The sequence below is a fragment of the Paenibacillus sp. sgz302115 genome, assembly GCF_056120445.1.
Window position 1 is genome coordinate 57,672 of the sequence record NZ_JBVYOK010000014.1, and the last position, 57,671, is coordinate 115,342.

Here is a 57,671-nt window from a genome sequence, read left to right on the forward strand (position 1 = left end):
TGTCCCCGATCTGATGGGCGTCCCAGTCGACGAGGAGTCTGACCGCCTTGCGTACCCTGGCTTCGTCGTCTACAATCAGTGCCTTCATATAGCTTCACTCTCCACTACAATTTCAAATTGCAGGCTGACAATTACGCCGCCTGCCTTCAGATTATCCACAGTCAGCGTGGCGCTGTCCCCGCAGACGAGCCGCAGCCGGGCCAGCACATTCGGCAGACCGATTCGTGCGCCTGGGGCGTCGCGCTTGCTGTCTATGTCCTTTAAGGCGTCGATATCCACCTGGACGGGGTGCTGAAGCTCCTGCTGCAAGGCTTCCAGCCTGGAAGCGGGGATGGAGCTGCCGTTGTTGCGGATAATGATCTCCATCCGGCCGGAAGGCAGCCGTGCTGCCATAATTTCAACCAGCCCGTCCGTGCGGGCGAGATTGAAGCCGTGCTTGAAGTAATTTTCCACAATCGGCTGCAGGATCATCTTGGGCATGAGCGCGTTCAGCAGCGATTCTTCCATATCGTAGCGGAAAGTGAACTTATTTTCAAAACGTTCCTTCTGCAGCTCGATATAAGCTTTCACGTGGTCCAGCTCGTCCTGTATCGTAACAATCTTCTCGTGATTGTACATACTGTAGCGCATCATCTTGGCGAGCGCCGAGAGCAGGGCATAGATTTGCGGGACCTTAAGCTCCAGGGCCAGCGTGCCGATAATCTGCAGCGTGTTATTTAGAAAATGCGGATTAATCTGTGCCTGCAGCGCCCGCAGCTCATTGGTTTTATTTGACAGCTCCAGCCGGTATTCCCGCAAAATCAGGTTGTTGATCGTATCCATCATGCTGCGGAAGCGCTCGGTCACCAGCCCGATTTCATCCTTGCCCGCAGGCCGGATATCAATTTCCAGATTACCGGTCTGGACCTGATTCATGTATCTTGCCAGCTGCTTGATCGGGGCGGTGATCCGGAAGGAGATCAGAACCGTTAGCGCGATGATCATGATCATCAGCAGCACCAGCAGCAGCATATTGATTCCGGCGGCTTCCTTCGCTTCACGGTACAAATAGGAGACCGGAATTTGCTTCACCAGCGTCCAGTCCAGGCCCGGACTTTCAATCTTCTGATAAATAAACACTGCTCCATCCTCTTCAAAATAACCGTGGGGTTGTCCGCTAGCGGCAATTTGCTCATCATACCAGGAGGCATTCAGCGGTTTGCCCAGGTCCGCCTCGTCATGGCTGTACACCAGCATACCTTTGCTGTCCACCAGATAGATATTCTCTTTTCCCTGCTCGTAGAGCTGATTCATGATATCGGTAAAGGCGGTCAGCTTCACATCAATCGACAGATAGCCAAGCGCAGCGGTAGACGGGATTTGCTCAATCCGCCTGTGCAGCGTAAATACCGGTTCCGGAGTCATCGGCGTATTCGGTGTATTCAGCCCGTAGCTGTTGCTGATGTGGGTGCTCTGAACAGATACAGGATTCTCCCCGGTGATCCGGGATTCGCTGTAGGGCGGAATTCCCTGCCAGCGCGATGGCATGGTGCTATGCGATAAGAGCGTAGCCTTGCTGTCCTTGACGCCGTACAAATAGACCTGTGAGATGTCTGTCATAGAGGTCAATATATAATTCAGTGAGGAGTAAATCTGGATATTGGCCGACATATCGTCGTATCCGGCCTCCAGCAGCCTGTAAGAGTCTGAATCGGAGTAGAAAACGAGGGACAGCCGATTGACCTCCTGAATGAGGCTGTTGATATTTTTGTAGCCCTGGTACAGCAGATTTGTATTCTCATCCACGGCCCGGGTTCTAAGAGATTTCGTCGTGTAAGAGTAGCTGATATACATCGTAGCCATAATACAGATTAAGGTCGGCAGGAGTAAAAAAACGATCAGCTTGGTGCGAATACTGTTCCATTTCATCGATTCATGTCACATCCGATCAATATTTTACACCTGAAAGATCACTTGAGTAGGTGTAAGCGGTACTTCAAAAAACAGATAATATGTTTAGATCATAAACAAGTAAGTGAGTAAAAGAAAGGGGGGACGGGTGAATGCGCGGTTCGAAGTTGTCCCAATTTGGTCAACAGACTTTTTTCGTTGGCCCGGCAGTGTTGTTTTTTACCCTGATTACGATTATTCCATTTGTGATGGGAATGTATTATTCCTTCACGGACTGGAACGGGGTATCGGGAAATGTAAGCTGGGTTGGCATTGATAACTTTAAAGCGATATTTACAAACGATCCGGATTTCTGGTCATCCTTCTGGTTCACCGTCAGATTTACTTTGCTAGGGGTGGTTTTGACCAATATAGTAGGCTTTTTCCTGGCCTATCTGCTAACCAAACCTTTAAAAACACGCAATATGCTCCGGACCATTTTTTTCATGCCGAATGTTATCGGGGGATTGTTGCTTGGTTTTATATGGCAGTTCATCTTCATCAAAGGGTTCGCCACGATGGGCGATATCACCGGCTGGTCCTTCTTTAATCTTCCTTGGCTTGGTGATGCGACAACCGGCTTCTGGGCAATTGTTATGGTGTTCGTCTGGCAGTCCTCCGGTTATCTGATGGTTATCTACATCGCTTCGCTCAGCAATGTGTCCAAAGAGGTGCTGGAAGCGGCTGAGATCGACGGGGCTTCCCGGATGCAGGTGCTTCGCAGTATTATCGTTCCTTTGATTATGCCTGCGGTAACGATTGGTTTGTTCCTGGCGATTTCCTGGTCCTTCAAAATGTTCGACCTGAACCTTTCCCTGACGAAAGGCGGACCGTTCAAATCAACGGAATCCGTAGCCATGAACATTTACAATGAAGCCTTCCTGAACAACCGTTACGGTCTGGGTACGGCTAAAGCGCTGCTGTTCTTCCTGATTGTAGCGATTATCACCGTGATTCAGGTTCGTGTTACGAAGAGCAAGGAGGTAGAGGCTTAATGAATGCAAAGTCAAAAGGCAGATGGAATATCGGCATTGAAGTGCTAATGATCCTTCTAGCCCTGCTGTTTCTCTCGCCGTTCTATTTCCTGATCGCGAACTCGGTGAAATCCTTCGGTGAGATTCTGAGCAATGCGGCAAGCTGGCCGCATGAAATCATGTGGTCGAACTATTCTAACGCCTGGAAATTGGCCCGCTTCTCCGAAGCTTTCCGCAATTCGCTGATTATCACCATCATCTCTGTCATTCTGATCTCGCTGTTCAGCGCAATGGCTGCTTACCGGATGGTTCGCGCCGATACACGGTTCAATCGGATGCTGCTGCTGTTGTTCGTAGCGGCGATGGTGGTTCCGTTCCAGACTATTATGATTCCTATCCTGAAGGTCGTTAATGTATTGGGGATCAATAACTCCTTTGTGGGTCTGATCACCACCAACCTGGGACTGAGCGTTCCGATGGCGATCTTCCTGTTCCACGGCTTCATCAAGTCGGTGCCTCTTGAAATTGAAGAGGCGGCAACCGTGGACGGCTGCAATCCGATCTCGGCGTTCTTCCGGATTGTGCTTCCTTTGCTGAAGCCGATGCTTATGACCATTATCGTGCTTAATGCGCTTGGTATTTGGAATGACTACCTGCTCCCGTCTCTGATTCTTCAGGCGCCTGAGCTGCGTACCATTCCGCTGGCTACCTTCTCGTTCTTCGGGCAATATACGAAGCAATGGGATATGGCGCTTCCGGCGCTGACACTCGGGGTTGCTCCTATCGTCATTTTCTATCTGTTCATGCAGCGTTACATTGTTGAGGGAATAGCGGCCGGCTCGGTGAAAGGTTAACACCCGGGCCCCCGTTCCAAATAAAATTAAGCAGTTAAATTATTCAAGGGGGAAACAAGAATGATGAAGAAACGTTCTGCACTGATGCTGTCTTCCGTAATGCTTATGACAGTCGTGCTTGCGGCATGTGGCGGGAATTCCAATAATAAAGCTGCTTCTAATGCATCAAATGGAAGCGCTGGCAATACTTCCGGTGCAGTGAAAACGGTTAAAATCTTTCAGTTCAAAACCGAAATTGTTGAAGGGCTGAATGAGCTGAAGGTTGAATTTGAAAAAGAACATCCGAACATCAAGCTGGACATTCAAACCGTTGGCGGCGGCGCAGACTATGCAGCAGCCCTGAAAACGAAATTTGCTTCCGGCGATGCGCCTGATATTTTCTCCAATGGCGGATACGCCGAAATGGACCTGTGGAAAGACAAGCTGGAAGACCTGTCCGATCAGCCTTGGGTTAAGGATCTGATTCCTATGGCGGCAGAGCCAATGACCAAGGACGGCAAAACCTACGGGATGCCAATGAACCTTGAAGGTATCGGTTATATTTACAACAAGGACCTGTTCGCCAAAGCCGGTATTACCGAAACTCCAAAAACAATCACTGAGCTTGAGGAAGCTGCTAAGAAGCTGCAGGCTATCAATGTAATTCCTTTCGGCAACGCTTATCAGGAATGGTGGCTGCTGGGCAACCAGGGCATCAGCGTAGCTTTTGCACAACAGGATAATGTAGATGAATTCATCAAAGGCCTCAACGGAGGCACAGCTTCCATCGTAGGCAATCCGGTGTTCAAGGAATGGAGCAACCTGCTTCAATTGACTGTGAAATACGGCCAGAAGAACCCTCTGACTACAGACGCCAACACTCACCTGGCTATGTTCGCTAATGGTGAAACGGCTATGATGCAAGAAGGTAACTGGGCACAAACGCTGGTAGACAACATTAAGCCTGGCATGAACATTGGTATGTTCCCTATGCCGATCAGTGATGATGCCGCCAAAAATGACAAAATGACTGTAGGTATCCCTGCCAACCTGGTAGTCAACAAAGATTCCGCATCCAAAGAAGAAGCTAAGACCTTCCTGAACTGGCTCGTCACTTCCGACATGGGTAAAGAATATATCACCAAAAAATGGAAGTTCATTCCTGCCCTGAAAACCCTCGAAGTCGCTCCTGATGTTATTGGTGGGCTGGGTACAGATGTATGGAACTATGTAAAAGAAGACAAAGTATACGGGTTGCAATCCTCCAAATTCCCTGATGGCGTTACTCAAGAATTCGCCAGCGTGATCCAGCAGCTGATCGCCGGTAAATCGGATGAAGCCGGCTGGGAAAAGAACATGCAGGCCGCTTGGGATAAGCTGAAGAAATAAGGGTTGGAACATATAAGTTGAACTTGAGAAAAGAATAAAAAGGGCGGAAGTAACGGAGGGGAAGTTCGGAACTGGAAGAGCGATAGCGACCGCCTTTGTCTGCGGATTTCCACCGCGAAGAGCGGTAATAATCAAGAAATCTACAGACAACAGCGGCTGGAAGTCCAAACATTCCTCGCAGTTACGACTAAGCCCAAATATGAACAACTAAAGTTCAACTTATATAGACATACAGAGAGGTCAAATAAGGACCAGCTTGTTTTTGGAAAAAGTGGATTTGCCAAGGACGCCCCGTCTTCTCATCATTGATGTGAGGCGGGGTGTCTTTTTTGATAAAATTGAATGGTAGAACTGGCCTGGGGCCGGCTGGAGTCTTCGGAAGGAGATTTCCAGTTCGGTTGGCTGGACAAGGCGATCGACCTGTTCCATAAGTACGGCCTGCAGGTCGTTATCGGGACCCCCACGGCTATTTTTGAATAAGAGTAAAGAAAGCATTACCTAGAGGCAAAGCACATTCAGCATGTAGCATGTGAATTGGATCAATTTCGCTGAGTTTCTGTGGACTATCAAACTGGAGGTTTAACCGAATCGTTTCATTGAAGATCTAGAAAATTAATAGTTAAGGAATTGAACGTAATGAGGTACAAAAATTGGTAATTTGCATTTTTACTACTGAATAAGCGAGTCAAAATAGAAGATCTCAATTCTTGGATTTGACGAGATTAAGGTAGTGGATTAGTGAACGCTGTGCTATTTCAGTATAGATATGTTGCGGATTAAAAAGTAATTTCTTATAATATAAGGATAAATTCATAATGATTTTGGGATGTTGAATCCTATTCTATTTAAATTGGGGGGGGATTGGAATTTCTAATTTGATACCTTTGAAAGTACCTACTGGCTGGACGATTCATATCAATGAATTATTAGAAGATTTGAATAACGCAACTAGTGCTGTAAAATTTCTTAAAGAAAATCTTCTGTTACTTTCTAATCCGTACAGTAAACGTATTATTGATGTTGGATGGTATCCCGAAGGAGAAATAAATGGTGAATTCTGTTTGATTGTGGTTGAGATGGGTGCTGATGGGATAAATACTATTCTGTATTCATCAGCGGAAGACGTAATATATGCATATCGAACAAAGGAGTTATTCAAGTTAATAGATAAAATTAACGAAATACTTCTCAACACACCCTGAACAAATGTAATATAAAAAATTAGTGGTTGGGATCATATTAATAAATTAATATCTAAAAAGACAACGCTACATTCGTAAATCATAGAATGAACGTTGTCTTTTTAGATGCATCAGTTTTTACAGTAAAATGAATGAATTGTGTGTCGGAAATCTATAGATTTAGAAGAAGGAGTGTCCGCCAGTTCTATTCCAAATGTGATAATGAGTATGATAAACAAAACCAATTTTTGGATCAACGTCTAACTCAGGTCCTTCAGGTAATAAACCTCCACCTGCTACTTGAGCAACAAGTGCGGCGTTAGCAGCGTTGATAGACCAAACATTATTATTATAAATGTCACTGCTTTGTAATCTTGCACTAGCTTGAACTAGTGATATTGGATTACCGATTCCTACTTGTCCTGTTATTATTTTTGCTTGATAATGTGCATATTCCTTTTTATTTCTTAATGATGTTGCAACTGAGTCCCATATTGCATATGTTATCCCGCCAATTGTTATTGCTGTGCCAGCAGCAATTAATTGTGCTAGTAACCATTCGCCAATAATAGCACCTAAGGGTATTAAAACTGGTATTGATGCTGTTGTCTTAGATTGATCGATTTGATAAGTTTCATTAGTCTCAACATCAGTAAATGTTGCATTAATGAGATCACCATTCTCACCAGTAAGATCATTAATTACAACGTTATAAATTCGTTCCTGTTTATCAGAAATTTTTGATTTTTCATTTGTTTTAAGTGTTATATTATGTGTTGTTTTGTCAAGAGTCATAATTCCTTCTATATCATCATTTTTAGCTAATCTAAATATTACATTAGAACTTTGTACATATCTGGTAGATATACTTAGTGTTTCATCATTGTTTTCTAGAACCTTATAATTTGATGAGAAGGTTTCAAGTTTTTGTTCATCAGCAAATACGCTCAGTTTAGAAAATCCAAAAAGTAAAGCAAAGGAGAGAACTACAGCTAGAACTTTCTTAATAAATGAAGGGATTTTCATTTTCACATTTCATCTCGCTTTCTTATATTTATTTTGACAATGAACCATAACCGTATATTTCATCGTACCCTTTGTTTCCTAAATCTTTAGATATACCTATAAGTTTATCTTTAATGATCTTGATCCTTGAAACATTTGATGGATAAAATGAAGAAGCCAGCATGTTTGCAATAATTCCGGTTACATGAGGTGTGGCAAAAGAAGTTCCTTCATATATACTATATCCGTTGTTAGGTGATAGAGTTAATATTTGCACACCTGGAGCACTAAAATCTATTTTCCCTGTAGCGGCTAAATTAAAGACTCTTTCAGAATGGTCGATAGCAGTAACTGAAATGACATCTTCATAAGCAGCCGGATAGTCTACTTCATTTCTATAATTATTTCCTGCAGCTGCAACTATAATTATTCCTTGATCGATTGCCGCTGTTATAACTTCTTTTAATTTTTCATTTCCCTTTTTTATGCCAACACTAATGTTGATAATATCTATTTTATTTCTGATACACCATTCAATACCTTCAATAAAATTATCAATTTCCCCCTTACCATCCTTGCCAAGAACTTTAACTGAGTATAATTCCACCGATGGAGCCACCCCAACTATGCCTATATTATTATCGTTTGATGCAATTATTCCAGCTATTGCAGTTCCATGACCGAATTCATCCAAAGTAGGTTGGTTGTGGTTAATTGTGTTATATTCTTTCACAATTTTTCCTTTTAAGTCCTTATGGAGTTTATCAACCCCACTGTCCAATACAGCCACTTTCACTGTGTGGATTTTTTTTTTAACATTTTGAGATTGATAAGAAACGCCCCATGGAATGATCTGTTCGGCATCGAAATTAACTGAGTTAATCTTTGACTGACTAATAGGATCATTAGTATTAAAGAAATCTCCATTTAACAAATAAAATAATGCTAGAATCAAAGATGCAATTAAAATATAAATCCTATTTTTTTTGATCGAAATATAACACCTCCATAAATTCAATAAAAAGTAAATTATGAAATTAATTATAGCATTATCTAAAATATTTTATATGTGAATAAAGAATCATATATATAGGTTTTTTTAACTATAAAACCCATTTTTCGTGAAATAAGTGCGTAAATACTGATAAATTCCCAGTGGGATTCCGGTTGGCTGTAAACCAAAGTTTAAATGATCTAAGCAACTGAGGGGCTTCAGTGTTGAGAATTAATTTGCGCTGCGGGGAGCTTATTCGCGTCGAGCTTGCACTCTGGGTCATTTGCTCGCTGCCCATAGCAGCCGAGGTTAGATTGTTCTGTTGCGCGCTGTGTTCTAATCAGCCGCGGAGCTTTAGGGTTTGAATGGTTTTGGGTGCAATCCCAGGAGGAGAGGGGAGGAACGGAGAGAAATTTTGGAACTGTAGGAGCGGTAGCGTCCGCCTTTATTCTCGGATTCCAACCGCCTAGCGGTTCAAATCAGGGAATCCGAGAATAACAGCGGCCGAAAGTCCAAACATTTCTCGCAGTGACGGAAATTCTCCTCCTCCCCTCTGCAGCAGGAAAATTGTTCAAAGCCTAACACCTCCGCGCCCTTTAGTGCAGCCGTCTAAACTGCTCCGGCGTAATCGCCGACTGCTTGCGGAAGGTGGCCACGAAGTGGCTGACATCGCGGAAGCCGACCCGCTGGGCGATGGCTTTTACCGTGAGATCGGGCTGGCTGACCAGCAGCTCCTTGCTCTTGCGGATACGCAGGCGGACGAAGTAAGCATAAGGGGAGAGCCCGAAGGTCTGCATGAACAGGCTGTTGAGATAACGCCCGGACACATCCAGCTGTGACGCCAGATCATGCAGTCCGATATCGGGATCGCCATAGTGGCTGTCCATCCATTTAAGCAGCGGCTGCAGCTTGTCTACATTGCGGGAAATGGGGGTATTGTTGTGAAGCTGCCCGTACTTGCTCAGGGTAATCAGGAAGCGGTAAGCATCCGTAGAAGCGCCCAGGCTGAACATATCCTCAGCGGCATCATGGCGGTCGAGCATTTCCTTGAGCATCAGAGGCAGCGGGGCTTCACTCTCCCAGCGGTAGAACGAATTGGCGCTCATCCCGAGTGAATCGAGAATCTGCCGGGCAGAGCTTCCTTCAAAGGTCAAATAATACGTGCACCAAGGCTCAGCGGAGAGCGCCTCATAACGGTGGGGGGTACCCGGAAAGAGAAGCACACCGCTGCCTTCGGCGAGCGTAAGCTGTTTGTTCTCACAATGGATCACGCCTTCGCCCTGTGAAGTCTGGAGCCAATGGTAGGCATGGTAGCCATCCGGGCGGGATACTTTTTCCTGATCGGGATTGTACCCCATACTGTCGAGAGTAATCGGCAACTGGTGTCCGCCTTCCTGGGCAAACACAATTCTGCGGGGAGCTGTTACAAGCAAGACACTCATCTCCTGTTGAGTTCCATATTATTATATGGTGTGGCGGTATTATTATATTTAAAGCGATACGGCAAACGTTTACAATAAGGATATACTTATACTATAAAGGATGTGCGATACGTGATCAACGATAAATTGCCGAAGATTTGGTACGGTGGAGATTACAATCCTGAGCAGTGGGACGCCCCGGTATGGGCAGAGGATGAACGGATGTTCAAGCTGGCGGGTATTGATGTTGCGACGATTAATGTATTTTCATGGGCGCTCATTCAGCCGTCTGAAGACACCTATGATTTCTCAGGACTCGATGAATTGATGGACCGCTTATATAAAAATGGTACCTATGTCTGCCTGGCGACAAGCACCGGCGCTCATCCGGCCTGGATGGCACACCGCTATCCCGAGGTTACACGGGTGGATGTGCAGGGCAGAAAACGCAAATTCGGCGGACGCCACAACTCCAATCCGAACAGTCCGGTGTACCGTAAATTTGCCGCCAAGCTTGCAGGCAAGCTCGCCGAGCGCTACAAGGACCATCCGGGGCTAGTGGCCTGGCATATCTCTAATGAATATGGCGGCTACGATTACTCCGAGCAATCCGAAGCGGCTTTCCGCGTCTGGCTGAAAGACCGTTACGGCTCGCTGGATGCCCTTAACAAAGCCTGGAATACCCGTTTCTGGGGACATACCTTCTATGATTGGGAGGAAATTGTTCTGCCGAGCGAGCTGAGTGAGGAGTGGAACGGCAACCGGACCAACTTCCAGGGCATCTCCCTCGATTTCCGCCGGTTCATGTCCCACAGTCTGCTGGAATGCTACAAAATCGAATATGACGCCATCAAGGAGCACAGCACGAATGTTCCGGTTACGACCAACCTGATGGGCTTCTATCCGGAGCTGAACTATTTCGAGTGGGCCAAGCACATGGACGTGATCTCCTGGGATAACTATCCTTCGCTGGATACACCGGTCAGCCATACGGCAATGACTCACGACCTGATGCGCGGCCTCAAAAATGGACAGCCGTTCATGCTGATGGAGCAGACGCCAAGCCAGCAGAACTGGCAGCCGTACAACTCGCTGAAACGCCCGGGCGTAATGCGTTTGTGGAGCTATCAGGCGGTAGCGCGCGGTGCGGATACGGTGCTGTTCTTCCAGCTCCGCCGTTCCATCGGCGCTTGCGAGAAGTATCACGGCGCAGTGATTGAGCATGTGGGACATGAGCATACACGGGTATTCCGGGAATGCGCCGAGCTCGGCAAAGAGCTGGAGCAGCTTGGCGGCGAACTGCTGGATGCGCGCAGCCAGGCAGAGATCGGGATCATTTACGATTGGGAAAACCGCTGGGCGCTTGATCTTTCAAGCGGACCTTCAGTAGCGCTGGATTACGTGAACGAAGTGCATAAATATTATGACGCGCTGTATCAGCAAAACATCGAAGCCGATATGATCGGTGTCGAAGAGGATCTGTCCAAATACAAAATCGTCATTGCACCAGTGCTGTACATGATTAAGCCGGGCTTTGCCGAGAAGGTTGAAGCCTTCGTGAAGGCGGGCGGCACGTTCGTTACCACTTATTTTAGCGGAATCGTAAATGAAAATGATCTGGTTACCGTAGGCGGCTACCCTGGAGAACTGCGCAAGGTGCTTGGCATCTGGGCCGAGGAAATCGACGCGCTGCTGCCGGGAATGAGCAATGAAATTGTAATGAACAAAGAATGGGGATCACTGAACCGCACGTACCCATGCGACCTGCTGTGCGATCTGATTCATACTGAAGGCGCAGAAGTGCTGGCGCAATATGGCTCCGATTTCTATAAAGGCATGCCGGCGTTGACGGTGAACAGCTTTGGCGAAGGTAAAGCCTACTACGTGGCTACCAGCCCGGATGCGGCATTCCTGCAAGGCTTCCTGTCGAACCTGTGCGCAGAGCAGGAGATTTCTCCGCTGGTAAGCGCACCGGAAGGCATCGAATCCGTACAACGCGTCAAGGACGGTGTATCCTACCTGTTCCTGCTGAACCACAAAGAAGGCGAGCTTAGCGCGGATATCGGCTCAACTGAACGTACCGATCTGCTGACCGGCAAGAAATTCAGCGGCACTGCCGTTGTTCCGGGCCGGGGAGTGCTGATTTTATCGGATAAGCAATAGGAACAGCCTGAAATGATAAAAAGGCAATAGCCAGTGATATGAGAGGGCGATACTCCGGGCTTTGGTGCCTGGGGTATTGTCTTTTTTATGTTGTCGTGGGAAGAAACTGTAACAGGATGGCTCAATTGGGGGGGGACAGGAACCATACCGAGGCAGATACCCGATGGAGTTCATGTCCTTCTTCGCGCCTAAGCCCTAACTGTATTTGGTGCAACTAAAAAGTGCTATTTTTTCGTGGAAGCTGCTCTAATTGCACTCTGTACACTTATATTTACAGCTATTCCGTAAAAGGCGGCTTTCCGCGATTTTTAACTGTACGGAATACAGCTATCGCTAAAAAAATGGGATTTTGCATCTTTTTAATTGCAGGAAATACAATTGGCTGGCGGGCGCTCGACTGGCTGGTATGTGTTTAATATTAGAAGTTGCTTGCTGGTGTACAGACTGAGGAGCAAGCTCGTATCAAATCTATATTCAACGCTTTTCGTTGAATGTCCAATGGACAAGTGCTAAAATAGTGGGTATAAAGATGATTAACGTTTCCGTATACTAAAAAAGAGACTCCGCCGCGCCAACGGCAAAGTCCCTTTTAGGACCAGTAAGGCTGTGGATCACCACGGCGCGCATGAACAAAATAGCTAGCTCAAGCGAAACCCACCGTTAAGGCGCCAACCTATTACGCGGTGGGTTTTCGCTTGTTCCGAAGTTTCCTACGCAGTAGACGATAGAGCTTTCGTACACTAAACACAAGGCTCAGTAACGAAACGATCCAGCGCAGTACATCGTAGCACGACACAAGTGCGGTCATCGGCGCCACTATAGAATACAAAAATTCTTGAAAAGACCAAAATTGTTCGAATTTACTTCCTCAAAGGAATCACAGTGGTAAATGTTATATAATGCAGAATATATAAGCTACGCAGTTACGATCAAAGTATATTAGCAGCACAGGAAAGAGGCAGCACATGACAACCTTATTGGTAACAGGGTACCGTGCGCATGAGCTCGGCATTTTTGACAGCAAGCATCAAGGGATTCCCTATATTAAAAAAGCGCTGATGAACAGGTTGATTCCACTCATAGAAGAGGGGGTAGACTGGATCATTACACCTGGACAATACGGTGTGGACCTGTGGGCGTGCGAGGTCGTGTTGGAGCTGAAACGGCAGTATCCCGGTCTGAAGCTGGGTATTATTACAGCACATGCCGCTCCTGAGGAGAAGTGGAAGGAAGAGAAGCAGAACGAATACCGGCGGATTGTTGCAGGGGCGGACTACTATGGGGCCGTGAGTAATGCTCCGTATGACGGAAGCTGGCAGTTCCGGGCCAGGGATGATCTGCTGTTCCGCAAAAGCGACGGCATTCTCCTTTTTTATGATGAGGACGCTGCCGAGGGAAGCTCGAAGTTCTTCAAAGAGCGGGCGCTGAAGCTGCATGCGGAGGGTGATTACAGCCTCCATGTGATACATGCCGAGGAGATTCAGAATATTGCAGATGAAGAGAGCCAGCGCGGCTATGAATGAGGAGGTTGCACCTATGAATTCTGATATTATTGAAGAGGATATTTGTTATGTTATTCTGCTGAGTCCAACAGAGCAGGACCGCAGAGATATGGATATCATCCGGGCGCATGTCAAGCATTTGCAGGAGCTGGAACGCAGCGGCCAGCTTGTAATGTGCGGTCCTTTCGACGATTGTCCGGGCGGCATGGTGATCATTCGTGCGGAATCCCGTGAAGAGGCTGAGCGGATTGCCGAGCGTGATCCATATATTGTAACGGGCGTCCGCAGCTATGAGCTGCGCACCTGGAGCCTGTCGCATGCGGGCAACCGGCACATGGGCATAGCTGCGGAGGCGGAATAAGAGAGGGCCGTTCCTTGTTGAAGGACGGCCCCTTTTTAAAAATATATGATTTATATGTTTCACACCATAAATCATCTTTCTATTTCTCGCTGAAACGAATACCTGAAGGCGATACAGAGCATCGCTGCTTCGGAAGCATAGGCTTCTTTTAAGGATGGCAAAACCGTTTCTACTTACTTAATGAAGCTCTGCAGTGAAGGCGCTTTGCGAACCTTATAATTCTGCTCGTAGGCGTAGGCCAGCCGGATCAGTACCGGCTCCTGATAAGCCTGTGCCGCAAAGGCTACGCCGAAGGGAACCCCGGCGGAGGTGTAGCCGGAGGGCACGACAATGGACGGATAACCTGCCCTTGAGGTGATCCGCGCACCGAAATCGGCCGGGAATAGCAGCGCGTCAAGCTGATGCTCCCTCATCGTGGCGTCGATACCTAGCTCCTTGCAAAGGTTGAGATCTGTTGCCCGGTCGTGCAAATACTGCGGCTCGGTGAGCGTACCGGAGGATCTATATTCGGCATCCAGCAGGGTGGCCTGCCCGAATTTCAGCGTTTCCATCGGATGGGCATGATTGAAGTCGATAATATCCTTCAGCGTACGCATCGGAGCACCCGGACCCAGGCGCGAGAGGTAGGCGTTTAGTGAGGTTTTGAATTCATTCAGCACTACGGAAGAATACTTGATGTCCCGCGCCGTTCGGATGTCTGCCGGATCAATAATGACGGCCCCGAGTTCGCGCATCCGTTCCACTGAGGCGTTGAAAAGCGCAAGCTGCTCGTCAGTCAGCTCCTCAAAGTAATAATCCCGGGGAATGCCGATCCGTGCGCCCTGCAATCCGTTCGGGTCAAGGAAGACAGTGTAGTCCTTATGCACCCTGCCTGCACCTGTCCCCATAGCGGCATCGCTATAATCCCTGCCCAGCATCGCGTTAAGCAGCAGCACCGCATCGCGGACGGTCCGCGCCATAGGGCCGGCGGTATCCTGTGTGTTCGAGAGCGGCAGAATGCCGGAGCGGCTGAGCAGGCCGACTGTTGGCTTGATGCCGATAACCGAGCCAAGGTTGCCGGGATTGAGAATCGAGCCAGAGGTTTCCGTACCGACAGACACGGTGCAGAAGCTGCAGGCTACGGCTACCGCAGAACCGGCGCTGGAGCCGCCTGTAGGTGTAGAAATATTGTAGGGGTTAAGCACCTGTCCCCCGCGCGAGCTGTAGCCGGACGGCATGCCGTTCGTCATGAAATTGGCGAATTCCGTCATGTTGGCTTTTCCCATAATGACCGCTCCGGCTTCGCGCAGCTTGGTGACAAGGAACGCATCCTCCCCGGCAAAAGAATTCGCTAAGGCCAGTGATCCCGCACTGGTGTGCATTTTATCCCCGGTGTTGATATTATCCTTCAGCAAAACCGGTATGCCATGCAGCGGACCCCGGGGACCTTGCAGGGAACGTTCCACATCGAGAGATTCGGCAATGAACAGGGCATCCGGGTTAATCTCCAGGACGGAGTTGATCGTCAGCCCGTTTTTGTCATGCTCAGCGATGCGTTCCAGATACATGAGGACTAATTGTCTTGACGTCATTGTGCCGGTTTCCATTGCTGACTGAATCTCGGAAATGGTAGCCTCTACGATTTCAAAACTCATGCAGGTTCACGCTTCTTTCCCTGAAGGATGAGCGCCGGATAGCTTATCTGCCGAACTCATAGGGATGTGGCCCGCTCCGGCAATAACGGGTGCTATGCAATCAGGTAATGTCCTGCGAGGGAGCAAAACCCTCCTCCGCCAAATACTCATGGGCTTCTTCAAGCGTTTCGAAGGCCATCTCCAGATGAAGCCCGGCATAGAGGTACCACAGGTCATCCTCCAGCTTCAGGCTTAGGCTATGCCCCTCTTCATTGGTCCACAGCGTATCCTTTCCGGCCGCTTTTTTCTTCTTGCGTTTGCTCGGAGTTGGGGGCTCCGGGATAAACATGGACAGGGAGGTGATGGAAGCGTCCAGAAGGCTCCGCAGCTCAGCTTCCCCGTAGTCCCGGATGTTCACCATCCCCTTGTCATCCGTCTCATAACCCCGCAGCAGCCCGGCATATACAAAACCATTGCCGCTCGGATGCAGATGGAAAGCCACGGTTTTCTTCTCATGACGGCTTTGTTCAAAGTGGTAGTTCACCCGTCCGAGCGATACATTTTTCCGTTCAAGCTGGGGGTAAGAATCGAGAATCGCCAATTTCTGTTCAAAAGTAAGCATATACATCCTCCGGTTCACGGTTTCTTTTTCACAATTAGTGGAGCAATCGGAATGATTATATCATGCAGCGCTTCCAAGGACTATAAAATGCAGAGCGCCTTCAGGGCAATCGCTTACGAAATGAACTGCGAAATTGAATGAAGTGGAAAAAGGAAACCTAATTTACGAATTTCACCGATTTTTTGGTGATTAGATGGAAAAAGTAGACTTGATTTTCTCCATTCCCCCCCCATTCAGTGATTTTAGAAGGAAATAAGTGGAGTTTTTCCCGCTAACCATTCCGGGGGAGGTCACTCAGCGGGATGAAGTGGAGACATTCCACCTCAGTACCTGGTAGATAGGCAATCGCTTACGAAATCATTGATTCCTGAAATTTTGAATGCAAGGATTCAAAAAAACGTAAGCGATTGCCTTGACAGCGCAATGCGGCAGAACTAATCCCACAGCGGCAGGGTTACCACAAATGAGCAGCCTTGCTCCGGCTTGTCGCCAAGCCGCAGGCTTCCGCCCATCGCCTCTGCGAGCAGGCGGCTGAAGGTAAGGCCGAGGCCCAGTCCGCGAAGTGTACTTTGCTTGTCGCTGCTGCGGAAGAAGGCCTCGAAGATCAGCTCGCGATTGTCCGGTGCAATGCCTTTTCCGTTATCAGTAACGGTAATTTCCGCATTGCCCTGCGGGGACTGCGCAAGGGAGATGTTCAACTGAAGCTGCTGCCCCTGCCGCCTGGCCTGCACGCTGTTATTGAGCAGATTGACGATGATCTGCTGGATGCGCAGCGGATCTCCCCGCAGCGGCAGCGGTTTGGCCGGAAGCTGGAGCACAGGCTCCAGGACATTCTCGTTCTGCGTGAGCTTCCACTGGTAGACGATTTCCTCCAGCAGCGGAACGGCATCCAGCCGGTCATGACGGATGGCGACGATGCCTGCGGTCAGGGCATTGTAATCCAGAAGATCAGCAACCATGCGCTGCAGTCTTTCCGCCTCCAGCAAGGCGATATCGAGGAACTCGTCCGCTTCCTCATCCTCGACAATGCCTTCGCGTACCGCATGGACCAGTCCCTTGATCGACGTGACCGGCGTCTTCAGCTCATGGGAGACTCCGGCCAGCATGACCGCCCTGGACTGCTCGAATTGCTGCAGCTTGCCGGCCATCTCCTGAAAGGAGAGCAGCAGCTCATGGATTTCCCGTTCCTTAGCTTCCGTCCCCAGAACGATATTATATTCGCCGCCGCTGATCTGCGAGGCGGCGGCGGCTACCCGCTGAATCGGCTGGGCCAGCTTGATGGACAAGAGATAAATGGTCAGCCAGCTTAAGATAATCAGGAAGATCACAATAATGAAGAAAAAGGTGATCTCCTCTTGGGGAATGTACTTGAGCGTGCGCTTGGCCTGCAGCACCATCACATGTCCCAGCGTTTTGCCGTTTCCTTGAATCGTTGCAACTGCAGTCTTGAATTCCGGGCTGCGCGCAGCGTCCAGACTGTCATTAAGCTCGTAGCGCATCTCCGCTTCGGTCATCTTCGGATCCGAGAAGAGCAGCTCGCCTCCCGGCCCTGTAATGATGACGCACATTTCCGCTGTCAATTTAAAGAACCGCTTGCGGTCCTCAATCAGCACACTCAGATTGGGGGTGATATTCAGATTGCCGTCCGCATTGATGCTGCGGTCGGCAATCTCCTGGGCAAGCATCCCGGTGGTCTGCATGCGGTTGTTCATTGCTTCCTGCTGAATCCACCAGAAGGTGACCAGCGCGGTGAGCAGCAGCCCGATGCTGATGATCAGCAGGTAGCGGATCGTCCAGTAGGAGAGGATGGAGGTGTGTTTCCTCCGCTTCTTCAGGTGGTCCATAGTTGATACCCCGTTCCGCGCAGAGTGCGGATCTCCCCTTCAGCGGCAGGCCAGTGCGAAAGCGCCTGCCGCAGCCTTTTGATCGACAGATCCACCGCACGGTCACTCCCCTCGTAATCCATTTCCCATACATGCTCAAGCAACTGGTCCCTCGTACAGATTTGATTCGGGCGCTCTGCAAGGAACAGCAGCACCGACATATCGCGCGGGCTTAGGAATACTTCAGCTCCGTTCAGGAATACACTGCGGGCGCCGAAATCAATAAACAGACTGCCGAAATGGCGTTTGCGACTGCCGTCAGACCACTGGGACGGGCGGCGCAGCACCGCGTTTACACGCGCCACTACCTCCTCGGGAATGAAGGGCTTGGACATATAATCATCGGCCCCGCCGTCCAGTCCGGCCAGCCGGTCTGCTATGCCGTCTTTGGCTGTCAGCATAATTACGGGACAACTGCTTTTCTCACGGATAAGGCCAAGCAGCTCGAAGCCGTCCATATTCGGCAGCATGATGTCGAGCAAGATCAGTGAGGGCGGCGCAGCTTCAAAGGCTTCCAGCGCAGTGCGCCCGTCGGCGGCGCGGGTGACCTGGAAGCCAGCTTTTTTCAGATAGGCGCTAAGCACCCGGGCAATGGCTTCTTCATCTTCAACAATCAGAATGGATTTCATCATATACAGCAAGCCTCCTTAACAAGTCCGGCGGGACTGGACGGTTCCCGGGACAGCGGCCATGGATTTAGTAAAAATTAAGACAATTTTAACACAGGTACGGGGGACGGCGCTTTGACTTATTCCCGACATATTGCTTTGTTAGAATGGTAGCCAAGCCATAGAGAACATACAAAAAATATGGATGGAGGAAAATAGGATGAAGAAAAAAACAATCGCCGTAGTCGCCGCAGGAGTCGTTGTTATAGGAGCCATCACGGCTTTTACCTTATTAAGAAACAGCTTGGGCAATAATGTTGAAATCGAGTCCGTAATTCCGGCACAGACGCAAGGAGCAGCGAACGGAACGAATTCTACAAATACAACAGCACCTTCGGCGGGAGCAGCCGTTACAGCGGAACAATTAAACGGTACGTGGAAAATAGCCGACACTTCGAAAGTATACTGGTCGGTAACGACCTCCCAGGAAACGGTTAATTTCGTGGACCCTTCCGTTACAGGAACCTGGAACGTGAATCTGGACAATGCCAGTGCGATGACTGGCGAAGGCTCGGTGGAGATGAGCGCGCTGGATTCCGGCAACAGCCAGAGAGACGAGCATGTGAAGAGTGCGGATTACCTCTCGGCAGCAGAATTTCCACAGTCCACCTTTGTTGTGAAGTCGTTCTCCGAGCTGCCGGCTGAATGGACCGAGGGTACAGCGGTACCGGTTCAATTGCAGGGAACGCTGACCGTCAAAGGCATAGCGAAGGACGTTACCTTTGATTCCCAAGCGGTGTACAGCGGCGGACAGCTTAAGCTATCCGGCAAAACAACCGTAACCTTTGCGGACTTCGGCATGACCAACCCGCACTCGATTGTACTGGATACAGAGAATAATCTTGATGTCCGTCTGGAGCTTGTACTGGCGAAATAACAGGACTGTTCCAATCAGATAAGTTAAAAAACTCTTCCCGGCTGCCGCCTGCGGTTTTCGGGAAGAGTTTTTTGCTGTGAACAAATTGCTGCAGCAGTCAAAGCAATCCCGGGCAGGATGACGATAGAGAATATATAATGGAAGGAGCTGCTTAAGTTGCCTGAGTACCATAAGCTAGTGCGTGACAGAATTCCGGAGCTGATTGCTGCCGGGGGGCGGACCTGTACAACCAGAATACTGGAGCATGAAGAATACATATATGAGCTGCGAATGAAATTGCGTGAGGAAGCGGAGGAGTACTTCCGCGAGGATAATGACAGGCTGGCGCTTGAAGAGCTGGCGGATCTGCTGGAGGTCATCCGGACACTGGCGGCGATTCACGGAGGCAGTCCAGAGGCACTTGAGCAGATCCGCGCAGAAAAAGTAGAGCGCCGCGGCGGATTCCAGGAACGGATTTTTCTGCTGGGAGTAGACGAGGGCAGTTAGCCGTACCTTCGGTTGGTCTAAGTATAGGAGGACGATAATTCATGTTCAAAAGCAAGCTGACGATGATCATAAGCAGTGTTGCTGCGATGATCCCTGTGTTGCTGTATATCTATCTCTACCCCAAGATGCCGGATTTTGTGCCGATTCATTATGATGGGGCGACGGCTGACCGGTTTGTGAATAAATGGAGCACGGAGTTGCTCCTGATCTGCCTGTTTGGCTGGTTCGGCTTTATTTTTATCCGGCTGCTTCATCTGCTGCTGCGCAAATTGTTCCTGAAAAGCTACATCCAGGATCTTGCACTCATCAGCCGGATCTGGAATGCGGCAACACTGCTTGTGACGATAGGTTTTTCCGCAATTAGCGTATACGCGTTGCTCGCTATGGTGTGACAGACTATGGCGACGCTTGTATACGCTAAATATAGTTTGGTAGAATCAAGGGGATCAGGCTCAAATACAAGGAGGATTGATTTTTTATGATAAAAGACAACGCTTACAAGGTGAAATGGGGAATTCTCAGCACCGGCTGGATCGCGCACCAGTTCGCGACCGATCTGGCTCATGCCAGCAATGGGATTGCTTATGCTGTCGGCTCGCGCAACCAGGAAAGCGCCGATGAATTCGCCCGCAATCACGGCATTCCCGTTGCCTATGCCACGTATGAGGATTTGGTAAATGATCCGGAGGTGGATGCGATCTATATTGGGACGCCACATCCTTTCCATAAAGACAATGCACTGCTTGCGCTGCGTGCCGGGAAGGCTGTTCTCTGTGAGAAGCCGTTTACCGTGAACAGCGGCGAGCTTGAAGAAGTCGTGTCTTATGCCCGTGAGCATAAGCTGTTCCTGATGGAAGCGATGTGGAGCCGCTATATTCCGGCCAATGCCAAGGTCAGAGAATGGATTGCCGCAGAGCGGATCGGAGAGGTCCGGCTGGTGCAGGCCGATCTCGGCTTCCGTGCGGAATGGAATCCGCAGAGCCGTCTGCTGAATCCGGCGCTGGGCGGCGGAGCGCTGCTGGATGTCGGCATTTATCCGATTTCTTTTGCTTCCATGATTTTTGGACCGCATCCTGAGAGTATCGCCAGTACTGTGCATATCGGTGAAACGGGTGTGGATGAGCATTTCTCGCTGCTGCTGTCATATGGCGGGGGCAAAACAGCAGCCTTGAGCGGCGGAGTCCGCCTGAATATGCTGCAGGAGGCCAAAGTGTTCGGAACGCAAGGTCATATCATTGTTAAGGGTTCCTTCATAAATCCGAAATCGGCCGAATTGTATGTCGATGGCGAGCTGGCAGAGACCTTTGAGGATGACCGAACGTCCGTCGGGTACGTCTTCGAAGCGGAGGAAGTAGGCCGTTGCCTGCAGGCGGGGCTTACTGAAAGTCCGGTGCTGAAGCTGGATGAATCCCTGGCGATCCTGAAGCTGCTGGATCAGGTCCGCGCCCAGTGGGGGCTTACGTATCCTGGTGAATGAACGCCTGATGGATTCGTAGATGTAAAGACGTCTGTTAATGTTCAGTAGACCCCATACAGGAGGTGCGAAAATGACACTGAGCAGCGACCGGTATCAAGGCTGCCTGCAAGGGCTGGCGGCGGGGGATGCCTTAGGGACCACCGCCGAATTTAAGGCGCCTGGCACGTTTGCGCCGCTTGTCGACATCACCGGGGGCGGTGTGTTCAAGCTCCAGCCGGGGCAGTGGACAGACGATACCTCAATGGCGTTATGCCTTGCGGACAGCCTGCTTGCGGTCCGGGGCTTTGACCCTGCCGATCAGATGGAGCGGTATGTCAGGTGGTTCCGCGAGGGCTTCCTGAGCAGCACGGGCGAGTGCTTCGACATCGGGAATGCCACGCGCTCCGCATTGCTGCATTTCGAAGCCAGCGGCGAAGGCTACAGCGGCTCGGAAGACCCGCTTGCCGCCGGAAACGGCTCGATCATGCGTCTGGCGCCCGTGGTAATGTATTATGCGGAGGACCCGGCAAACGCCGTAGAGTATGCGGCGCGAAGCTCACGGACGACACATGCGGCTGCCGAATGCGTGGATGCCTGCCGCCTGATGGCGGCTTATATCCTCGCCGGGCTGCACGGCTGGAGCAAGCAGGAGGTGTTGGACCCTGAAGCCTTCGAGGGCTGGCTGCAGGAGGAGAAGCTGCAGCGCAGCATCCGGGACATTATGCGCGGGTCCTACAAGCATAAAGAACCGCCGGAAATTCAAGGCTCGGGTTATGTGGTGCAATCACTGGAAGCCGCACTTTGGGCATTTCACAGATCCTCCAGCTTTGCTGAAGGCGCACTGCTCGCCGTCAATTTGGGCAATGATGCCGATACCACAGGCGCAGTTTACGGGCAGATTGCCGGTGCTTACTACGGGCTGGGCGGCATTCCTGCCAATTGGTCTGCAAAGCTCGCTATGCAAGGGCTGATCAGCGATTATGCAGAGCGGCTATTCTCGGAGCGGGCTGCTGGAGCTCCCCCTTTTTATACGCCTAAAGTTCAATAGAATACAGATCACGATAACGAAGCTCTCGAGGCCCGTGTATGATAAGAAGGTCTTGTTCTTGCATAGTGATAGAGGTTACCGGCAAGCAGTCCTACAAATAAGTAGATCAGACCGCCGAAGTATGCGTATACCATAGCTCCGACAACAGCGCATAGGATACCGAAAATGACTTGATCTTTATATTTGGCTGGTGAGGTAGGCGGGTCCGTAAGCATAAACAGGGCAAAGAACAGGCTGGCATTGATATAAGGAATCCGCAGGGCATCAGTAGCGTCGCCAAACTGGAATATTCCCATGATCAGCAGCAGGACGAAATATGTGCCGAGGAAGGAAAAGACCAAAGGGAATTTATTCACACGGTTCGTTACCAGATAACCGCCGATCACGGGGAAAATCAAGGTCCAGGCCGGAAGGTCGCCGAAGGCCCCCCACCAGCTCTGTCCGGTTTGAAAGAGCAGGCTGGATAACAGCAGGCCGAGAGCCGCCGGATTGAAAATGGCCTTTTTCTTATTCACAAACACATATTTCGGCACAATAGCGAGCAGGGAAGTCGCAGCGACAACGATCCATGAAGCGCTTGTGCTTAAGATCAGAGCGACGATAAGTCCTGTAATGACGGCACTATAGGGCGGGGTGCGTTTCTTTTTGACAAGAGAGGTGCATAGCATGTCAGCGGCTACGGATACACTGACGGCAATGCCCGCGTTGATGATGCCTTTGATATCCATTGATCCGGCTGAAGCCAGCAGTACATAGGCAAGCATGCACAGGATGACGTACCCTTTTGGTGTTTTGAGCCATTGTTTAACTTTCAATGTGTATCCCTCCAAGCGTAACTGTTGTTAAATCGGGAGTGATAAAGATTCCCTTGAGATTCACCTGCTCAATAAACGCTGCCCCTTGCTCCACACCAGACAAAAAGCTGGCTGTCGAGAAGGCGTCCGCCATCATGGCATAAGGGGCGATTACACTGCAGCTAACCATTTCATGCGGCGATTGTTTGCTGCTTGGGTCGATAATATGATGAGTTTCCGGGTGTATGGAGCTTTGGCGCTCATAGCTTCCGGAAGTGCAGATGGCCTCGTTTGAAAGCTCAAGTGTGTGGAGGATTTGATCCTGCTGCACAGGATGCTGAATTCCTATCTTCCACTTGCTACCGGTTTCATCCAAGCCTCCGGCATACAGGTCGCCCCCGGCATTGACGACAAAACCGTCGAAAGCTTGCAGCTCATGTGCGGCTAAATCAATGGCAAAGCCTTTGGCAACCGCCCCTAAATCAATGACCAGCGGCTTCTGTAAATATAGCGTATGCTTTTCCTCGTCCAGAACAATATCCCGGTAGGAGACGGAAGCTGAGGTAGAGCTGTGAATCGTTTGCCGGGTTAAGTAATGTTCATTAAAACCCAAGTCCTCCAGCACCTGCCCCACCGTGGGATCAAACGAGCCTTCGGTCAACTCAGCCACCTTCAGGGCAAACTTCAGCGGCTCAAACAAAAACGGGCTAACCGGTATAGGGGTCTGAATCTGTCGCGTAGACTGCATCAGCTCACTATCCGGGCTAAACCGGCTGCAGGCCTGCTCGACCTTGCGAAAGGCTTCGAAGGCCCGATCCAGGGCCGCCTCAGCGGCTTTATCCTGTGATCTACCGGTAATAACCTGGATCTCCACGGTGGTATCCATAAACAGTTTTATCCTCTTCATGATCTCCCCTCCGTTAAGCGTTCAACGCTTGGTCAAGCGCATTTTGGATGGCGTCCCTAAACGCCCTGGTGCTATAGGTTGCGCCTGATACGTTGTGCACCTTAGCGCTTTGATTCTGTACAATTTCTTGGGGTAAGCCGGCTATATAGTCTTGAGAGTAACGCATTCTGTAATCACTGACTTCTACTCCCGTAATTTTATCGTTCTTAATGCTCACCGCTACCTGAATAGATCCGCGCCGGTTGTTTCCTGCGCCGTAGAAGGTTCCGTTTTTATATTTGCTTTTGACCGTGGGAGCGGGGGTGGCTGTTGCAGCTTTGGGCTTAACCTTAGTGCTGGCCGGTTTGCCGGTTGGTTTGCTAACTTTAACGCTGACCTGACTGCCAGCCGGTTGGCTATCCAGCTTGCTGCCCTGATTGCTGGATGAGCCGCTTACCTGACTGTAGGGTACGGGCTGCTGAATAGCCGCCAGCGTGTCGGTTGAGAAATAGCCTGCAGTGTAGATCGCTCCAATCGCTGCGGAACACAGGATGACCCACTTATTGTTCATCTTTGCCATATGATTAATCCCTCCAATAGAATGCTTGTGTGAATAATTTAAGTATAGGAAGGGATTATTGAAATTTTCTTAAAATGAGCGGGCCGGAGAACAAGCTACAGCTTCTTGGGGAAAATGAGCTGGAATTCTGTCCCGCTCCCCTCCTGGGAGGCGACACGAATCGTCCCTTTATGGGCAAGCACGATCCATTCGGCGATAGACAGGCCAAGACCTGTTCCGCCCTCGGTGCGGGACCGGCTTTTATCCCCGCGATAGAAGCGTTCGAACACATGTGGAAGATCGTCCGGGCTGATCCCGCAGCCGCTGTCTTTCACAAGGACGCGGACAGAGTGGGGGGAATTGTGGCAGCTTAGCTTGATGGAGCCGTCCGGCGGAGTGAACTTAAGCGCATTATCCAATAAAATAATGAATAATTGCCGCAGGCGGTTGTCGTCACCCTCAATTTCGGCAGGCTGGAGCTGGGAATGGATCTGAATGGACTTCATTTCGGCCAGAAGCTCAAACTGCTCGGTGATCTCTTGGAGAAGAAGATGCAGCGGAACCGGGGCGGCGTGAATCTGGAGCTGGTTGGAATCGGTTCTTGCCAGGGTCAGCAGATCGTCAATCAGCCGGCCCATGCGTTTGCTTTCTTTTAGGATCAGCGCAATGTTCTGGCTCTCCTCTTCAATGGTATGCTGCGGATGACGGAACAACAGCTCGGTACGGGTCTGAATCACGGCAGTTGGCGTGCGCAGTTCATGGGAGGCGTCCGCAACAAATTGCTGCTGCTTGTTCCACGACCGGCGAATCGGCACAAGGGCATGTCCCGCCAGGAAGAAGCCGATGAGTATCGAAAAGAGCACACCCACAGCGCAGCCTATGGCGAGGTCCATACGGAGTGTGTCCAGCATTTTGTTCTCCTCTTCCAGATTTCTGACCACAACCACATAAGCGACATGAGAGTCTGTGGAGAAGACGGTCGTTCCTCTAGTGGTATTGGCAAAACCCAAAGTCAGATATTCCCCGTTGTCGCCGGTCACTACAGTCCGGGGTGCCCCCCCAGCGGCAGCATCCTTGATTCTTTGGGCCTCTTCACTTGTGAAGCCATGCTTCGGATATTGAATGATCAGCTTTCCTTGCCCGTCCCAGAAGAAATAGGAGGTTCTCCGGTCGGCATCAGGCTCGGGATGATCTTCTTGAAGCATCTGGTCGATGGAAGCGCTTTGCATAGTTTTGGCTGTATTCAGGATAGCTTCATCTGCTTCATGAAATAACCGGTAGCGGAGATGAATATACAAGGCGAAGCCCGATACAAGTAAAATCAATACAAGGACTGCCGAGTTCAGCAGCACCAGCTGGCGGCGGGTTTTACTGAACATGGTCTTCTCCCTTCAGCAAATACCCCACTCCGCGGATAGTCTTCAGATAGAGGTCGCCTCCATAGGGAGCCAGCTTCTTGCGCAAATGGTGGACGTAGACATCCACGGCAGAGGAAGCCGATTCCGAATCGAAACCCCATATCCGTTCAAAGATTTGCTCTCGCGATAAAATCTGATCCTTGTTGCACAGCAAAAATTCCAGCAGCTCATACTCTTTGGGGGTAAGCTTCAGAGCTTCCTCGCGGGCAAAAGCGTCTCTTAAAGAGGAGACCAATTGGATCTCCCCGCATGTCATATTGCCTTCAAGATTAACGGTTCCCCGGCGTCTTAACACGGCTCTTGTTCTGGCCAGCAGCAGGGTGGCGGCAAAGGGCTTGGTCACATAATCATCCGCTCCGGCATCCAGTCCCTTCACAGAGTCCTCGACGCTGTCCTTTGCTGTGAGCATAATGATCGGCGTTGCCACCTGATTCTCCCGCAGCCGCTTGACGATTTGAAGACCGTTCATTCCCGGCAGCATGATATCAAGCACAATAAGATCGAAGCTCCCGTTCTCTGCCAGGTAAAAGCCTTCATCCCCGGTCGAAGCTCCTGTTGCATCAAAGGATTCATTTTCATAGATTTCAAGAATGGCTTCGAGCAATGGAAGATCGTCTTCAACAATTAGTATTTTCATCCGAATCACCTCTGATTTCATTCTGTTTCCATAGTATCAGTTGCGGATTAATTTTTTATTAAAGCCAAGATCAGCTTGACCTTGTATTTGAGATCATTGTCATTTTGGCTGTCGCCGTCTCTTTTTGCCAAAGACATTGATCTGGTGCATACTGATGAAGAGGTTCACGATTATCTGAAATCGTTTCGTCCGCTGGAGCCAAACTGACTACAACTGAGGATGAGGGGCTATGAAGATCATTTTAATTATTTTGGTTATAGTTTTAATGTTTGTTTTGATAGGTCTGCTACTTGTCTTACTTGCGAAACGCCAAAATAACAAGAAAACAGAAATGGACGTACTGAACTTTTTATTGGAAAATCCGGATAAAGCCTCTTTGTATATGCTCAAAAATGGTGTGGAGACAATCAGTTACAACGCAGAATTAAAAATGCCCCTTGCCAGCACTGCGAAAGTGATCATTGCAATTGAGTTTGCCCGCCGGGCAGCCGCCAAAACATTAGACGAACATGAGCTTGTCTCTCTAGAGGAATTAAATAAATTTTATATTCCTGGTTCTGATGGCAACGCTCATCCAAGCTGGCTCAATTCGATCCAGTCAGGCGATCCAGAGGTTAATGGAAAAACAACGTTATTTGAAGTCGCTCACGGTATGTTATCACACAGTTCCAATGCCAATACGGAATTTCTGATGGCAAAATTGGGTTTGGAGAAGATAAATGAGAATGTAACGGCACTCTCACTTTCAGCACATGACAAGCTTTTTCCTTTTTCGTCTGCAGGATTAATGTCATCTTATCTTCAAGAGACAGAAAACATAGGATTCAAAGAGTCGATGCAACAAATAGAGGAGATGAGCTATGAGGAATATATGCAAAAATCCATAGAAATCCATCAGCGGCTGAACAGTAACCAGGGGACATCATGTATTCAGAAATGGAACACCAAGCAAAATTATGCGCGAAAGCTGCAATTGCTGGAATCACGAAAGCTTCCCCGCTCAACCACTAAAGAATATGCTCACCTCATGAAGCTCATCCACAAGGAGGAGTTGACTCCTTCTACAATAAATCCAGTTATGAAACGGTTAATTCAGCGGCAAGTAGACCCTTCCAAATTAAAAGAGCTTGGCAACAAAGGCGGCTCTACCATTTCTGTTCTGACAGAGGCTCTATACTGCACAGATCTGGAAGGAAATGATATGCAATTAGCTATTTTTATTCACGAAGAATCTGGCCTGGATCATATCTGGCTTAAAGAGAAGCTGGATTTGTTTTTGTTCAAATTATTAAAGAATGCCGAATTTCAGGATGAGGTAAGCAGGAAGTTATCCTAATGATCAGGAATAGGTTTAAAAAAAGAGGTCCCGGCAGCACTCATGTCTGCTTGGACCTCTAGTATATTGTACTGCTCCTTATTTTGCAGATACGGATTTGTACCAGTCGTTGACTTCCTTCGTGATCTGGTCGCCGCCGTTAGCTTTCCAGTTGGTGACGAATTCGTCAAACGCATCGACCGGCAGCTTGCCGTAGATGATTTTGTTGAAGGTTTCCATTTCGGACTGGCGCAGCAGGTTCCATTTGGAGACCATAGTTGGTGTTGCCGCACCGGTGAAATAGTTTTGCTTGCGGATGTCCTTCTGCGACATAACGATCTTGGCAGCAGCCCAGTTCTCCGGCTTGCGGAACTCAGCCATTTGTTTTTCATAAGGTGTTTCCGGCTTTTGGCCGTCTGCAAGCTTAACAAGTGTTTTCATGTACAGATCAGGAATACGGGCCGGACCGGTCAAGAACGGGAACTCATTGGAGAAGTCTTTGATCTTGTCTTTATCGCTGGTTGGCTGGCCGTCAATGATATCCCAGTCGTAGCCTTTGGCGAAGCCATATTCATATTTGCTGCCTGCGGCGGGGTTAGCGACGTTATCAAGCAAATAGTTGTAATACAGGAAGATAGCTTCCGGGTGCTTGGCATCCTTATTGATCATGATACTGGAGTTGACGCCGGAATTCTGCCATTTGGTGCCGATCTTGCCGTCCGGTCCTGCCGGAATTGGATAGGCTTTGTATTTGGAGCCTTTAACATTCTTGAGCAGGTCGGGAGCAGGCCAGTCCGGTACCCAGTTGGCTCCTGGCAGAATGCCTGCCGTGCCTTTGGTCCAGCTCTCGGCGGATTTGGCTTCATCCCATAGAGCGGAGTCGGCATGAATATAACCTTTGTCCATCCATTCCTTCAGCTTCGCAAGAGCCTGCTTGGCGCCTGGGTTGATGGAACCATACTCCAGATTGCCGTTCGCATCCTTGTTCCACTGCTCCTCGATGGTGCCGTAAGCTCCAAACAGCCAGTCGAGCGAGCCCATCCAGGTGTTTGTATTATTTTTGAGTGAAATCGCCAGCGGATACACATCTTTGGGAGCCAGACCATCAGGATTCTGGTTCTTGAATTTGTCCATAATGTTCTCTAAATCGGCAATGGTCTTGGGAGCCTGAAGATTCAGCTTCTCCATCCAATCCTCGCGGAGCCACAGCAGGGTATCGTCATTGTCGGTGTATTCCATGATCGGCACATTGTATTTCTTGCCGTCTCTCATGAATGGATACCATAGCTCCGGATGAGCTGCGGCATGGTCCTTCAGAATTTTGTTGGCATATTTGTCGAACAGCTCATCTATCGCAATGAACTGGCCGGAATCAATCAATTGGTTGGTTAATACCGGATTGGTAGGCACCGATACGAAATCAGGCAGCTTCTCGCCGGAGGAAATCGCAAGCTGAAGCTTTTGTCTATATTGGTCGTCATTGGCCGGGTACCACGTATCTTTATGTTTGATCCCCAGTGTCTCCAGCATCCAACGGTCGTGTACGTTATTTTCCTTCGTGTCGCCCTGGACATACTTCTTCGGCATCAATACGGAGCTGATCTCAATCGGCGGATCGTATTTGCCTTTGGCGAAGGCGGCATCGGCTTCAGAAGTAGTGGCGCTATTGGAAGCGGCATTGCCTTTTGATGCGTTGTCATTCGACGTTCCGCTGCAGGCTGTCAGTGTGACGAGAGCCGTGACTACGAGAAGCGAGCCTAGCTTGTTGAACTTAACCATTCATCATGTCCCCCTACTGTGTATGATCCTTACATGTGTAACTGTACCAACTTTTTGGGGAGGGCATCTATATGAGTTTCTTAGTTTCGATAGGACTCTATCATGCTATTTCTTCCCGTCTCTGTATTCCTGCGGTGTGACCCCGAATTGGCGTTTGAACACTTTGATAAAATAGGCGGGGTCCATATATCCAATCTCGGTGCTGATTTCATACACCTTTTTGCCGGTAGTCTTCAGCATGTGGCAGGCGCGTTCCATGCGCAGGCGTGAGATGTAGTCGCTGATGCCTTCACCCGTTTCAATCTTATAAATTTTGGATAAATGCGTTGGATGCAGATTGACATGGTCGGCCAGAACCCGCAGGGAAACATCGAGATGCAGATTTTTATCCATAAACTCTTGAATTTTCTTCACGTACAGGGAACGGATGTCTTTGATTTCACTTGAGGTTCCCTCTTTCAGCTTGCCAAGCACGCTTAGCGACCACATTCTGAGCTTGTTGATGGAGGAGAAGGCTTCCCCGCTCTGCAGCGCTTCAATGTCCGTACCCAGCAGCTTAGCCAGCGTATGGCCATTACGGTGTGCCAGATTGGAAAAAGCGGCGGAGATCAGGAATCCGGCCTCCATGCAGTGCTCCCAGGATTCAGGCCATTTCTCGTCCAGCTCCGCACAGACGGCGGTCAGCTTGGCTTCGGCGGCTTCCCAATGCCCGGACTCCAGCAGATTAATCAGGGAAGGCGGGGTGTACAGCGCGTCCAGAGGCCCTTGCTCCGCCTGCTCGTGGGAGTCGCTGACCCGCATAACGAATTCCCGCTCATCTCCGACAATCTGGCGGAAATAGGCCGCAGCCTGGCGGAAGCGTTCGTGCAATTGTCCGGGGAACTTGAACCACTCTGTAATGACGATAGACAGGGAGCCCTTCAGAAATTGCCGCACCTTGTACTGAAGCTGCACTGAGAGCTGCTCCAGAAGATTTTCTCGGCCCAGGTCGGCGGCTTGTTCCTTCAGCTGAAGCAGAAATACAAGGTAGCCATGCTCTTCCTTGACGCCCCAGACCTCCATAAATTCGCCAAAGATTTCTTCGGCCATATTGATGACCGCATATTCAATGAGCGGCTGGCCGTTGTTCTTATATTGCCCGAATTCCTCCTCCAGCCTGACAAGCATCAGGGCGCAGTCTCCACTGCTGAACGGTAGGCCGTAATTTCGAAGCTTGCGTTCCCACTCGTCGGCCGGCATCCGGTGACCCTGTAAGGCATCCAGGAGCAGCTGGCCGCGCAGAAGCGGCAGGTTCTCCCGCAGGGTATATCGGGTCCGCTCCAGAGAGCTGATCAGCTCCCACTCCGCGTTAATTTGTTCAATGGCGGTCTGGACGGCATCCAGCAATTCCTTGTCGGTCGGCGGCTTAAGCAGATAGTCCACAGCGCTGTGCTGGATTGCGGTTTTGGCGAACTCAAAGTCCGAATGCCCGGTTAAAATAATGCATTTGATTTTCTTATCCCGTCTTCGTATCCGTTCGATCAGCTCAAGTCCCGTCATTTCAGGCATCTGAATATCAGAGATCACAATATCTATCGGGTTCGTTTCGATGATCTGCAGCGCCTCGGAGGCGGAATAGGCCTTGTGTACTTGTTCGATTCCCAGCGTGTGCCAGGGTTTGGTCATGGACAGGTTATCCACCCAGTGAGCTTCATCGTCAACTATGATCAATTGCATGCTGCAGGTCTCCTTGTAAGTTGGTATTGAGCTGATAATCCTCTTCGGCCGGAATTTCCCAGATAATCTCTGTCCGAAATCCTCCCAGCGGCGATTCCTTGAAATGCAGAGAGGAGTTATTGCCGAACTGGTGCATGATCCGCTGATTCGTATTCCAGAGGCCGCAGCCCATTTCTTCCCGCAGCGGCTCGCGCATCTTGCGATTTAGCGCTTCCTGCTGCTCCGGGCTGAGGCCCGGACCGTCGTCGTCAACATACACCCGGCAGCAGCCGCCGGAGATTTCGCCGCTGATCCTGATTTCACCTGAGGTGTAAGACTTTCCGACCCCATGAATCACAGAGTTCTCCACAATCGGCTGCAGCAAAAGACGCGGTATAGACTGCTTCAGCATCTCCTTGGGGATATCAATGTGATATTCAATTCGTCCGTTGCGCAGCTTCTGAATATCCAGATAATTGACGAGCAGCTTGACTTCATCGTCTAAAGTGGCTGTATCCCGTTCCATCCGGGTTGTGTAGCGGTAGTAAGCGCTTAAATTGTATGCCATTGACACAACGGCTTCCTCATCCTTCATTTGGGCCATATTGATAATATAACCAAGGCAATTGTAGAGGAAATGCGGATTGATCTGGGCCTGAAGCTGCTTCAATGTAGCTTCCCGGGCGCGGATTTTTTCGTTGAAAACATTCTCGATCAGGTCCTGAATCTGATGGGACATATCATTGAACCGGTGGAAGAGGAACGAGAACTCGTTCTGATCCCGGGTGTGAAGGCGTACGCTATAGTCGCCCCGCTGTACACGCCGGAGTCCTTTGATCAGCTTCATGATTGGCCGCTGCACGTTCCGGTACAGCAGAATAGATGCAGAGATTCCAACACCAAACAGCAGCAGCATGGATACATAGAATAGATCACGGCTGACCGAGATCGGCCCAAGAATGCGGTCCAGCGGAACAATGTCAACCAGGTACCAATCCAGATAAGAGGATTTGACCGAGCTGACCAGATAATTTTTATTCTCCAGATTCACCACATGCTGTGTGCTGCTGTCCGGCGAATGCTCATCCAGATAAGTGATCAATTCACCCGTTAGCTGCTGGTCCGCACTGCGGTTCAGAATCGGCGCATCGCCTTTGTGATAAAAGAACGGGTCGCCTTGCCCCCCTGACTTGTACGTGTCTAGCATATTTTGGATATTCTGGTAGCTGAAGCTGGCTTCAACCACCAGATCGCTTCCCGTAAATGTCCCTTGCGGGGCAATAGAATCGGTATAGAACCAGTAAAAAGCCTTGGATTGGCCGGAAGCCCCGTTTCCGCCGTCGCTGTACGTCCATTTGCCGCTCATATTTTTTTTCAAATAGTTTTCATCGTATCCAGTCGGTTTGTCGTAATTGGAGATGACATCCTTGTTCAACTGGGAGTATACAGCGTACCTGGCCGGCCAGATATCTGTCACCCCGGACTGGAGCATCATTTTTTCCTGAATGACATAACGGGTCTGCATATGGTCGTAACGGTCCTCCCACATGTTGAGGCCGTTGAATTTACGGACATTCGGATCTTTCGAGAACACCAGGCTGAAATCCATCATCTGGTTGATCCGCGAATCAATTTGACTGGACAAAAAAGTGAGCTGTTTCGTATTGGACTCCTGCAGCTCTTTACTCACCACATCAAAGGTAACGTCATTTGAATACGTATACAGGATGATGATCGGCACGAACAGCACAATAATAAGACTGTTCATTTTGGCAAACAAACTAAACCTGCTCCACCTGGTCCAAGCCCTTTCTATGACGAACGTGTAAGCTTTTCTTAGACCCATCTTTGTCCCCCCCAGACGATGCCCCTAATAAATCCCTATGCGAGCCTAACAAAGTAATATATAAAACCTCAAAAATGCTTGCTACTATTTATAACAGAGATTCATACAACACACAAAATTTTTTTTTGAAAGCGGGAGAAGCGATGGAAGCTAACACTATACAGCAGGTGAATCCTGGGAAGAAGCCGCGTACATCGAAGAAAAAAGGGTATAAGCAGCCGTGGATGCTTCACTTTATGGTGCTGCCGGCGGCAGTTATGGTGTTTATATTTTCTTATATTCCTATGGGCGGAATTATTATGGCCTTTCAGGATTATAAGCCGGCGCTGGGATTCGTAGATTCTCCTTGGGTGGGGCTCAAACATTTCGAATATATGTGGCAGAATGATTATTTCCTGCAAATTACGTGGAATACGCTGTTCTTCGCCTGCTCCAAAATGGTGATGAACCTGATTATCCCGTTCTTCTTCGCTTTACTGCTTAATGAGGTCAGAAAAATGGCGCTCAAAAGAACGATCCAGACGCTTGTCTATCTGCCGCACTTTTTATCCTGGGTTACCCTTTCGGGAATCCTGATTGATATGCTTGCCCAGACAGGGCTCATCAACCAGTTCATCTCCAGTGTGTTCGGCATTAAGCCGATTTTCTTCCTGGGCGACGGCAACTGGTTCCGGTTCACGATTATTGCGAGTGATGTCTGGAAGGAATTCGGCTTCAACATGATCATCTTCCTGGCGGCGCTTTCCGGCATTAATCCCGCGCTGTATGAAGCAGCAGAGGTGGATGGGGCGGGACGCTGGAAGCAGACGATCTACATTACCATTCCGGCCCTGATCCCGATTGCAATCGTTGTTGCAACGCTGGCGCTGGGCAACGTGCTGAACGCGAACTTTGACCAGGTGTTCAACTTGTACAGTCCTTTGATCTATCAGCAGGGCGATATTATTGACACGTTTGTATACAGAGAGGGGCTACTCAGTGGGCAGTTCAGCTTTGCTACAGCGGTGAATCTGTTCAAATCGGCGATAAGCCTAATCTTGATCGTGATCTCCTACAGACTGGCTTACCGGTTTGCCGGATACAGAATCTTTTAGAAGGGATGACCGCTTATGTATCACAAAACAGTACCCTACCGCATATTCAGCGTTATCAATAATGTCTTCCTTACGGTGATTTCCGTGCTCTGTCTGCTTCCGCTGTATCATCTGCTGATGGTATCGCTCAGTGCATCCGCCCCGGCCAATGCCGGGCTGGTGACCTTTTGGCCCATCGGGTTCACCTTTGAGGCCTATGCCAAGACGTTTGACAACGCCAACTTTCTCTCCGCCTTGTGGGTGTCTATCGAGCGGACGGTGCTGGGAACGGCAATGGCCTTGGTGGTGAATACCATTGCTGCATACGCGCTCTCGAAGGAATCCCATGTGTTTCGGGCACGCAATATTTATCTGTGGTATTTTGTCGTTACCATGCTGTTCAGCGGCGGTCTGATTCCCGGCTACCTTCTGATTCTGAAGCTTGGGCTGATGGATTCCCTGATGGCGCTGATCCTTCCGGGTCTGGTGGCTGTCTTCAATATCATCCTGCTGCTGAATTTCTTCCGCACAGTGCCCAAGGATCTTGAAGAAGCGGCCTTTATTGACGGGGCGGGGCAGTTCCGCACCTTCTACAGCGTATATTTGCCGGTGTCCTTGCCGGTGCTGGCTACAGTGTCCTTGTTCATTATGGTCGGACACTGGAACTCGTATTTCGACGGGATTATCTATATCAAGGATGCTTCAAAACTCCCGCTGGCGACCTTTATGCAGACGATTATCGTGCAGGCAGATATGTCGAAGCTCGATCCGGCCGCCGTAGCCAATCTGTCGCAGCGCACCATCCGGGCGTCGCAGATTTTCATAAGCGCTTTGCCGATTTTGCTGGTATATCCGTTCTTGCAGCGGTATTTTGTAACCGGGATTGTTGTGGGTGCGGTAAAAGAGTAGGCGAATTGCGGCAGTGTCTGTTTATAAGGAACACAGAAGCAGCCGATGCTCCCCTTCACAGGGGCGCATCGGCTGCTTTTGTTATACGGCCGGCATCGCCGAAGGCGGGGCGTTTGGCTGGAAACAACGGCAGAAATGCCGTTGTTAGGTCTGGGCCTGGCGATTTGGTTGGCAACAACGGCAGAAATGCCGTTGTTAGGTCTGGGCCTGGCGGTTTGGCTGGAAACAACGGCAGAAATGCCGTTGTTAGGTCCGCGCCCGGCGGTTTGGTTGGCAACAACGGCAGAAATGCCGTTGTTAGGTCTGGGCCTGGCGGTTTGGCTGGCAACAACGGCAGAAATGCCGTTGTTGGAGCTGCGCCCAGCCGCGCTGTGCAGTTCTACTTACTTATGATCCCCCTGCACAGGAGGATTGACCGCAGTGCCGTTGACTGATACGCCTACGCCGTCTGTGTATACCATTTTGCCGCCATAATATCCGGTTCCGAGCACAAGTCCGCAGGAGGCAAGGGCAATGACCAAATACAGCACCAGCGGAGCTTTTACGAAAGCACGTTTACCTTTCCAGTACATCAATAATCTCCACACAACGAGCAGGGAGACTGCCCAGGCGGTTAGTGTTGCAAGCGTGTCATGAGTCTCAAAGAAAGAAGTTACTCCGCGGGCATCATCCTCTGGTCCAGTTGCGATAGCGATCCAAGCTCCCACAGCGGCAAGAAGCCACATCCACAGCCCCGCTGCGGGCTGCAAGGAACGTTTCTTCACAGCTACCACTGCATCATAGCAAAACGCGACAAGGATCAGGGCGATTGGGAAATGCACGACAATGGGATGGATGTGTTTAAAGACTTCAGTAAGCATAACAAAACCTCCTAATGGTCAAAGTGGTTATCTAAGTGTGCGTTTGGCTTCAGGGAGGATGACGGTAAAGGTGCTTCCCTGCTGAAGAACGCTTGTTACCATAATTCTGCCGCCGTGCCTGCCGACAATTTCAGAAGCAATGGCAAGTCCCAGTCCGGTGCCGCCATGCTCTCTTGTACGGGCCTGGTCTACACGGTAGAATCTTTCGAACAAATGGGGAATATCCTCTTCGGGAATTCCGCAGCCCGTATCCTGAACGGATAGGCTCAGGGTATCGTTATCATTCCGGGTGATCCCCAGCGTAACTGTCCCCCCTTCTGCCGAGTATTTAATCGCATTATCCAAAAGAATATACAGCACCTGGTCAATCTGCTCGCTGTTCCCCATACAGGTAAAGGCTTCTAACGGGTTTCCCAGGTTCAACTGGAGATGTATGTTTTTCTCATTTGCCATTAATTGCATTCGCGCGGCAGCGAATGAAAGACTGCGCTGCAGGTCGAAGGCCTCCTGTCTCAAGGACTGTAGAGGTGAATCATTTCTGGCCAGCGTAAGCAACTGTCCGGTCAAAGTGGTCATGCGCGCTATTTCTTCCTTCATATCCTGAAGCACGGTCTGATGGACCGGCGACAGCTTGTGCCGCTCTTCTTCCAGAATGTCCACGGATAGTTGAAGCACGCTTAAGGGTGTCCTTAGCTCATGTGAGGCGAAAGCCGTGAATTTTTGCTGCCTCGTAAATGCATGATTGACGGGAAGCATGGCATGACCGGCCAGCACATACCCGAGGACTGTAGCCGCCGCCAGCAGAAGAACGGTAATTGCGATGAGGAGCAGCTTCATCTCCTTCAATAAATGCTCCTGCTTGGTAACATCTTCCCCGATAAGCAGCGTGTGATTGCTTGCATCACCGGTCGCGACCCGCAGTACCGCATAAACCGTCTGATTGTTGCCGGATGTACTGCTTAGATGAAGGTAGCTTTTATCGTTATTGGCATCCAGTTGCTGCTGAAAGGAAGGTGTGAGCAGCGGGTTGGCGCCCTCAGAGGAATGAGCCGAGATTGTCCAAGCGGGGCCGGTAATAACAACAAATTGGTCACTCTGCAGATACTCCCATTCCATTCGGCGGCTGTCCGCCTGGTGCTGCTCCCGGACTTCCTCCGCATCTTGTGGGTGCGGTGATTGATTAAGCCATTCGGCCACGGCCTTTTGTCCGGCTGATTCAAGATTGTGGCGCTCATCCCTGTGAACCACATCCGATAATACCCAGTAGAAGGAGACCGCCATAATGAGCAGAATCAATCCAATCATGGTGCTGTAAAAGACCGTTAATTGCTTGCGGGTATTAGGAATCATCCTGCTCAACTCCGGTATCCACCAGACGGTAGCCTCTTCCGTGCACACTTAGGATCAGCTTCACAGGGAAGGGGTCGTCTATTTTTTTCCGCAGCAGCTTGATCACGGCATCCACCGCATTCAAGGTCACATCGGCATCATTGCCCCACACATAATTAAGAATCCGCTCCCGGGAGAGCACCTCACCCGGATGCCGGGCCAAGAACTCCAAAAGCTGAAACTCGCGATTGGTTAGCAGGCAGGAGACACCTTCACGTTCTGCCTCCTGCGTGGCCGGACTCAGCCGCAGGCCGCTTACCGCATACGTTTCCATATAACCCCGGGTCTGCTTTCTGCGGTCCAGAGAGGTGATGCGGGCCAACAATTCTTCAAAGGCGAAAGGCTTGATCATATAATCGTCGGCCCCCGTCAGCAGCCCGCTGACACGGTCTTCTACCTCGCCGCGTGCGGTCAGCATCAGGATGGCTGTGTTGTCGTTATGGCGCCGCCGCTGGCTGCATAGCTCAAGGCCTGTTTTGCCGGGAAGCATCCAATCCAGGATGTACAGATCGAATTCCGCAGTGGAAAAGAACAGCTCCGCTTCATCCGAATTGCGTGCCCATTCCGTCAAGTGCCCCGCAAGCTGCAGCTTGTACTGGATCATATATCCAAGCTTGGTGTCGTCCTCGACCAATAGAATCCGCATATTTGCCTCCTCTGCAGCGCTTATATGGCTCATTATAGCCCGTAAAAATGAAAAAATAATGAAATCATTACGGCAGACAAAAAAAGGCAGCGGGTGCATCACTCCGCTGCCATTTCCTATTGCTGCTTGGTCTTAAGGGGTTAGACTCAGACTCCCCACTGTCTCTACGACAAAAACAGGTACATATTGCTCTCCGGCGTCAGTCTCCGCATAGTCGTAGCTATTCTGGAACTGTCCGGTGGCCAGCGCCAGGCCAGTTGTCTGGCCGACATTGCCCTGAAGCACAATATAACGCCCGCCTGAATTGGACACGGCTCTTCCGGCGGAATCGATATAAATATCGAGCTTCAAGGATACTTTTTCAAAGGGGTGAAGTTCCAGATCAGCGGCTTCAATCACCGGATACTCCTGGTAGATTTCGGAGAATTGGTAGCTGCCGTTAGTCTGACGGTACACCGCTGTCTGTCCGTTGATGCCATCGCCTGTATCGGCATTCATTACGCGGATAGAGCCGTCACCCGGCTGCAGCTCGTATCCGCTGCCGGCAAAGGAAAAGAGCAGGGAAATACCTTCTGGCCGGATCGTATAGGCGGTAAAAGCGGTCCGTCCGTCTTCGCGGCTACCCTGAGCCACCACAACCGGGAACTTGGAGTAGGCGGACAACGAGTCATCAAAAGCAAGGCTGCTAAGGGTTTCATAATCCGGAATAATATCTCCGGTCCGTGTGGAGACGGTGCTGTTGTCACTCATGTCCGCGTAATACAGGCGTCCGCTGCTGTCAGTTCCGGCTACGGCAAGCTTCACGCCGTAACGCCCATTGACGGTGACCACATGCGAATATTTGCCCGGCTCCTCGCCGCCGGGAAGCAGACGGACCGGCTCGGCGGTGTTCCAAGCGGCCTGTGCGGCGGCTATTTCCGCCGCCGTATTCTGAAGTGGGGACAGGTCCCCGTAGAGCCGGATCGCTTCCGCGTATTGTCCGCCCCGGACCATTCGCGCAGCGCTTCGGAGCAGCTTCGCGGTGCTGCTGTCGATCAGGGACAGCACCTTGGAGGAGGCCAGGCCAGCCGACGCGGCGTATTTGCGGTAAGCCACGGCATGCCCGGAGAAGGCGGCAATACGCTCAGCATCGACATCCTTGCGAAGGATTGTCTTTGCACTGTCTTCTGCCTGCTGTCCCACCCAAGGCGCATTGTAGCTGTGGCTGCTGTACGCTTCCGTCAGAGACAAGGCATTGTCCAGCAGGAGACTGAAGCTGCCGGCTGCCGCCAGAGCTGTGAGCCTGGCGGTATCATGCGCCTTGAACTTTGCGGCCAGCAGTTCTTCTTTGGCCTTCGCACCTCCGAAATATGCATCGGGAATCCGAAGCAGGCTCCATTTGAAGCTGTCGGTGTCAGCATTGGTGCTGCCGCTGCCATTGTCTATGCCGCTCTGGCTCGCCGCAAGCCCGGCAAGAAACTGTGCCTTGAACTGCTGAAACCCTGCAGTGAACTGGTCTGAAATGCCAGACTCCGCAGATAGGCGGCGATAATAGGACTCATAGGGTCCGCCTGATATCATATATTGGCTTTTCAGGCTGAACAGGGAGGCGTAGCTTTCCATAAATCCGGTGAAATTTTTAGTGGTCAACTGATCCTCTATCATTAATACCAATGTGTCCAGCCTGCTGCGGATAGTTGTGATCGGAGCCAGCTCCTGCAGCCTTGAGGCGATCAGATATTCCTTGTACATAATGGAAGAATTCGCGGCTGCCAGGCGGAACTGTTTCTCGGCGGCAATCAGGTCTCCGGCGGCGTACAGCCGCTCAGCCTCCCGGACAGCCGCAAGCTTGCTGTCGAGCCGCAGAACCTTCTGCCCCAGAAGCACCAGCATCACTGTACACAGAATGATCATAATATTGCGCAGGGATATGGCTTGTTTGAACGTCATATTATAATAGCCCCTTCGTTCAAATATAAGGCTGATTTCTTTAACTTAGTCAAAAATCCGGGTCCCAGCGGTATTTAGCTTCACGGACCTCCGCCACCCTGAGATCAAGCCCGTTCCAGGCCTCGTAGGGACTGGCGGTGATCATTTTGGATAAACGCAGAAAACGGTCCCTGGGCAATTCCTCCAGGTATCTTCCGATCATACCGGAATAGAGCAGCGCGTAACGCTTCAGACGTACGGCCGCTCCGGCGACGCCGGCCAGAATGGCAACGCCGTTGTTCATCTCGAGGATTTGCACCTCGTAGGCTTTGACATAGCGCAGTGTGCGGTCCTTGATAAGGTCGGGCCGCACCTTGGCAATCTCGCCGATATATTCAGCGAGCAGCGGCTCGAAATCCTTGAGCAGCAGCTGCTCAAGCTCCAGGTACATGTCCTTGCGGAGCTGAAAGCCGTGCAGCAGGGCAACGCGCTGGCGGGCGATCCGGTCGCCGCGCAGCAGGATGGAGATTTCGCGCAGCTTCTCATAAGCCAGCACATCATTTTCGCGGAGCACGGAGACTGCCTCCTGACGGTTGATTTCCAGCCCATCCCAGATTCTGTCGATGCTCTTGCCAAGCAGCTCGTTCAGCGCGTACAGATTTTCGTTCTGCCGCACTTTGCGCTGCGTATAGTAGAACAGTCCGGCCAGCACGATGCCGCCGGCGCCGCACAGCACCATCTGCTCCAGGCTTTGGCCGAAATAGACCGAGCCCAGGGTGAGCAGAAGGATGAACAGGAGCCGGGTGTGCATTTTGCGTCCGGCAAGGGCTGCGGCCTGCTTCTCTACCGGAATCAGCGAGGCGCTGCCGCATTTGCCGCACCGTTCTTCACCGAGCGCGGTATAACGGCCGCAGCGGCGGCAGATGCGCAGCTTGTCAGTGACATAACGCGGGGCCTTGAAGGGCCGGAAGGTAACGGGCTTCTTCTTATTTACGGGCATGGTCTCCTCCGTTCAGTGCGGCCAGCAGCCGCTCGTCGATGTCATCACGGGTAAGCGGCTTGCGCTTGCGTGAAGCATAAATGAGAATCTGAATGACGGCATAGAGAAACGTAATCCCGAGAATGACGTATGAAATCATGGAACTCTTCCTTTCTTCTTGGAAGCATGGCCTACCGGGATGCCGGACAAACGCCGGAAGCTTTTGGCTGCAATCAGTCGGCGCTTTTTTTACCGAACATTCAGAAACGCGGCTTATACTTAATTGATGAACGCGTGCTAGAATGTCCATGTCATCGTTCCGGTCCCGGTCCTGCGGTCCTAAAGTTGAAGTTTACAAGGTTTAATTATATCATAATGGCATGCTATTGACAGAATTTAGCTATGCTGCCGGCCCTGTCACAGGAGCCGAATTTAATACAAGAGGAGCCCTATTTATGCTTCGTACACAGCTTCGTATTTCAAGTACATCCAAGAACATGCTGCGGCGTATTCTGCCGCTGCTGCTGATGCTGTGCATCACCGCCGCCCCGTTTGCGGCCGGGAGAGCCAGCGCGGCATCACCGGCGCCATCCCACATTGATGCTGTACTGCTGATTGATGTCAGCAACTCCATGAATAAGAGTGATAAGAACAAGATCGCGAATGAAGCGATGAAGATGTTCATAGATATGCTGTCCGCTCAAGGAGATAAGGTCGGCATTGTTGCCTATACCGACAAGGTGCAGCGGGAGAAGGCGCTGCTGCAGATCGGCTCTGCGAGCGACAAGCAGGATTTGAAGGATTTCATTGACGGCCTTGACCGTGGAGCTTATACGGACATTGCCGTCGGCATGGAAGAGGCCGTGAAGGTACTGGAGAACGGCAGTGATAAGACCCATGAGCCGATGATCGTGATGCTGGCGGACGGCAACAATGACCTCAATGAAGCAAGCGGCCGCACCCAGAGCCAGTCCGATCAGGAGCTGGACGCTGCGGTGAACACCGCCAAGCAGAAGGGTTATCCGGTCTATACGATAGGACTCAACGCCGACGGCAAGCTGAACAAAGAGATTCTGGCCGGGCTGTCTGACAAGACCGGAGGCAAGACCTTCGTAACGGATTCAGCGGATGATCTGCCGCAGATTCTCAGCGAGATTTTTGCCAGCCATTTGAAGCTGAAGATTGTGCCGGTGCAGTCCATTACGGCGAATGGAAGCTATCAGGACGTTACGGTAAATGTTCCCAACAGCAGTGTGCTGGAGGCTAATATCTCGATCATGTCCGCAAAGCCTGTTACCGCCAAGCTGACTGACCCCTCCGGCAAAGAAGTGGCCATTCCATCAAGCAATGTCCTGCTCTCCAAATCCAGCACCTACAGCCTGATCAAGCTGCTGTCGCCGGCGCAGGGGGACTGGAAGCTTCAGGTGAAAGGCGTGCCAAAAGACAAGATTGATATCAATCTCGTATTTAACTATGATCTGGAGCTTAAGCTTGATGCCTTACCGTCCAAGACCTACAAGAAGGGCGATACCATAGACATCTCCTCGCACCTGTTCAGCAATGGAGCTCAGGTAACGCTCAGCAATTTGTATCAAGATATGAAGGCGGTGCTGCTGGCTACGGATATGGATACGGGGAAGGTGCAGGAGCTTCCGATGGATAACTCCGGCGCGGAGTTCAAGGGCTCTTTCAAGATTGCAGAGAGCCACAATTATGAGCTGAAGGTGCGTGCAGAGGAGAGCAGCTTCTACCGCGAGAGCGATATTCTCAAGATCAACACCAAGACGGGAGCGGTGGCTACAAGCCCGGCTTCGGGAACGAGCGGCACTGAGCCTGCGCAAGAGAAGCCTGCCTCCAAGACGCTCTACTATATTATTGGCGGTATCGTGCTGGTGTTGGCGGCGGGTGTGGTGCTGTGGCTGATGCGCCAGAAATCTAACCGCGGCTTTGTAGGGCAAATGGTGGTGGAGGTGCTTGACGGCAACACCGGCGAGAAAACCTATCCGCAGTACAAGAAGCTCTCGGCCTTCCGGGGCAAGTTCACGCTTCACCAACTGCTGCAGCTCGCGCCGGAGCTGAAGGAAAGCGAGAAGCTTGTATTCACTCCAGGCAACAATGACCGGCTGCTGCTGCGCAGCGGTGAGGGGCTCTCAGTTGAGAGATCCGGACGTACTGCCGATACCTCGCGCGGCCTGGAGCTGAAGAGCGGCGACCGTATTTCCGTGGCGCTGGCAACCGTAGATAAGACGATTCTATTGGAGTATTTGATATAAGGGGGAGCACTTATGAAACCGGTAGTAAGAGAGCATATTCAACAGCTCGACGTATCGCTTGGCGGAGGAATCGTCAGCGACAAAATCAGAGTAGACACCATTGACAACCCGATCCTTATCATCGGCCTTGGCGGCACGGGTATCGACGCCCTGCTGCGTCTGAAATACCAGATTAACCGACGCTTCAAGCTGCCTGAAGACCCGCTGTCCAAGAAGAAACGGGATAAGCCGGACAACGTGGAATTTCTGGCGTTCGAGACGAATGAACAGGACCGCGGCAAAAAATACAAAGGCATCGGCCTCGACCCGCAGAATGAATTCGTGCTGCTGGCCAACGCCGAGATCGGCGGACTGCTGCAGAACCGCAGCATTCTCGACCCTTATATCACGGAATGGCTGTCGCCGGAGCTGAGCATTACGGATGGCATGAACGGAGCCGCCGGGGTGCGTCAGGCCGGACGCCTGCTGCTGTTCACGAAGATCAACCAGGTCGTAGCGGCCATCGACAAGAAGATTAAGACGCTGTCCGTCGGAACCAGCAAGAAGCTGATGGTGTTCCTGCTTACCGGGCTATCGGGCGGAACAGGCAGCGGTACTTTTCTGGATATCGCATATATTGTGCGCGGGATTATTGAACGCGACTACGGCTCAGCCGGTATCGACCGCGTGAACACGCTCGGCTATTTGTTCACGCCGGATGTGAATCTGGCGAACAAGAGCCTCAGCGAGCATACCCGCGAATATATCCGCAAGAACGGATACGCAGCGCTTAAAGAGCTGGATTACTGGATGAATGTGGACAGCCGGGGCGAGCGTTTCCGCCAGCAGTACGGCAATATTTTGACCGTCAATTCGCCGCTGCCTCCGTTCAATCTGTGCCATCTGATCTCTGCGACCAATACCGAAGGCAAGCTGCTAGAGAGCGCCTATGACTACTGCATGAATGTGACGGCAGAGAACATCACGAACTTCATGGCCAGCGAGGAAAAGCAGTCGGGCGAGGAATTCGCCATCCACGACTATATCAGCAACATACGTACCAACATTGCGCAGATGAACAAAACGTATCCTGCCAATTATGAATACAACATTATCGGTGCTTCGTCGGCAGTGCTGCCGATTGAGGAAATGACTACTTATCTGGCGTTCCGCCTGTTCGACAAGATGGATAAGATGTTCCGGCAGGCTCCGGGGCAGGAGGATGTGGAAAAGCTGGCGCGCAAGCTCGGCATTGATCTTGACAGCATGATCAAAACCTTCGAGGCCCGCGTGCCGGAGCCGCTACCCGGCTATGAGAACAGCGAGCGCCTGAACCACAGCAATGTCATCAAGCATCAGGTGGTGGACATGGATACGGAGCTGGAGCAGAACTTTCTGGCTCGAGCGCGTGAGGAATACATCAAGTCCAAGAAGCAATTGCCCGGTGAGATTACGGGCCGCTTCGGTGAAGAACTGGAGCGCATCTTCCTTCATCCCGAGCAGGGTCCGTTCTATGTGTCGCGGCTGCTCTATACCGAGAAAGGCTTCTGCATTCTGAAGCTGATCCAGTCTTATATCGAGGCGCTGCGCGAGAGCCTGCTGCGTCTGCCGCGTGACATCGAGGCGGCGCAGGACAGCGCACAGGAGAAGCTGGGCGATGCGCGGAGCGCTTTTGTCTCCAAAGAGAAGAAGAAGAATGCTTACATTGAAGCCAAGATCAATGAATACTGGCTGCATGCCGATGTGGAACGCACAGAGCAGATGATCGAATTCTATGAGGATTTGTTCGAGCTGCTGAACGAAGAGAACAGCCGGATTTACGGCGTGTTTACGGAGATTCTCAGCGCGCTCAGCACCATCTTCGAGAAGAATGGCGATATTCTGATCAATGGCGAGGAGCAGGCTGACCATAAAGGAAACAAAACCTATTACTGGAACATTGTCAACGTGCCGGATATTGCGTCCACCATCTCCAAGGTGATGGACCAGAAGGACGGCGATGACCTGATCCGTGATTTCACCCGGGAGATGCTGAAGCATTCCGGACGCTGGGTCAAGGAGCAGGAGATTGACATTGTACGTTCGATCTCCGAATTCCTGAGCGACAAGTTCGGCGATCTGATTACCCGTTCCATGGAGGAGTTCCTGGTCATGAAATACGGCCGTGAGGAGCCGCTGGACAAGTTCGTGGAGCGGATTATCGCCGGACGGCTGGATGAGGATGCAGTGCCGATTTTCCACTTGAGCAACAGCTCCGGCAGTCTGCACTTCCCGTCCTGGGGATTCGTTTCCGTACCGGTCAAAGCGCCGGGCATCCTGAAGGGAATCCGCAATTACCAGAACAACGCGCTGGGCAAATCCCAGTTCACCATCAAGGAGAGCGAAGTGAAGAACCGGATTTTCTGGCTCAATACGCGCAACGGGGTACCGTTGTTCGTGTACACGCCGCTTCGCGTGTTCGAGGAGAATTATGAACGGACGATTCTGGACAAGGAAGGAATTGGCCGCCATCTGGTAATGACCGACAAGGACAACTGGACGTACCTGCCGTCTCCGATCCCTGAGAAATCCTGGGGCGATACCTATGTCAACCCCCGTGTCCGTGAGTACAATGCCAGAGTGCGGGCGGATTTTGCCAGAGCGCTGGAGAGCGGAGTCATTGTCGAGAAGGGCGTCGATGAAAATACGAGCAGCCGGTTCTCGGTTGTCTTCACGAAGCCGTTCGATGTGGACAAAATGCTCAGCGGTTATGATCTGCAGCTCGGCCTGCCGCGTCCAAATCTTGGTGAAGTGAAAAAAGCTGCCGATGAGCTGAAGTCGCTGCGGACAAACGGACTGGAGCGCGAAGGAGTTAAGGATATCTTTGGCAGTATTAACATGGAACTGGCCCAGGAAAATCTGATCCGTTCGCCGCAACTGATTACGCGCGTCCGTGAGGAGCTGGCTAAATACGATGCCCTGAGTGCCAAGGCAACTGAGCTTGAGGGACTTCTGCATCAATATCTGGACGAAGACAAGTGGCTCGACCAGTTTATTGAGGCGCTGTACACCGATACCATCACCAAAAAAGGTGCGCTCTACGTCTATGACCGTGACGAGGACGAGGATGCGTGGGAGCCTTTTGCCAATTTAATGAAGGAACGCAGCTATGTAGAGTTTGCCGTCTACCGCCATTTCCGGGGGCTGGATGAGAAAAGCCGCAGCCTCTTGCTGCGCAAGGCGGCCCGCCGGGCCGGGGAAATGACTGCTGCCGAGGATGTCACTCCGCTGCTGTATAAGCTGGAAGGACTTTATGTCTCCTTCCTGGAAGCGCGCGACAGTCTGGAATATGAGCGGGTGGAGCATGCGGACGGCGATGAAATGTACAGCTTCTATAAGAGCCTGACCGGCAAACTCGGCAGTATCCGCAGAAAGCTGAAGTAATCCGATGATCAAGGCACAGGCGATACATTATGCAGAACAATTTGCGGTGCAGGAAGAAGCGCAGCGCAGCAAGGGTGATGGCCGCAGCAGCATTCATTACCCGGCGCTGTTCCTGTTCCTTGGGGAGAAGGTGGCTCCGGCCATCGGTCCGGTGCTGGAACGCTGCGAGCGGAAATGGGATAACGCCGGCGGTGTAATGGCGCTGCATGCCGCCCCGCTCGCCGGAACGGGCCATGCTGGCGGCGTTAGCCAGACTCAGGCTGGAAATGCTGGTGACTTGAGCCGGGTGCAGTCTGAAGGCCGAAGAGAGCGGGTCATGAGCATGGACCTACCGGTAACGGCGGGGCGCGATCCCCGTACGGTCCGCCAGGATGTCTACCGCGAGTTTCATGAAGACAGCCGCTTCCTGGCCGGAATGAACCGGAGCCTGCGGCGGCTCGGCAACAGCATAGCGGATTACGGACGGCTGTATTCCTCCTTCGATGTGATCCATCTCTCTATCATTACGCGGGTCGATGACCCGCTTAATGTGCTGCTGCCGGAGGTTGCCCTGCTTGCCCGCGCCGTGCTCAGCCAGTCGTTCAAGTCGGTGCAGACCGACCTGTATGCACTGATCAACGAGCGGGAGCAAGGAGACAACTTCGGGTATTCCAGCTCGGTAGGGCTGGCTTTTCTGCGTGAGCTGGACGGGATGCAGCAGGCGGAGTATACCTTCAGCGCCCCGCTGCTGGTGACGGAGGATGGGCTGTCCATTCCGGTGTCGCATGGCCCTTCCACGCTGTTCGATCTTGTCTATTTGCTCTCGGACAAAAACGAACGGGGCATGATGTCCGCTCATGGCATGGACGATAATTATGAGATTATCGCTCACATCAGCCTGCTCAAGAACCGCGTCCGTCCAGTCACCGATACGGCTACGGGACATGGCGGTTATAACAACATGACCTTCAAAAGCGGCATCCGGGGCAGCACCGGAAGGCAGGGTTACGCTTCCGCCGGATTCTCGGCGGTGCGCAGACCGAACCGGCAAATCGCGCTGGCGGTGCTGTACCATGCTTTTCATTATTTGGCCGCTGAGCTGCAAGCGGGCGGAGGAATCAGTCTGCGCGAACGGCAGGCGCATCTCGGCCTTGCGCCGGAGTCTCTGCGTGACCGGGCGGCGGCCCTGCTGCCGGATGAAGCGGGAATTGCGGAGATGACCGGGCTGATGAGCCACGGCCGTCCCTCCTTTAATGAGCTGAAGCCGCTGTCGCTGCGCGAAGCGGAGGAGCTGCTCTTCGGCGACGGCGGGCAGGCGTATTTCCGCAGCAATTTCGCGGATGTATCCGCCAGACGGGCTGCGGAGGTTCATCCTGCCCGCGAGTGGGCCGCTGTGCTGGCGGCCCAGGAGAAGGCGGTTCCGCCGCTGACGTTCTACCAGCTGGCGGAATGGACCGCCGAGCAGGCAGGCGGGGGAAGTGTGCTGCATGCGCTGCGCCAGCATATGGCCGGGCTGCGCTCGGCCATTCTCACCACGCAGGAGGAGCTGGAGCAGTTCTACGCCGAGAGCGTGGAGCGCCAGCCGTTCCAGCGTGTGCCGCTGCTGGACAAACGGACGGTGCGCAATTTCATTCATTATTTGTTCGAGGCTGTATATGGCAAGAAATACGAGCTGCTGCGCCTGGAGAGCGAGCTGGCATTATGCCAGCGCTACGATGCGGCGCTGGAGCAGCTGCACATTGAGAGCAAAGCCAAGGTGCAGATGATGGAGGAGCTGGAGCAGGAGCTTCAGCACCTGGCGCTTGACGGCATCGGACGCGCAAGCGGGACGGTGGACCAGAACATTATGGAGTACTACCGGACCGTTACGGAAGAGGTCATGCGGGATATAGAAGCCCGGCGCGGCCCAGGCATCTTCTTTAGCGACCGCTTCCTGGGCAGCGCCTCGGAGCTGCTCCGGCAGGGCGGCCCGGCGGCAGTTGAACGCCTGGTTGAACTGTGCCGCCGTGAGCTGCTTACGGCAGAGGCATTCGCGCTGCCCTTTGAGGAGGAGCTGCTGCGGCGAGCCAATGTTGCGGCTGCTTACGAGAACCGCGAAATCCTCTCCAAGGAGGAGCTGTTCAAGCGGCTCTACCGCAGTCTGGAGGAGGAGGCGAGCATCAACGTCCGCCTGCTCGAATACACACAGGAGCATCGCCATGAGGAGAAATATTTCTTCGGCGACAGCAGCTCCGAATTCCTGCGCTATGCTCTCGGCGCAGATGAGACAACGCGCATCTACCGGCTCGGCTTCGTGCACGAGCAGCGCAGAAGCGGGGTCGAGAAGCTGAACCTGATGGGCGGCTTCCATCTGGAGGATCTGCTTTATTACCGCAACGGCAAGGTCTACTATGAGACCTATGCCGCCAGCGGGTACCGGCTGCACGGCGTAGCCGAGGAGCATCTGCCGGAGTTGGGGTAGCCGCGCAATTGCGCCTGTGGCAAGTGGCTGTGGCCTCCCGATGCTGCGATAGCGTCCCCCGAGTGCCGCCAGCCGGCATTCTGCTGTAGAAAGTACAACAGAACGAGATGATACTGCTGCGAAATTGCGTTCTGCTGTAAAAAGTACAACAGAATGAGATGATACTGCTGCGAAATTGCGTTCTGCTGTAAAAAGTACAATAGAACGAGACAATACTGCTGCAAAATTGCATTCTGCTGTAAAAAGTACAACAGAACGAGACAATACTGCTGCAAAATTGCATTCTGCTGTAAAAAGTACAATAGAATGAGTCGATATTGCTTCGCCCCGGCAATCTGCTGCATTTTGTACAGCAGAATTCGGCAGATTGCCGGGAATGTGGCTTTTATGATTTATTCTGCTGCAGGAAGTGCAATAGAATAGAAATAGATCGCCTTTTGAAGCCAATCTATCCTGAAATAACGATGTCCGAACAGAGGACATTGTTATGGAAGCCTCGAATTTGGCGAAGCCAAATTGAGGGCCTTCTATGAAATATCATCGTCTGAAGTGCCGCGAAAGAGCGGCATGGCTGTCTAATGTACGAAATACAACAGAATGACACTGAGGCTGCGTTCGGTGTTGCTGTGCTGCTGTTAACACCGAAGCCACCGTTACCACTGTGCCGAAGCCGTAACTGTATTATATGTAACTGAACTGGAAGATTTTGGCGTGAAAATGGCGGCTAGCTGCACTGAAGTTTTTCAAGTTGAGTTGAGGATGGCGAGTGGGTTTGGCTGATCCGTAACCGCCATTCTCAGAACTGGATTCTGCAGACAGCTTTCCGCTAAGTATAGGGCTTGGCTAACCCGGTGGCCACATGAACGAATTACTTGCACTGAACTTGCTGCCTGCCTTGACCGAATGGATGAAAAGTGGGCCTCACCAGCTGCGTGCTTCGGATAATAGGCCCATTTCAAATAAATTTCTCCCGGAAAGGATGAATACCGATGCAGCGAAAAATTAATCTGCTCCTGCTCATCTTCAGTCTGCTGGGCGGCGGAGTTGCTTTTGTTCTCGGCGAGCTGCTGCTGGACCAAAGGCCTTATGATTTGCCGTCGATTGTGCTGGTGGGCATTTATTTTGCTATTGTGGCGCTTGGAGTCGGGCTCGGCTGCCTGCTGGCGGAGATGATCTCGCCAAGACTGAACGGCTGGTCGTGGAAGCAGCGTTATTTGGGGTGGTCTTGGAAGCTGCTGCCCCTGATGCTGGTAATGCTGTTCGCGGTTGGCACACTGATGGAGTTCGTGTATGAGCTCAATTTCGGCGGGGCAAGACCGGTTAAAGATGTTGTTATGGTCATTGATGACTCCGGCAGCATGAGTCAGAGCGATCCGGGCAACAGCCGCTATACGGCTGCGGAAGCGCTGGTTCAGCGGATGGATGAGGACAATCAGGCGGCTGTGGTTACTTTTAATCATGACGCAACGGTGGTTCAACCGCTGGTTTCACTCTCAAGCTCCGCTAACCGCGAGCAGGTGCTGTCTGTAATCCGTAACTTGAAGACCACCGAAGGCGGCACAAACATCAGCGGAGCGCTTACGGAAGCTATGGGTGTAATTAACAGTGACAACAAATCCGGTCGGGGAGCAATGGTAATCCTGCTGTCTGACGGCTTCAGTGAATTTGATACTTCAAAGGAATTGACGGATTATGTGAACCGTGGGATTGCTGTGAACACCATCGGTCTTGCGCTGGATGATCCGTCGGGTTCCACTTTGCTGCGGGATATCGCGGCTGCAACCGGCGGGCAGTATTATGATGTGACGGATGCGAACCGTCTTGGCGATGTGTTCCAGCAAATCTATGACCGCCTGGGCGACCGTACTCTACTTACAGTGCGCAGCGATTCGACGGCGGATAGCCCGTATTATGCGGGAGTGCGGATTTTGGCGCTGCTGCTGGTCGGAACTGCGCTTGGTATCGGGCTGGGCATTATGTTTGACAACCGCCATCTGGCCCGGAGTTTTGGTATCGGCGGCGCGGTGTCCGGCCTGTTCGCCGGATTGATTCTTGAATTTGGCCTGGACGGCCATTCCTTCGGGGACGCGATGACACGTCTGCTTGCGCTGCTTGTGCTAGCGGCCATTATCTCCTTGTTTACTTTTGTTGTGCCGGTGGGAGAAGGGCGTCTTTCCCGCAAAAGAGGAAGAAACGCAGACGTGTCCGCGTCCGAGGGATTCCAATCCCCGCGGAGAAACCGGGGCAGCAAAGGTTTTTGAAGCTGGATGGCTATGAAGCTATATCAGTTGAACTAAAGAAAACATAAAAAGGGCAGAAGTGACGGAGGGGAAGTTTGGAACTGTAGGAGCGGTAGCGTCCGCCTTTGTCTGCGGATTTCCACCGCGAATAGCGGTATAAATCAAGAAATCTGCAGACAACAGGGGCCGGAAGTCCAAACATTCCCCGGAGTTACGACCAGACGCCCATATGGAAATCAATAGTTCAACTTATATAGTCGGCCGTGAAGTTAAGGCAAAAATGAAAGTGAAGCAGAAAGCGAAAGGAGCATGCAGTCATGAGGTACGCCGAGGTTGATCCTTCCACACCGGCAATTACGGATGTAGTTTCCCGGGTGGAGGACCGGTTCTGTACGCTGCGATGGCGCTGGCCGGATGGCGTGCAGGCGGTATGCATTCACAAAGCTTCCACAGAAGCGCCGGATAGCGGAGAACTTCCGCCTTCCGGCATGAAGCTCTATACCCGTGAGGAGTACAAAGCGAATAACGGATACCGTGACCGGCTGGATGACATCGGTTTGGTGGAGTATACAGTATATGCCCGGCTTGCCGATAACGGGGAGACTGTGCTGGTGCGTCAGCTTGATGGTGCGAACCGGACGCTGGTCAGCGCGGGCAAGGCACGGATTTATTATTCAGTCCAGCAGAAAAAAGGGCTGTTCGGCAAACAAAAAACAGTACATATGACGATCACGGCCGAAGTGCCGGTATCGAAGGAGGTACTGTGTTATGTGAAAAAACGGGGCGGTCATCCGGCGTCCAAGGAGGATGGCGTGCTTTTCCCGTTCGTTCAAGATTTTGCTGCCGGACGCAATGTCCTGCCGCCGATTGAAATCGGCAAGGAGGATTCGGTACGGATCTTTTTCACCGATGGCCGCAAGTACGGATTATATTATGAGCTGGTGCCGGAGTGAACGGTCATGGGGCGATGCTGCGCTGGTGTGACAGGGAACGGAACGGTGGCAGTGCTGGTTGGCTTAGTTAATGCACGCTGCCTTCTAAGAAGCGGACGGACTTAACTGCACTTCATACAGCTAAAAGTGGCCGATTTATCCAAAACAAACCTTTAATTGTACTTTGTACACCTATATTTTGGGATTGACCCCAAATTAGCCGTTTTGCCCCTCGTTAGCTGCAGGAAATACAATTAAGTGGGCGGCGGCAGGCAGGAGCGTTAATATAGCTGTACAAAGTGCAGTTATAGCTATGCAGCGGGCTGGACGCAGGAACAGGGCGGCATGAGGCCGCCGGAGTGTTCAGCACAAATATGAATTCGCAGAAGCGGATCTTTCACAAAACTTAAGCGAATGCTTCCGAAGCGAGTTTTGTTCGAAGCAAACTCAAGGGAGCAGACGCTCACAAAACTTAAGCATATGCTTCCGAAGCAAGTTTTGCTGCACAGCATTTTCGCAGAAGCGGACCTTCCGCAAAACTTAAGCGAATGCTTCCGAAGCGAGTTTTGTTCGAAGCAAATTCAAGGGAGCAGACGCTCACAAAACTTAAGCATATGCTTCCGAAGCAAGTTTTGCTGCACAGCATTCCCGAAGAAGCGGATTTTCCGCAAAACTTTTAGGAGGACAAGAGATGTCTTTTTTTAGCCGGTTTATGAAGAAGAATCAAGCGCAGCCACGGCCGCTTTTTTACGATATTGTCTGTCCGTACTGCTTCACCCGGTTCGGGCCTGACGATGTGGTCTTTCGGGCCATGCACAGCCGTGAGGATGATGAGAATTATGCGCTGGGCGAAGACGACGCGCTGAACAAATACCGCGAGCGCTTCGGCCTCGATACGGTTGACGATATGGAAGCCATACTGAATCCGGCGGATATTCCGGAGGAGTACCATCATTATACAGATCACGTGCTGACCGGACTTACCGACCGCTACGGTGTGCTTACGCGCAGACGGCTTTGTCCGTCCTGCCATAACGAGCTGCCTGTGACTGCGGGCAAGGTTCCGAGCAATATTATCTCGATCATCGGCGCTTCCCAGGTTGGGAAGTCGGTGTATATGACCTCGCTGATTCATACGCTGCAGCATACGACGGCGGGGCATTTTGACGCAGCCTGCATGCCGCTGAATGCCGAGATCAGCCGCAAGTTCCGCACTCTGTACGAAGAGCCGCTGTTCGAGCGGGGGGATCTGCTGGCCTCGACGCAGAAGGAGAAGATGCAGGAGCCGTTTATTTTTCAATTTGTGTTCAAGGATGAATCCAAGCCGCCGCTGACACTGGTGTTCTTTGATGTGGCCGGTGAGGGAATGGTCGATCAGGACTATCTTGGGCTGCACGGCCAGCATATCCAAAACTCCGCCGGAATCCTGTTCATGGTCGATCCGCTGCAGATCCGCTCGATCCGCGAAAAGATCCGCATCAATATAGGTGACCGTCCGGGCGAATGGGTGTCGCAGTATGACGAGCCGCGCGACGTGGTGCTGACCCTGTTCGGCGATTTTATCGCCTACCAGGAGAAGAGCAAAACCGAGATTCCAACGGCGGTTGTGCTGGCCAAAAGTGACATGCTGCATTCGCTCAAGGATGAGGACGGCGATTATATCAAGTCCAACAGCAATGTGTTCAACAACTATGTGCACCGGAAAACGCTGAATCTGGACGAATTCCATAATATCAACGGCGAAATCCGCCGATTTATCGAGAAGGTGGACCGTCCGTTCAAGGATACGATGGATGTGTATTTTGCGAACACGGGGTATTTTGCCGTTTCCGCGCTGGGCAGCAATCCGGTGAATCAGCGGATAGAGGGTGTAGTCAGCCCGATCCGCGTGGACGAGCCATTCATCTGGCTGCTGCATAAGCTGAACTATATTGAGGGGAGCGACGGGCCGTGAACAGATTTTCAGGGTCCAAGATTACCCAGCAGATGTACACCCGGGAACGCCGCGGCGTGTATCGGGGGACAGAAGGCTTCGACACTGTAGCGAAGTCGGAGAGTCTGGACAATAATTTTGTCAAAAAAATTCTGCATCCGTTCTGTCTTTACGATGCTCCGGCAGAGCTTACGGCGCGCGGAGAGAAGAATGAGGAGCTGTATCCTGCCGCACTGCATTTGTTCCATACGGAATCGGGGGAGACGGTGCTTGGACAGAGCCGCTATAAGGCGGCGGATTTTACCGGGCAGCGGAGCGCTTTTTTCGCTCATAACTTTGTGGTGCCACCGGTTCGTTCGGAGGAGATTCTGGAGGGCTACCGGGCCTTTCTGCATGCCGATTTTGCCGAAAGCTATGCTGGAGAGCTGGGCGGGGAGCTGCCGGAGCTGGCGGCTATTCCTGTAATTGAGCAGGGGCAAGCTGTTGATCCGCAAAGTACCTTGCGTACACTCGGATTTACGGAAGACTTGTTCAAGGCGCTGCTGCAGGCAGTGATGTCCTCGGTAGCAGGCAAGAAAAAAATATATGTAGCCCTGGATGTACCGGTAACCGATTTGTCCCGGCGTGCGGTGGAACTGACGGAGGTTCTTTTCGCAGCTTTGCCTTACGATTTCCGCCGCAGATTGGGTGTGATCACTTACGCTAATGAGCCGAAAAGCCGCAAATATATCCATTTGACCTTTGTTGAAAAAGGCTCAATCCGCCCTGGTGACCGCAGCATTGAGAAGGATTTTGTGTTCGATCTGGCTTCGGGACGGGTCCTGAATACGGACTTTGGCGACTCGCGTCAGCCGTATGCTGAGCTGGCCTGGAAGACGCTGCAGCAGCCGGGACGCGGACTTGAGGATTTCGCCAGATTCGCTGACTCGCTGCTGACCGGCGAGAGCCTGGAACGCAAGCTGTCGCTTGCGGTGTACAACGAGCTGGCCGTATTTTATGAGATTGAGCAGGGCAATGAGAGTCTGTACACAGAGAATAAGCAGGCAGTGCTGGGCGGACTGCTGTCCTACCTGAAGCCGGAGGGGGCGCTTACGTCCCGTGTGCGGCTGAACGATATTTTCCTGGAACGCTTCGACCGCGAATATGATCTGATCCGCCAGAAAGGCATTCCGGTGCCGGAGATTCTGGAGCAGTTTGTGGAGTATTTTACGCTGAGGGGCCATAATTACCGGGTTAAAATCGTCGATTATTTCATCAACGGGATGCTGAATGCCCAGGCTGCGGGCCGTGAAGATGCGCTGTCGGCGGCTTACGGCATTATCGAGAGCAATGATGAGCTAAGCGCGTCCTTCTTCAAAAGAGTGCTGGCCCAGCCATACTTCCGCAAAGCGCTGCTGGAGCCTTATATGGAGCTTCGGCTGTCGGCGGCGGCAAAATCGGCTGAGGTTCTGCGGTTTGTGGCCCATTGGGGCAGGTTTTTGCCGGAAGCGCTCCAGCAGTCCTTTGTCCGCGATACCGTGAAGGACTATCTGCTGGAGAAGCTGCGGCAGGAGAGTGATCCGGTGGCGGCGGTGGCGGCGATCCACGAGTCGGTGGACAAGGCCGAAAAAGAGCGGCGCAGAGGCAGCGGGCTCTATCCCGAAGCTATGCTGCTGCTCGAGGAGCTGGAAACGGCGGCGGACCGCTTCCTGCTGAGCCGGGTGTCTTTGGACGAGCTGACACAGGAGCAGTTGCTGGAGATTTCTTTTTTGCGCTATCGGGATGTTGCTGATTGGCAGCCGCCTCTGGATTCAATTACCCGGCAAAAGATGGGCGCTCTCCGGGCCGCTTACCGCTGGTTCGGGGAGGAGAACCCGACTGAAGAGATATTTGTCGGTCTATCGCCGCGGGAGCTGGATGATGTGCAGCTGCTCGGACGGCGCTGGCTGAAGGAGTCGCGCAGCATCGAGCCGTTCGAACGTCTGCCGCTGGCTTTTTATCACAGCAGTGACCGTCAGGACGGGCCGCTAGATTATGACACGCTTTTGGAGCTGGTGAAGCGCAAGGCGGGAAATGACAAAGAGAAGGTGTACCGTTTCCTGGCCTGGTCACAGGGCAAACCGCTATTTTCTATATCGAATAAGAAGCTATGGCCGGGCTACCGGCGGGCGATTCTGAAATATTTCACGAGCAGTGACCGCGAGGCGTTCAAGAACCGGGATTTCCGCAAAAGCTATGTCTCCGCCGCAGGCCCGGCACTGCAAAATGTCTATAACGAAGCGCGCTCCCAGCTGGCTTCGCCGCTGGCGCGGTGGGTCAGCCGCAGCCGATTTCAAATCCTGATCTCCGGCTGCGTCATAGGTGTCCTGCTGATTGCTGCGATCATCACAATCAGCATGCTCCGGCAGGACAGCTCAGATACTGCCCTGCCGGAAGGCAGCGCGCTGCCAAGCGCTACGAACGGGGCCGGCGGGCTGCCACCCGCCACCGTCCGGCTTGGCAGCGGGGCAACCAGCGGCAGCCTGGTGTTCACCTTTGCTGCTGCCGCCGACTGCTCCGCCTTTCATCCGGCGGAGATCAGCGTAGTGTCCTCCGGCAATGTGACGGAGGACTACAAGGTCAAGGCGACGACCGGCAGCTGCCAGGTCGTCTCGCCGGAGGCGGCTGCTGGCGATGCAGCCGCAGGCTCTGGCGGCGCGTCTGCGAGCGCGCCTGCCGGGGGTGACGGCGCCGCAGGAGCGGGCGCCGGGTCTAAGGGCGGCGCGCAAGCCAGCGCGCCCACGGGTGCGGATGCCGCTGGTGCATCCGCAGGGGCTGACGGCGCCGCGCAAGGAGCGGGCGCCGGGTCCAAGGGCGGCGCGCAAGCGAGCGCGCCTGCCAAAGGCGCGGATGCCGCTGCCGCATCCGCAGGGGCTGACGGCGCGAACGAAGGCGCCGTGAACGAAGAGGCCGCGGGCGGGAACGCCGGCGCGGCCACGCCTTCACCTGCGGCGGGTGACACCGCGCAGGGAAGCCCGGGAGCCTCGGGAGCGGTGCCGGAGGCATCCGCATACGAGGTGACGGTGCAGCTGGAGGCCGGCGCGAAGCTGGCCGCCGGCGACGTGATCAAGGCAGGGGAGTACACGCTAACCCTGCAGCCGGCATTGGGTGCTGTAACAGACAGCACCCCGAGCGCTGGGGTGGATGCTTCTTCAGCCGCTGAACCTTCGCCCACGGCGAGCCCAAGTCCGGGCAAGAAAGCCAAATAAGATCAGCAGCTTGGGTTAAGCGCTGCGCACATGATCCTGAACAGCACGGTAAGCCGGGTTAGCGGCACGTGCTGTTCAGGATTTTTTTGCATATATTCCGGTAACCAGCAGCCGCTCACCTTACCC

Annotated in this window: 47 protein-coding genes (1 of these 47 only partly in view); 24 read left to right on the plus strand and 23 right to left on the minus strand. The window is 51.9% G+C overall.

What is annotated here, in order from left to right; translation table 11 throughout:
• Both AC0LWN_RS22720 and AC0LWN_RS22725 read right to left on the minus strand, forming a co-directional pair.
• On the minus strand, window positions 1-88 hold the start of the coding sequence (locus AC0LWN_RS22720) for a helix-turn-helix domain-containing protein (RefSeq protein WP_474669346.1). It extends 1,544 nt beyond the left edge of the window; the window shows 88 of its 1,632 coding nt (coding positions 1-88); the start codon lies at window positions 86-88; the stop codon falls past the left edge of the window.
• Window positions 85-1,908 (minus strand): cache domain-containing sensor histidine kinase, encoded by a 1,824-nt coding sequence (locus tag AC0LWN_RS22725; RefSeq protein WP_474669348.1) that lies wholly within the window; start codon window positions 1,906-1,908, stop codon window positions 85-87. Before AC0LWN_RS22725 ends, AC0LWN_RS22720 begins: the two co-directional genes overlap by 4 nt.
• Before the next feature lie 134 nt (window positions 1,909-2,042).
• On the opposite strand from AC0LWN_RS22725, the gene AC0LWN_RS22730 reads away from it, so the two are divergent.
• The 5 genes from AC0LWN_RS22730 to AC0LWN_RS22750 all read left to right on the plus strand — a co-directional run bounded on the left by AC0LWN_RS22730 (window position 2,043) and on the right by AC0LWN_RS22750 (window position 6,327).
• Window positions 2,043-2,924 (plus strand): carbohydrate ABC transporter permease, encoded by an 882-nt coding sequence (locus AC0LWN_RS22730; RefSeq protein ID WP_458967321.1) that lies wholly within the window; start codon window positions 2,043-2,045, stop codon window positions 2,922-2,924.
• Window positions 2,924-3,757, plus strand: a complete 834-nt coding sequence (locus AC0LWN_RS22735; protein WP_458967320.1) for a carbohydrate ABC transporter permease — start codon at window positions 2,924-2,926, stop codon at window positions 3,755-3,757. Before AC0LWN_RS22730 ends, AC0LWN_RS22735 begins: the two co-directional genes overlap by 1 nt.
• A 60-nt stretch (window positions 3,758-3,817) precedes the next feature.
• Entirely contained in the window at window positions 3,818-5,125 is a 1,308-nt protein-coding gene (locus tag AC0LWN_RS22740) for an ABC transporter substrate-binding protein (RefSeq protein WP_474669350.1), read from the plus strand.
• Between the two features lie 342 nt (window positions 5,126-5,467).
• Window positions 5,468-5,605 (plus strand): beta-galactosidase, encoded by a 138-nt coding sequence (locus AC0LWN_RS22745; RefSeq protein ID WP_474669352.1) that lies wholly within the window; start codon window positions 5,468-5,470, stop codon window positions 5,603-5,605.
• Between the two features lie 395 nt (window positions 5,606-6,000).
• The gene (locus AC0LWN_RS22750; RefSeq protein WP_474669354.1) at window positions 6,001-6,327 is read left to right on the plus strand and encodes a hypothetical protein; all 327 of its coding nucleotides are present in this window, start codon (window positions 6,001-6,003) and stop codon (window positions 6,325-6,327) included.
• Between the two features lie 159 nt (window positions 6,328-6,486).
• Here AC0LWN_RS22750 and AC0LWN_RS22755 read toward each other — a convergent pair whose 3' ends face one another.
• The 3 genes from AC0LWN_RS22755 to AC0LWN_RS22765 form a co-directional block, all read right to left on the minus strand.
• Window positions 6,487-7,338 (minus strand): hypothetical protein, encoded by an 852-nt coding sequence (locus AC0LWN_RS22755; RefSeq protein WP_474669356.1) that lies wholly within the window; start codon window positions 7,336-7,338, stop codon window positions 6,487-6,489.
• Between the two features lie 22 nt (window positions 7,339-7,360).
• The gene (locus tag AC0LWN_RS22760; protein ID WP_474669358.1) at window positions 7,361-8,245 is read right to left on the minus strand and encodes a S8 family peptidase; all 885 of its coding nucleotides are present in this window, start codon (window positions 8,243-8,245) and stop codon (window positions 7,361-7,363) included.
• Between the two features lie 656 nt (window positions 8,246-8,901).
• Window positions 8,902-9,738 (minus strand): AraC family transcriptional regulator, encoded by an 837-nt coding sequence (locus tag AC0LWN_RS22765; protein ID WP_474669360.1) that lies wholly within the window; start codon window positions 9,736-9,738, stop codon window positions 8,902-8,904.
• Between the two features lie 120 nt (window positions 9,739-9,858).
• On the opposite strand from AC0LWN_RS22765, the gene AC0LWN_RS22770 reads away from it, so the two are divergent.
• From AC0LWN_RS22770 to AC0LWN_RS22780, 3 genes are all read left to right on the plus strand, one after another.
• On the plus strand, window positions 9,859-11,889 hold the full coding sequence (locus AC0LWN_RS22770; protein WP_474669362.1) for a beta-galactosidase: 2,031 nt from the start codon (window positions 9,859-9,861) through the stop codon (window positions 11,887-11,889).
• A gap of 965 nt (window positions 11,890-12,854) precedes the next feature.
• Entirely contained in the window at window positions 12,855-13,412 is a 558-nt protein-coding gene (locus AC0LWN_RS22775) for an SLOG family protein (protein ID WP_474669364.1), read from the plus strand.
• Window positions 13,413-13,425: 13 nt separating this feature from the next.
• Window positions 13,426-13,752, plus strand: coding sequence for a YciI family protein (locus tag AC0LWN_RS22780; protein ID WP_474669366.1), 327 nt, complete (start codon window positions 13,426-13,428; stop codon window positions 13,750-13,752).
• A gap of 173 nt (window positions 13,753-13,925) precedes the next feature.
• On the opposite strand, the gene AC0LWN_RS22785 is transcribed toward AC0LWN_RS22780, so the two are convergent.
• The 4 genes from AC0LWN_RS22785 to AC0LWN_RS22800 form a co-directional block, all read right to left on the minus strand.
• Window positions 13,926-15,386, minus strand: coding sequence for an amidase family protein (locus AC0LWN_RS22785; RefSeq protein WP_474669368.1), 1,461 nt, complete (start codon window positions 15,384-15,386; stop codon window positions 13,926-13,928).
• A 100-nt stretch (window positions 15,387-15,486) separates the two neighbouring features.
• A complete protein-coding gene (locus AC0LWN_RS22790) occupies window positions 15,487-15,987 on the minus strand; it encodes a hypothetical protein (RefSeq protein ID WP_458967309.1) in 501 nt (166 codons plus the stop codon).
• A gap of 434 nt (window positions 15,988-16,421) precedes the next feature.
• A complete protein-coding gene (locus AC0LWN_RS22795) occupies window positions 16,422-17,831 on the minus strand; it encodes a HAMP domain-containing sensor histidine kinase (protein ID WP_474669370.1) in 1,410 nt (469 codons plus the stop codon).
• Window positions 17,819-18,499 carry a response regulator transcription factor gene (locus AC0LWN_RS22800; protein WP_474669521.1) on the minus strand — a complete coding sequence of 227 codons (681 nt, stop codon included), beginning with the start codon at window positions 18,497-18,499 and terminating at the stop codon, window positions 17,819-17,821. The genes AC0LWN_RS22795 and AC0LWN_RS22800 overlap by 13 nt, the downstream gene beginning before the upstream one ends.
• Window positions 18,500-18,698: 199 nt before the next feature.
• Here AC0LWN_RS22800 and AC0LWN_RS22805 point away from each other — a divergent pair, with 199 nt between their 5' ends.
• The 5 genes from AC0LWN_RS22805 to AC0LWN_RS22825 all read left to right on the plus strand — a co-directional run bounded on the left by AC0LWN_RS22805 (window position 18,699) and on the right by AC0LWN_RS22825 (window position 22,405).
• Window positions 18,699-19,415: a YceI family protein gene (locus AC0LWN_RS22805; RefSeq protein WP_474669372.1), complete on the plus strand. Its 717-nt coding sequence runs from the start codon at window positions 18,699-18,701 to the stop codon at window positions 19,413-19,415.
• A 156-nt stretch (window positions 19,416-19,571) separates the two neighbouring features.
• A complete protein-coding gene (locus AC0LWN_RS22810) occupies window positions 19,572-19,901 on the plus strand; it encodes a nucleoside triphosphate pyrophosphohydrolase (RefSeq protein ID WP_474669374.1) in 330 nt (109 codons plus the stop codon).
• A 41-nt stretch (window positions 19,902-19,942) separates the two neighbouring features.
• The gene (locus AC0LWN_RS22815) at window positions 19,943-20,293 is read left to right on the plus strand and encodes a DUF1648 domain-containing protein (RefSeq protein WP_474669376.1); all 351 of its coding nucleotides are present in this window, start codon (window positions 19,943-19,945) and stop codon (window positions 20,291-20,293) included.
• A gap of 86 nt (window positions 20,294-20,379) precedes the next feature.
• Window positions 20,380-21,378, plus strand: a complete 999-nt coding sequence (locus AC0LWN_RS22820) for a Gfo/Idh/MocA family protein (protein ID WP_474669378.1) — start codon at window positions 20,380-20,382, stop codon at window positions 21,376-21,378.
• A gap of 70 nt (window positions 21,379-21,448) precedes the next feature.
• Window positions 21,449-22,405, plus strand: coding sequence for an ADP-ribosylglycohydrolase family protein (locus AC0LWN_RS22825; protein WP_474669380.1), 957 nt, complete (start codon window positions 21,449-21,451; stop codon window positions 22,403-22,405).
• 8 nt (window positions 22,406-22,413) lie between these two features.
• On the opposite strand, the gene AC0LWN_RS22830 is transcribed toward AC0LWN_RS22825, so the two are convergent.
• The 5 genes from AC0LWN_RS22830 to AC0LWN_RS22850 all read right to left on the minus strand — a co-directional run bounded on the left by AC0LWN_RS22830 (window position 22,414) and on the right by AC0LWN_RS22850 (window position 26,699).
• Window positions 22,414-23,220, minus strand: a complete 807-nt coding sequence (locus AC0LWN_RS22830; protein WP_474669382.1) for an RnfABCDGE type electron transport complex subunit D — start codon at window positions 23,218-23,220, stop codon at window positions 22,414-22,416.
• Window positions 23,210-24,106, minus strand: coding sequence for an FAD:protein FMN transferase (locus AC0LWN_RS22835; RefSeq protein ID WP_474669384.1), 897 nt, complete (start codon window positions 24,104-24,106; stop codon window positions 23,210-23,212). Before AC0LWN_RS22835 ends, AC0LWN_RS22830 begins: the two co-directional genes overlap by 11 nt.
• A 13-nt stretch (window positions 24,107-24,119) precedes the next feature.
• Window positions 24,120-24,665 carry an FMN-binding protein gene (locus AC0LWN_RS22840; protein ID WP_474669386.1) on the minus strand — a complete coding sequence of 182 codons (546 nt, stop codon included), beginning with the start codon at window positions 24,663-24,665 and terminating at the stop codon, window positions 24,120-24,122.
• A gap of 95 nt (window positions 24,666-24,760) precedes the next feature.
• Window positions 24,761-26,023 (minus strand): sensor histidine kinase, encoded by a 1,263-nt coding sequence (locus AC0LWN_RS22845; protein WP_474669388.1) that lies wholly within the window; start codon window positions 26,021-26,023, stop codon window positions 24,761-24,763.
• Complete coding sequence (locus AC0LWN_RS22850) at window positions 26,013-26,699, minus strand: response regulator transcription factor (RefSeq protein ID WP_458966231.1); 687 nt, start codon at window positions 26,697-26,699, stop codon at window positions 26,013-26,015. The genes AC0LWN_RS22845 and AC0LWN_RS22850 overlap by 11 nt, the downstream gene beginning before the upstream one ends.
• A 229-nt stretch (window positions 26,700-26,928) precedes the next feature.
• Between AC0LWN_RS22850 and AC0LWN_RS22855 the strand changes: the two genes are divergently transcribed.
• Window positions 26,929-28,035, plus strand: coding sequence for a serine hydrolase (locus AC0LWN_RS22855; RefSeq protein ID WP_474669390.1), 1,107 nt, complete (start codon window positions 26,929-26,931; stop codon window positions 28,033-28,035).
• Window positions 28,036-28,113: 78 nt separating this feature from the next.
• Here AC0LWN_RS22855 and AC0LWN_RS22860 read toward each other — a convergent pair whose 3' ends face one another.
• From AC0LWN_RS22860 to AC0LWN_RS22870, 3 genes are all read right to left on the minus strand, one after another.
• Window positions 28,114-29,793 carry an extracellular solute-binding protein gene (locus AC0LWN_RS22860; protein WP_474669392.1) on the minus strand — a complete coding sequence of 560 codons (1,680 nt, stop codon included), beginning with the start codon at window positions 29,791-29,793 and terminating at the stop codon, window positions 28,114-28,116.
• Window positions 29,794-29,898: 105 nt separating this feature from the next.
• Complete coding sequence (locus tag AC0LWN_RS22865) at window positions 29,899-31,509, minus strand: response regulator transcription factor (protein WP_474669394.1); 1,611 nt, start codon at window positions 31,507-31,509, stop codon at window positions 29,899-29,901.
• On the minus strand, window positions 31,490-33,334 hold the full coding sequence (locus AC0LWN_RS22870) for a sensor histidine kinase (protein WP_474669396.1): 1,845 nt from the start codon (window positions 33,332-33,334) through the stop codon (window positions 31,490-31,492). The genes AC0LWN_RS22865 and AC0LWN_RS22870 overlap by 20 nt, the downstream gene beginning before the upstream one ends.
• A gap of 143 nt (window positions 33,335-33,477) precedes the next feature.
• Between AC0LWN_RS22870 and AC0LWN_RS22875 the strand changes: the two genes are divergently transcribed.
• From AC0LWN_RS22875 to AC0LWN_RS22885, 3 genes are all read left to right on the plus strand, one after another.
• Window positions 33,478-34,428 carry an ABC transporter permease gene (locus AC0LWN_RS22875; protein WP_474669398.1) on the plus strand — a complete coding sequence of 317 codons (951 nt, stop codon included), beginning with the start codon at window positions 33,478-33,480 and terminating at the stop codon, window positions 34,426-34,428.
• Between the two features lie 15 nt (window positions 34,429-34,443).
• Complete coding sequence (locus AC0LWN_RS22880; RefSeq protein WP_458966225.1) at window positions 34,444-35,316, plus strand: carbohydrate ABC transporter permease; 873 nt, start codon at window positions 34,444-34,446, stop codon at window positions 35,314-35,316.
• A 135-nt stretch (window positions 35,317-35,451) separates the two neighbouring features.
• Window positions 35,452-35,709: a hypothetical protein gene (locus tag AC0LWN_RS22885; RefSeq protein WP_474669400.1), complete on the plus strand. Its 258-nt coding sequence runs from the start codon at window positions 35,452-35,454 to the stop codon at window positions 35,707-35,709.
• On the opposite strand, the gene AC0LWN_RS22890 is transcribed toward AC0LWN_RS22885, so the two are convergent.
• The 6 genes from AC0LWN_RS22890 to AC0LWN_RS22915 all read right to left on the minus strand — a co-directional run bounded on the left by AC0LWN_RS22890 (window position 35,700) and on the right by AC0LWN_RS22915 (window position 41,258).
• Window positions 35,700-36,176 (minus strand): DUF2231 domain-containing protein, encoded by a 477-nt coding sequence (locus tag AC0LWN_RS22890; RefSeq protein ID WP_474669402.1) that lies wholly within the window; start codon window positions 36,174-36,176, stop codon window positions 35,700-35,702. The genes AC0LWN_RS22885 and AC0LWN_RS22890 overlap by 10 nt on opposite strands.
• A 27-nt stretch (window positions 36,177-36,203) precedes the next feature.
• The gene (locus AC0LWN_RS22895; RefSeq protein ID WP_474669404.1) at window positions 36,204-37,526 is read right to left on the minus strand and encodes a sensor histidine kinase; all 1,323 of its coding nucleotides are present in this window, start codon (window positions 37,524-37,526) and stop codon (window positions 36,204-36,206) included.
• Window positions 37,516-38,211, minus strand: a complete 696-nt coding sequence (locus AC0LWN_RS22900; RefSeq protein WP_474669406.1) for a response regulator transcription factor — start codon at window positions 38,209-38,211, stop codon at window positions 37,516-37,518. The genes AC0LWN_RS22895 and AC0LWN_RS22900 overlap by 11 nt, the downstream gene beginning before the upstream one ends.
• 132 nt (window positions 38,212-38,343) lie before the next feature.
• Complete coding sequence (locus AC0LWN_RS22905; protein ID WP_474669408.1) at window positions 38,344-40,140, minus strand: hypothetical protein; 1,797 nt, start codon at window positions 40,138-40,140, stop codon at window positions 38,344-38,346.
• 49 nt (window positions 40,141-40,189) lie between these two features.
• Window positions 40,190-41,119, minus strand: a complete 930-nt coding sequence (locus AC0LWN_RS22910; protein WP_474669410.1) for a hypothetical protein — start codon at window positions 41,117-41,119, stop codon at window positions 40,190-40,192.
• Window positions 41,106-41,258 (minus strand): hypothetical protein, encoded by a 153-nt coding sequence (locus AC0LWN_RS22915; RefSeq protein WP_474669412.1) that lies wholly within the window; start codon window positions 41,256-41,258, stop codon window positions 41,106-41,108. The genes AC0LWN_RS22910 and AC0LWN_RS22915 overlap by 14 nt, the downstream gene beginning before the upstream one ends.
• Before the next feature lie 337 nt (window positions 41,259-41,595).
• On the opposite strand from AC0LWN_RS22915, the gene AC0LWN_RS22920 reads away from it, so the two are divergent.
• From AC0LWN_RS22920 to AC0LWN_RS22950, 7 genes are all read left to right on the plus strand, one after another.
• Window positions 41,596-43,371, plus strand: a complete 1,776-nt coding sequence (locus AC0LWN_RS22920) for a vWA domain-containing protein (protein WP_474669523.1) — start codon at window positions 41,596-41,598, stop codon at window positions 43,369-43,371.
• Between the two features lie 12 nt (window positions 43,372-43,383).
• Window positions 43,384-46,773, plus strand: a complete 3,390-nt coding sequence (locus tag AC0LWN_RS22925; protein WP_474669414.1) for a tubulin-like doman-containing protein — start codon at window positions 43,384-43,386, stop codon at window positions 46,771-46,773.
• 4 nt (window positions 46,774-46,777) lie between these two features.
• On the plus strand, window positions 46,778-49,213 hold the full coding sequence (locus AC0LWN_RS22930) for an FtsZ/tubulin family protein (RefSeq protein ID WP_474669416.1): 2,436 nt from the start codon (window positions 46,778-46,780) through the stop codon (window positions 49,211-49,213).
• A 989-nt stretch (window positions 49,214-50,202) separates the two neighbouring features.
• Window positions 50,203-51,474 carry a vWA domain-containing protein gene (locus AC0LWN_RS22935; RefSeq protein WP_474669418.1) on the plus strand — a complete coding sequence of 424 codons (1,272 nt, stop codon included), beginning with the start codon at window positions 50,203-50,205 and terminating at the stop codon, window positions 51,472-51,474.
• 296 nt (window positions 51,475-51,770) lie between these two features.
• Entirely contained in the window at window positions 51,771-52,406 is a 636-nt protein-coding gene (locus AC0LWN_RS22940; RefSeq protein ID WP_474669420.1) for a beta-mannanase, read from the plus strand.
• Between the two features lie 670 nt (window positions 52,407-53,076).
• On the plus strand, window positions 53,077-54,339 hold the full coding sequence (locus AC0LWN_RS22945) for a hypothetical protein (protein WP_474669422.1): 1,263 nt from the start codon (window positions 53,077-53,079) through the stop codon (window positions 54,337-54,339).
• Window positions 54,336-57,545, plus strand: a complete 3,210-nt coding sequence (locus AC0LWN_RS22950; protein ID WP_474669424.1) for a GAP1-N2 domain-containing protein — start codon at window positions 54,336-54,338, stop codon at window positions 57,543-57,545. The genes AC0LWN_RS22945 and AC0LWN_RS22950 overlap by 4 nt, the downstream gene beginning before the upstream one ends.
• Window positions 57,546-57,671: the final 126 nt, after the last annotated feature.

Coding starts and splice junctions, on each gene's coding strand:
- AC0LWN_RS22805 (WP_474669372.1), top strand. CDS start 18,699: ATGAAGAAAAAAACAATCGCCGTAGTCGCCGCAGGAGTCGTTGTTATA.
- AC0LWN_RS22880 (WP_458966225.1), top strand. CDS start 34,444: ATGTATCACAAAACAGTACCCTACCGCATATTCAGCGTTATCAATAAT.
- AC0LWN_RS22745 (WP_474669352.1), top strand. CDS start 5,468: ATGGTAGAACTGGCCTGGGGCCGGCTGGAGTCTTCGGAAGGAGATTTC.
- AC0LWN_RS22790 (WP_458967309.1), bottom strand. CDS start 15,987: ATGCTTACTTTTGAACAGAAATTGGCGATTCTCGATTCTTACCCCCAG.
- AC0LWN_RS22925 (WP_474669414.1), top strand. CDS start 43,384: ATGAAACCGGTAGTAAGAGAGCATATTCAACAGCTCGACGTATCGCTT.
- AC0LWN_RS22920 (WP_474669523.1), top strand. CDS start 41,596: ATGCTGCGGCGTATTCTGCCGCTGCTGCTGATGCTGTGCATCACCGCC.
- AC0LWN_RS22780 (WP_474669366.1), top strand. CDS start 13,426: ATGAATTCTGATATTATTGAAGAGGATATTTGTTATGTTATTCTGCTG.
- AC0LWN_RS22820 (WP_474669378.1), top strand. CDS start 20,380: ATGATAAAAGACAACGCTTACAAGGTGAAATGGGGAATTCTCAGCACC.
- AC0LWN_RS22785 (WP_474669368.1), bottom strand. CDS start 15,386: ATGAGTTTTGAAATCGTAGAGGCTACCATTTCCGAGATTCAGTCAGCA.
- AC0LWN_RS22835 (WP_474669384.1), bottom strand. CDS start 24,106: ATGAAGAGGATAAAACTGTTTATGGATACCACCGTGGAGATCCAGGTT.
- AC0LWN_RS22740 (WP_474669350.1), top strand. CDS start 3,818: ATGATGAAGAAACGTTCTGCACTGATGCTGTCTTCCGTAATGCTTATG.
- AC0LWN_RS22890 (WP_474669402.1), bottom strand. CDS start 36,176: ATGCTTACTGAAGTCTTTAAACACATCCATCCCATTGTCGTGCATTTC.
- AC0LWN_RS22860 (WP_474669392.1), bottom strand. CDS start 29,793: ATGGTTAAGTTCAACAAGCTAGGCTCGCTTCTCGTAGTCACGGCTCTC.
- AC0LWN_RS22930 (WP_474669416.1), top strand. CDS start 46,778: ATGATCAAGGCACAGGCGATACATTATGCAGAACAATTTGCGGTGCAG.
- AC0LWN_RS22825 (WP_474669380.1), top strand. CDS start 21,449: ATGACACTGAGCAGCGACCGGTATCAAGGCTGCCTGCAAGGGCTGGCG.
- AC0LWN_RS22895 (WP_474669404.1), bottom strand. CDS start 37,526: ATGATTCCTAATACCCGCAAGCAATTAACGGTCTTTTACAGCACCATG.
- AC0LWN_RS22725 (WP_474669348.1), bottom strand. CDS start 1,908: ATGAAATGGAACAGTATTCGCACCAAGCTGATCGTTTTTTTACTCCTG.
- AC0LWN_RS22870 (WP_474669396.1), bottom strand. CDS start 33,334: ATGGGTCTAAGAAAAGCTTACACGTTCGTCATAGAAAGGGCTTGGACC.
- AC0LWN_RS22915 (WP_474669412.1), bottom strand. CDS start 41,258: ATGATTTCATACGTCATTCTCGGGATTACGTTTCTCTATGCCGTCATT.
- AC0LWN_RS22865 (WP_474669394.1), bottom strand. CDS start 31,509: ATGCAATTGATCATAGTTGACGATGAAGCTCACTGGGTGGATAACCTG.
- AC0LWN_RS22935 (WP_474669418.1), top strand. CDS start 50,203: ATGCAGCGAAAAATTAATCTGCTCCTGCTCATCTTCAGTCTGCTGGGC.
- AC0LWN_RS22885 (WP_474669400.1), top strand. CDS start 35,452: ATGCCGTTGTTAGGTCTGGGCCTGGCGATTTGGTTGGCAACAACGGCA.
- AC0LWN_RS22795 (WP_474669370.1), bottom strand. CDS start 17,831: ATGGACCACCTGAAGAAGCGGAGGAAACACACCTCCATCCTCTCCTAC.
- AC0LWN_RS22850 (WP_458966231.1), bottom strand. CDS start 26,699: ATGAAAATACTAATTGTTGAAGACGATCTTCCATTGCTCGAAGCCATT.
- AC0LWN_RS22855 (WP_474669390.1), top strand. CDS start 26,929: ATGAAGATCATTTTAATTATTTTGGTTATAGTTTTAATGTTTGTTTTG.
- AC0LWN_RS22730 (WP_458967321.1), top strand. CDS start 2,043: ATGCGCGGTTCGAAGTTGTCCCAATTTGGTCAACAGACTTTTTTCGTT.
- AC0LWN_RS22910 (WP_474669410.1), bottom strand. CDS start 41,119: ATGCCCGTAAATAAGAAGAAGCCCGTTACCTTCCGGCCCTTCAAGGCC.
- AC0LWN_RS22945 (WP_474669422.1), top strand. CDS start 53,077: ATGTCTTTTTTTAGCCGGTTTATGAAGAAGAATCAAGCGCAGCCACGG.
- AC0LWN_RS22800 (WP_474669521.1), bottom strand. CDS start 18,499: ATGAAATCCATTCTGATTGTTGAAGATGAAGAAGCCATTGCCCGGGTG.
- AC0LWN_RS22900 (WP_474669406.1), bottom strand. CDS start 38,211: ATGCGGATTCTATTGGTCGAGGACGACACCAAGCTTGGATATATGATC.
- AC0LWN_RS22840 (WP_474669386.1), bottom strand. CDS start 24,665: ATGGCAAAGATGAACAATAAGTGGGTCATCCTGTGTTCCGCAGCGATT.
- AC0LWN_RS22875 (WP_474669398.1), top strand. CDS start 33,478: ATGGAAGCTAACACTATACAGCAGGTGAATCCTGGGAAGAAGCCGCGT.
- AC0LWN_RS22735 (WP_458967320.1), top strand. CDS start 2,924: ATGAATGCAAAGTCAAAAGGCAGATGGAATATCGGCATTGAAGTGCTA.
- AC0LWN_RS22905 (WP_474669408.1), bottom strand. CDS start 40,140: ATGACGTTCAAACAAGCCATATCCCTGCGCAATATTATGATCATTCTG.
- AC0LWN_RS22845 (WP_474669388.1), bottom strand. CDS start 26,023: ATGTTCAGTAAAACCCGCCGCCAGCTGGTGCTGCTGAACTCGGCAGTC.
- AC0LWN_RS22775 (WP_474669364.1), top strand. CDS start 12,855: ATGACAACCTTATTGGTAACAGGGTACCGTGCGCATGAGCTCGGCATT.
- AC0LWN_RS22815 (WP_474669376.1), top strand. CDS start 19,943: ATGTTCAAAAGCAAGCTGACGATGATCATAAGCAGTGTTGCTGCGATG.
- AC0LWN_RS22940 (WP_474669420.1), top strand. CDS start 51,771: ATGAGGTACGCCGAGGTTGATCCTTCCACACCGGCAATTACGGATGTA.